This window comes from Streptomyces lushanensis, from assembly GCF_001700515.1.
Classification (GTDB): domain Bacteria; phylum Actinomycetota; class Actinomycetes; order Streptomycetales; family Streptomycetaceae; genus Streptomyces; species Streptomyces lushanensis.
Genome location: NZ_MAUD01000112.1, coordinates 1 through 55,285 on the forward strand (window position 1 = coordinate 1; position 55,285 = coordinate 55,285).

General features: G+C 70.0%; 38 protein-coding genes. 9 read left to right on the plus strand and 29 right to left on the minus strand.

The annotated features are described in order from the left end of the window. Positions 1–854 (minus strand): M16 family metallopeptidase (locus BFF77_RS10465; RefSeq protein ID WP_141698412.1); only part of this gene is annotated, 854 nt, incomplete at its 3' end. Between the two features lie 306 nt (positions 855–1,160). Between BFF77_RS10465 and BFF77_RS10470 the strand changes: the two genes are divergently transcribed. Continuing rightward, the gene (locus BFF77_RS10470) at positions 1,161–3,611 is read left to right on the plus strand and encodes a DNA gyrase/topoisomerase IV subunit A (RefSeq protein ID WP_066946800.1); all 2,451 of its coding nucleotides are present in this window, start codon (positions 1,161–1,163) and stop codon (positions 3,609–3,611) included. 23 nt (positions 3,612–3,634) lie between these two features. Here the strand turns inward: BFF77_RS10470 and BFF77_RS10475 are convergent, their stop codons facing one another. The 7 genes from BFF77_RS10475 to BFF77_RS10505 form a co-directional block, all read right to left on the minus strand. Beyond that, positions 3,635–4,768 (minus strand): CobW family GTP-binding protein, encoded by a 1,134-nt coding sequence (locus tag BFF77_RS10475; RefSeq protein ID WP_066946802.1) that lies wholly within the window; start codon positions 4,766–4,768, stop codon positions 3,635–3,637. Between the two features lie 418 nt (positions 4,769–5,186). Beyond that, positions 5,187–6,803 carry a glycoside hydrolase family 13 protein gene (locus BFF77_RS10480; RefSeq protein WP_066946805.1) on the minus strand — a complete coding sequence of 539 codons (1,617 nt, stop codon included), beginning with the start codon at positions 6,801–6,803 and terminating at the stop codon, positions 5,187–5,189. 52 nt (positions 6,804–6,855) lie between these two features. Further along, positions 6,856–7,806, minus strand: coding sequence for a carbohydrate ABC transporter permease (locus BFF77_RS10485; protein ID WP_079125004.1), 951 nt, complete (start codon positions 7,804–7,806; stop codon positions 6,856–6,858). A 15-nt stretch (positions 7,807–7,821) separates the two neighbouring features. Further along, positions 7,822–8,778, minus strand: coding sequence for a carbohydrate ABC transporter permease (locus BFF77_RS10490; RefSeq protein ID WP_066946807.1), 957 nt, complete (start codon positions 8,776–8,778; stop codon positions 7,822–7,824). A 13-nt stretch (positions 8,779–8,791) separates the two neighbouring features. Next, on the minus strand, positions 8,792–10,141 hold the full coding sequence (locus BFF77_RS10495; RefSeq protein ID WP_066946810.1) for an ABC transporter substrate-binding protein: 1,350 nt from the start codon (positions 10,139–10,141) through the stop codon (positions 8,792–8,794). 331 nt (positions 10,142–10,472) lie between these two features. Continuing rightward, positions 10,473–11,507, minus strand: coding sequence for a LacI family DNA-binding transcriptional regulator (locus BFF77_RS10500; RefSeq protein WP_066946812.1), 1,035 nt, complete (start codon positions 11,505–11,507; stop codon positions 10,473–10,475). Positions 11,508–11,640: 133 nt separating this feature from the next. Beyond that, positions 11,641–15,924: a galactose-binding domain-containing protein gene (locus tag BFF77_RS10505; RefSeq protein WP_066946815.1), complete on the minus strand. Its 4,284-nt coding sequence runs from the start codon at positions 15,922–15,924 to the stop codon at positions 11,641–11,643. A 321-nt stretch (positions 15,925–16,245) separates the two neighbouring features. Between BFF77_RS10505 and BFF77_RS10510 the strand changes: the two genes are divergently transcribed. Both BFF77_RS10510 and BFF77_RS10515 read left to right on the plus strand, forming a co-directional pair. After that, the gene (locus BFF77_RS10510) at positions 16,246–17,967 is read left to right on the plus strand and encodes a sensor histidine kinase (RefSeq protein WP_066946818.1); all 1,722 of its coding nucleotides are present in this window, start codon (positions 16,246–16,248) and stop codon (positions 17,965–17,967) included. Then, positions 17,964–18,641, plus strand: a complete 678-nt coding sequence (locus BFF77_RS10515; protein WP_066946883.1) for a response regulator — start codon at positions 17,964–17,966, stop codon at positions 18,639–18,641. The genes BFF77_RS10510 and BFF77_RS10515 overlap by 4 nt, the downstream gene beginning before the upstream one ends. 159 nt (positions 18,642–18,800) lie before the next feature. Here the strand turns inward: BFF77_RS10515 and BFF77_RS10520 are convergent, their stop codons facing one another. The 4 genes from BFF77_RS10520 to BFF77_RS10535 all read right to left on the minus strand — a co-directional run bounded on the left by BFF77_RS10520 (position 18,801) and on the right by BFF77_RS10535 (position 23,594). Then, complete coding sequence (locus tag BFF77_RS10520; protein ID WP_066946820.1) at positions 18,801–19,469, minus strand: response regulator transcription factor; 669 nt, start codon at positions 19,467–19,469, stop codon at positions 18,801–18,803. Beyond that, a complete protein-coding gene (locus BFF77_RS10525; RefSeq protein ID WP_066946822.1) occupies positions 19,466–20,764 on the minus strand; it encodes a sensor histidine kinase in 1,299 nt (432 codons plus the stop codon). Before BFF77_RS10525 ends, BFF77_RS10520 begins: the two co-directional genes overlap by 4 nt. Then, positions 20,761–21,270 carry a DUF1453 domain-containing protein gene (locus BFF77_RS10530; protein WP_066946825.1) on the minus strand — a complete coding sequence of 170 codons (510 nt, stop codon included), beginning with the start codon at positions 21,268–21,270 and terminating at the stop codon, positions 20,761–20,763. The genes BFF77_RS10525 and BFF77_RS10530 overlap by 4 nt, the downstream gene beginning before the upstream one ends. Before the next feature lie 197 nt (positions 21,271–21,467). Then, entirely contained in the window at positions 21,468–23,594 is a 2,127-nt protein-coding gene (locus BFF77_RS10535; protein WP_066946826.1) for a DNA gyrase/topoisomerase IV subunit B, read from the minus strand. A gap of 457 nt (positions 23,595–24,051) precedes the next feature. Between BFF77_RS10535 and BFF77_RS10540 the strand changes: the two genes are divergently transcribed. Beyond that, on the plus strand, positions 24,052–24,282 hold the full coding sequence (locus tag BFF77_RS10540) for a DUF7455 domain-containing protein (RefSeq protein WP_066946828.1): 231 nt from the start codon (positions 24,052–24,054) through the stop codon (positions 24,280–24,282). A gap of 88 nt (positions 24,283–24,370) precedes the next feature. Here the strand turns inward: BFF77_RS10540 and BFF77_RS10545 are convergent, their stop codons facing one another. The 7 genes from BFF77_RS10545 to BFF77_RS10575 all read right to left on the minus strand — a co-directional run bounded on the left by BFF77_RS10545 (position 24,371) and on the right by BFF77_RS10575 (position 34,869). Then, positions 24,371–25,219 (minus strand): S1 family peptidase, encoded by an 849-nt coding sequence (locus tag BFF77_RS10545; RefSeq protein ID WP_066946830.1) that lies wholly within the window; start codon positions 25,217–25,219, stop codon positions 24,371–24,373. Positions 25,220–25,409: 190 nt separating this feature from the next. Next, complete coding sequence (locus tag BFF77_RS10550) at positions 25,410–26,963, minus strand: RNA polymerase sigma factor (protein ID WP_066946886.1); 1,554 nt, start codon at positions 26,961–26,963, stop codon at positions 25,410–25,412. A 341-nt stretch (positions 26,964–27,304) separates the two neighbouring features. Then, entirely contained in the window at positions 27,305–28,192 is an 888-nt protein-coding gene (locus tag BFF77_RS10555) for a FadR/GntR family transcriptional regulator (RefSeq protein ID WP_169922647.1), read from the minus strand. Between the two features lie 160 nt (positions 28,193–28,352). Next, on the minus strand, positions 28,353–30,332 hold the full coding sequence (locus BFF77_RS10560) for an ATP-binding cassette domain-containing protein (protein ID WP_066946835.1): 1,980 nt from the start codon (positions 30,330–30,332) through the stop codon (positions 28,353–28,355). Positions 30,333–30,526: 194 nt separating this feature from the next. Next, a complete protein-coding gene (locus BFF77_RS10565) occupies positions 30,527–31,291 on the minus strand; it encodes an NUDIX hydrolase (RefSeq protein WP_066946838.1) in 765 nt (254 codons plus the stop codon). Positions 31,292–31,430: 139 nt separating this feature from the next. Further along, complete coding sequence (locus tag BFF77_RS10570; protein ID WP_079125006.1) at positions 31,431–33,467, minus strand: glycogen debranching N-terminal domain-containing protein; 2,037 nt, start codon at positions 33,465–33,467, stop codon at positions 31,431–31,433. Positions 33,468–33,582: 115 nt separating this feature from the next. Then, positions 33,583–34,869: a DUF4192 domain-containing protein gene (locus BFF77_RS10575; RefSeq protein ID WP_066946841.1), complete on the minus strand. Its 1,287-nt coding sequence runs from the start codon at positions 34,867–34,869 to the stop codon at positions 33,583–33,585. A 109-nt stretch (positions 34,870–34,978) separates the two neighbouring features. On the opposite strand from BFF77_RS10575, the gene BFF77_RS10580 reads away from it, so the two are divergent. Together BFF77_RS10580 and BFF77_RS10585 are read left to right on the plus strand one after the other, a co-directional pair. Further along, positions 34,979–37,150, plus strand: coding sequence for a RecQ family ATP-dependent DNA helicase (locus tag BFF77_RS10580; RefSeq protein WP_066946843.1), 2,172 nt, complete (start codon positions 34,979–34,981; stop codon positions 37,148–37,150). A 213-nt stretch (positions 37,151–37,363) separates the two neighbouring features. Further along, complete coding sequence (locus BFF77_RS10585) at positions 37,364–37,993, plus strand: hypothetical protein (RefSeq protein WP_066946846.1); 630 nt, start codon at positions 37,364–37,366, stop codon at positions 37,991–37,993. Between the two features lie 178 nt (positions 37,994–38,171). Here the strand turns inward: BFF77_RS10585 and BFF77_RS10590 are convergent, their stop codons facing one another. The 3 genes from BFF77_RS10590 to BFF77_RS10600 all read right to left on the minus strand — a co-directional run bounded on the left by BFF77_RS10590 (position 38,172) and on the right by BFF77_RS10600 (position 40,393). Then, complete coding sequence (locus BFF77_RS10590; protein ID WP_066946847.1) at positions 38,172–38,810, minus strand: hypothetical protein; 639 nt, start codon at positions 38,808–38,810, stop codon at positions 38,172–38,174. Positions 38,811–38,962: 152 nt separating this feature from the next. Further along, positions 38,963–39,673, minus strand: a complete 711-nt coding sequence (locus BFF77_RS10595) for a ribonuclease HII (protein ID WP_066946850.1) — start codon at positions 39,671–39,673, stop codon at positions 38,963–38,965. A 93-nt stretch (positions 39,674–39,766) separates the two neighbouring features. Continuing rightward, positions 39,767–40,393, minus strand: coding sequence for a TetR/AcrR family transcriptional regulator (locus BFF77_RS10600; protein ID WP_066946852.1), 627 nt, complete (start codon positions 40,391–40,393; stop codon positions 39,767–39,769). Positions 40,394–40,529: 136 nt separating this feature from the next. Between BFF77_RS10600 and BFF77_RS10605 the strand changes: the two genes are divergently transcribed. Then, positions 40,530–42,086 (plus strand): MFS transporter, encoded by a 1,557-nt coding sequence (locus BFF77_RS10605; protein ID WP_066946855.1) that lies wholly within the window; start codon positions 40,530–40,532, stop codon positions 42,084–42,086. Positions 42,087–42,291: 205 nt separating this feature from the next. Here the strand turns inward: BFF77_RS10605 and BFF77_RS10610 are convergent, their stop codons facing one another. From BFF77_RS10610 to BFF77_RS10620, 3 genes are all read right to left on the minus strand, one after another. Next, positions 42,292–44,049, minus strand: a complete 1,758-nt coding sequence (locus BFF77_RS10610) for a DUF4153 domain-containing protein (protein ID WP_066946859.1) — start codon at positions 44,047–44,049, stop codon at positions 42,292–42,294. Positions 44,050–44,261: 212 nt separating this feature from the next. Next, positions 44,262–44,921 (minus strand): histidine phosphatase family protein, encoded by a 660-nt coding sequence (locus BFF77_RS10615; protein ID WP_066946861.1) that lies wholly within the window; start codon positions 44,919–44,921, stop codon positions 44,262–44,264. Positions 44,922–45,039: 118 nt separating this feature from the next. Then, positions 45,040–45,645 (minus strand): YdbC family protein, encoded by a 606-nt coding sequence (locus BFF77_RS10620; protein ID WP_066946864.1) that lies wholly within the window; start codon positions 45,643–45,645, stop codon positions 45,040–45,042. A gap of 209 nt (positions 45,646–45,854) precedes the next feature. Between BFF77_RS10620 and BFF77_RS10625 the strand changes: the two genes are divergently transcribed. Then, positions 45,855–46,379 (plus strand): TerD family protein, encoded by a 525-nt coding sequence (locus BFF77_RS10625; RefSeq protein ID WP_066946866.1) that lies wholly within the window; start codon positions 45,855–45,857, stop codon positions 46,377–46,379. Positions 46,380–46,582: 203 nt separating this feature from the next. Here the strand turns inward: BFF77_RS10625 and BFF77_RS10630 are convergent, their stop codons facing one another. After that, a complete protein-coding gene (locus BFF77_RS10630) occupies positions 46,583–49,489 on the minus strand; it encodes a vitamin B12-dependent ribonucleotide reductase (RefSeq protein ID WP_066946892.1) in 2,907 nt (968 codons plus the stop codon). A 144-nt stretch (positions 49,490–49,633) separates the two neighbouring features. Next, on the minus strand, positions 49,634–50,143 hold the full coding sequence (gene nrdR / locus BFF77_RS10635; protein ID WP_066946869.1) for a transcriptional regulator NrdR: 510 nt from the start codon (positions 50,141–50,143) through the stop codon (positions 49,634–49,636). A 490-nt stretch (positions 50,144–50,633) separates the two neighbouring features. Between nrdR and lexA the strand changes: the two genes are divergently transcribed. After that, positions 50,634–51,419 carry a transcriptional repressor LexA gene (lexA, locus tag BFF77_RS10640; RefSeq protein ID WP_066946872.1) on the plus strand — a complete coding sequence of 262 codons (786 nt, stop codon included), beginning with the start codon at positions 50,634–50,636 and terminating at the stop codon, positions 51,417–51,419. 101 nt (positions 51,420–51,520) lie between these two features. Here the strand turns inward: lexA and BFF77_RS10645 are convergent, their stop codons facing one another. Further along, positions 51,521–53,491: an ATP-dependent DNA helicase gene (locus BFF77_RS10645; RefSeq protein ID WP_066946874.1), complete on the minus strand. Its 1,971-nt coding sequence runs from the start codon at positions 53,489–53,491 to the stop codon at positions 51,521–51,523. A gap of 38 nt (positions 53,492–53,529) precedes the next feature. After that, a partial coding sequence (locus BFF77_RS10650; protein ID WP_066946877.1) for an IucA/IucC family protein occupies positions 53,530–55,285 on the minus strand: 1,756 nt, incomplete at its 5' end.

Consider the following 55,285-nt stretch of genomic DNA (forward strand, 5'->3'; position numbering starts at 1 on the left):
GTGAGCGCCAGATCGGCGGCGTCGCACTCGCGCGTGCCGTCGTGCGGCAGCCGGTAGGCGGCCATCAGCGCGCGCGCCGGGACCTCCTCGTGGACCTCCTCGCGCAGCTCCTCGCCGATGATGTCGGGCAGGCCGCCGTCGCGCGGCGGCTGCTTGCCGTCGTGGGAGGGGATGGAGCCGAAGTACTTCTCGACCCAGGCGAGCGTCTGCTCCGGGTCGATGTCACCGACGACCGAGAGCACCGCGTTGTTCGGGGCGTAGTTCGTACGGAAGAACGCGCGAGCGTCCTCCAGCGTCGCCGCGTCCAGGTCGGCCATCGAGCCGATGGGCGTGTGGTGGTACGGATGGCCCTCGGGGTAGGCGAGCGCGGTCAGCCGCTCGAAGGCGGTCCCGTACGGCACATTGTCGTACCGCTGGCGGCGCTCGTTCTTGACGACGTCCCGCTGGTTCTCCATGGACTCCTCGTCGAGCGCGGCGAGCAGCGAGCCCATCCGGTCGGCTTCCAGCCAGAGCGCCAGCTCCAGCTGGTGGGTGGGCATGGTCTCGAAATAGTTCGTCCGCTCGAAGCTGGTGGTGCCGTTGAGCGAACCGCCGGCGCCCTGCACCAGCTCGAAGTGACCGTTCCCCGTCACCTGGGCCGACCCCTGGAACATCAGATGCTCGAAGAGGTGGGCGAGTCCCGTACGGCCCTTGACTTCATGGCGTGAGCCGACGTCGTACCAGAGACAGACCGCGGCGACCGGGGTCAGGTGGTCCTCGGAGAGCACCACGCGCAGGCCGTTGGCCAGGCGGTGCTCAGTCGCTGTCAGGCCGCCGGAACCGGCCTGCGCTGTGGCCGTGTGACCCATGGGCATGTACGTCCCTTCGATCGCGATATGGAGAAGTCCTGCCACTGTATGCAAGCGTGCCGACACCTGGCGAAGTTCCTGTGCGTAACCCCCTTGTCACCCGCTTCGGCGGACGGCTCGCCGGGCGCTTCACCGCACGTCGATCCAGGCTCTCCCCGAGGTCCCGGCGGGCCCGGTGAGGCCCTCCGCGCGGGCCGTCGCCCCGGTCCCAACGACGGGTCGAGGTCGGCGTTGTCGGCGGCTCGGTCCACAATGGTCGGCGTCAGCTAGAGAAGTTGCCCGTACAGGACCTGTGAAGGAGCCGCAGCAGCGATGGCCCGCCGCAGCACGAAGACCCCGCCGCCGGAGGACTTCGAGGAGAAGATCCTCGACATCGACGTGGTCGATGAAATGCAGGGCTCCTTCCTCGAGTACGCGTATTCGGTGATCTACTCCCGGGCCCTGCCGGACGCCCGGGACGGCCTGAAGCCGGTGCACCGCCGCATCGTCTACCAGATGAACGAGATGGGCCTGCGTCCCGACCGCGGGTATGTGAAGTGCGCGCGTGTCGTCGGCGAGGTGATGGGCAAGCTCCACCCGCACGGCGACGCGTCGATCTACGACGCCCTGGTCCGGATGGCTCAGCCGTTCTCGATGCGGCTGCCCCTGGTCGACGGCCACGGCAACTTCGGCTCGCTCGGCAATGACGACCCGCCGGCCGCGATGCGCTACACCGAGTGCCGGATGGCCGACGCCACGTCACTGATGACGGAGTCGATCGACGAGGACACCGTCGATTTCGAGCCGAATTACGACGGCCAGGAGCGAGAACCGGTCACACTTCCGGCCGCGTATCCCAACCTCCTCGTCAACGGCGCCTCGGGCATCGCGGTCGGTATGGCGACGAACATGCCGCCGCACAATCTGGGCGAGGTCGTGGCGGCGGCGCGCCATCTGATCAAGCACCCGGGCTCGGACCTGGAGACGCTGATGCGTTTCGTGCCGGGTCCCGATCTGCCGACCGGCGGCCGGATCGTCGGGCTGACGGGCATCAAGGACGCGTACGAGAGCGGGCGCGGCACCTTCAAGATCCGGGCCACCGCGACGGTGGAGGACGTCACCGCGCGCCGCAAGGGCCTGGTCATCACGGAACTGCCCTTCGCGGTCGGTCCCGAGAAGGTGATCGCGAAGATCAAGGACCTGGTCTCCGCCAAGAAGCTCCTGGGCATCGCGGATGTCAAGGACCTCACGGACCGCTCGCACGGACTGCGGCTGGTCATCGAGATCAAGAACGGCTTCGTGCCCGAGGCCGTGCTGGAGCAGCTCTACAAGCTGACGCCGATGGAGGAGTCCTTCGGCATCAACAATGTGGCACTGGTGGACGGCCAGCCGCTGACGCTGGGGCTGAAGGAACTGCTGGAGGTCTATCTGGACCACCGGTTCAACGTGGTGCGCCGCAGGAGCGAGTTCCGGCGGACCAAGCGGCGCGACCGGCTGCATCTGGTCGAGGGCCTGCTCGTCGCGCTCATCGACATCGACGAGGTCATCCGGCTGATCCGGTCCAGCGACAATTCGGCGCAGGCCAAGGAGCGGCTGATCGAGCACTTCTCGCTGAGCGACGTCCAGACGCAGTACATCCTGGACACGCCGCTGCGCCGGCTCACCCGCTTCGACCGGATCGAGCTGGAGAGCGAGCGGGACCGGCTCAACGGCGAGATCGACGAGCTGACCGGGATCCTGGATTCGGACACCGAGCTGCGCAAGCTGGTCTCGTCCGAACTGGCCGCGGTGGCGAAGAAGTTCGGCACTCCCCGGCGCACGGTGCTGCTGGAGTCGGCCGGTTCGTCGGTGGCCGCGGTGCCGCTGGAGGTGGCGGACGACCCGTGCCGGGTGCTCCTCTCCTCGACCGGTCTGCTGGCCCGTACGGCCAACGGCGAGCCGCTGGAGGGCGGCGACGGCAGGCGCGTCAAGCACGATGTGATCATCTCGGCCGTGCCCGCGACGGCGCGCGGCGACATCGGCGCGGTGACCTCGGCCGGACGGCTGCTGCGGATCGCGGTGATCGATCTGCCGCAGCTCCCGGACACCGCCTCGGCGCCGAATCTCTCGGGCGGGGCCCCGGTCTCGGAGTTCCTCGCGCTGGAGGGCGACGAGGAACTGGTCTGTCTGACCACGCTCGACGAGTCGTCACCGGGCCTCGCGCTGGGCACGCTCCAGGGCGTGGTCAAGCGGGTGGTCCCCGACTATCCCGCCAACAAGGACGAGTTGGAGGTCATCGGCCTCAAGGAGGGCGACCGTGTCGTCGGCGGCGCGGAGCTGCGCACGGGCGAGGAGGACCTGGTCTTCATCACCTCCGACGCCCAACTGCTGCGTTACCAGGCCTCGCAGGTCCGGCCGCAGGGGCGGCCCGCGGGCGGTATGGCCGGTGTCAAGCTGTCCGATGACGCCACGGTGATCTCGTTCACGGCGGTGGATCCGGCGGCGGACGCCGTGGTCTTCACGGTCACCGGCTCGCACGGCACGCTCGACGACTCGGTGCGTACGGCCAAGCTCACACCGTTCGACCAGTATCCGCGCAAGGGCAGGGCGACGGGCGGTGTGCGCTGCCACCGGTTCCTCAAGGGCGAGGACATGCTGGCGCTGGCCTGGGCGGGAGCGAGCCCGGCGCGCGCGGCGCAGAAGAACGGCGCGCCGGTGGAACTGCCGGATCCCGATCCGCGCCGGGACGGTTCGGGCACGCCGTTCGCCCTGGAGGTGGACGCGCTGGCCGGGCCCGCGCACTGACGGATACGGGCCCGGACACGCTCCTACGGCGTGTCCGCGGTGGTGGCCGGGCCCTCGGGCTCGGCCCCGGGCTCAACTCCGGGCCCGGACACGTCGGGTACGTAGCGCAGGACGCCCCACATCGCCCGGTCGTCGACGCGAGCGTCCTTCGGCCCGGTCTCCTCGCACACCGCCAGCTCCTTGAGCAGCGCGTCGCCGTCGATGCCGGAGCCGATCAGCACGAGCCGCGTACCACGCTCCTCGCCACGTGCCCAGGGCTCCGGACGGAAACGCAGGAACCGGCCGACCGCGTGCAGGGTGTAGCGATTGGCCGGATCGAACGGCCCGAAGTCCACAAAACCCTTGATCCGGTAGAGCCCTTCGGGCCGGGAGTCGAGGAACTCCATGAGCCGGCGCGGGTTCGTCGCAGCCCGCGCGGTGTACGAGACGCTCTCGTACCGCGCGTGCAGATGGCCGTCGTGCCCCTCGTGGCCGCCGTGCCCGTCGCCGTCTTCGTGGAGCTCGTGGGTGTACAGATCCTCGAAGGAGAGCTGCCGGACCTTCTCCTCCTCCGCCGGCACGACAGCCGGATCGAACAGCAGCTCGGGATCGATCCGTCCGTACGAGGCCGGGATCACCGGTGTCCCGGGCGCCGGCCCGCCGATGGCAGCGAGGACGCGCAGCCGCTCCTCCTCCCCCACCCGGTCGGTCTTGTTCAGGACCACGAGATCGGCGATCGCGAGATGCCGGTCGATCTCGGGGTGGCGTGCCCGCGTCGCGTCGAACTCGGCCGCGTCGACGACCTGGACCAGTCCTCCGTACACCGTGCCCGGATGGTCCCCGGCGAGGAGCGTCCGGACGAGTTCCTGCGGCTCGGCCAGTCCGCTCGCCTCGATGACGATGATGTCGATCCGGGCGGCGGGCCGGCTGAGCCGCTCCAGATAGCTGTCGAGTTCACTCGCGTCGACGGCGCAGCACAGGCAGCCGTTGCCGAGCGAGACCGTGGATCCGACCTGTCCGGCGACCGTCAGGGCGTCGATCTCGATGGCGCCGAAGTCATTGACGACCACGGCGATCCTGCGGCCCGCGCGACGGCGCAGAAGATGGTTGAGCAAGGTCGTCTTGCCGGATCCCAGAAAGCCGGTGAGAACGACCACCGGGATCTGCTGCCTGCTCACGAATGCGCCTCCGTGCCGCGTCGAGGTCGAGTCGAGCGGATGTCCTGGAGTCCTCCGCCCGCTCCAGGATATGGGCGCACCGGCCGGCCTCCCGGCCGCGGTGACGTCGGCGTGATCCGTACGACGGCCCCCGCCCGCCCGGGGACCTGTCCGGAGCGGGGAGGCTCTGAGCGGACGGGTCCCGGGCGGGCGGGAGACCGGGCGGGAAGGGCCGGCGGCCGGACGAGCGGTCCGCCGAACCCCATGGGGTACCGGTCGAAACGACCCCGGCCGGCCGGTACGGGCCCGGCCGGGGTCAGGCGGTACGACCCCGGCCGGCCGCAGGTCCCGACTGCGGCCGGCCGGGTGCGAGCCCCCGCCCGGCGCTCGCGCCGGGCGGGGCGGGCACGCGCGCGCGCCGGACGGGGCCGGCCGCCGGTCAGCCTTGCAGCCAGGCGGCCGTGTCCCGGGGCAGGCGGCCGTCGTCGGTCGACGGGCCGCTGAGCAGCAGGACGCCGGTGTGGGACGGGAGTTCGGCGGGCTCCTCGCCGAGGTTGACCACGCAGATCAGCCCGTCCGTACGGCTGAAGGCCAGCACCCCGGGGCCGGCCTCCAGCCAGCTCATGGGACCGTCCCCGAAGCCCGGTACGGTACGGCGCAGCCGCAGGGCCTCGCGGTACAGCGTGAGCATCGAGCCGGGATCGCCCGACTGGAGATCGGCCGCGTACGAGGCCCACGATTCCGGCTGCGGAAGCCACGGTTCCGCCTCCGAGCCGAAGCCCGCGTACGGCGCGTCGGCCGTCCACGGCAGCGGCACCCGGCAGCCGTCGCGGCCCGGATCCGTACCGCCGGAGCGGAAGTGCATCGGGTCCTGGATCCGGTCGAGCGGTATCTCCACCTCGGGCAGTCCCAGCTCCTCGCCCTGGTAGAGATAGACGGCGCCCGGCAGCGCCAGGGAGAGCAGCGCCGCGGCGCGGGCCCGCCGCGTGCCCAGCTCCGTGTCGGTCGGGGTCCCGAACGCCTTGGCCGCGAAGTCGAAGCCGCTGGCCTCGCGTCCGTACCGGGTGACGGTTCGGGTCACGTCGTGGTTGCAGAGCACCCAGGTGGCGGGAGCCCCGACCGGCGCGTGCTCGGCGACCGTCGTGTCGATCGCGGAGCGCAGCAGGTCCGGGTCCCAGGGGCAGGCCAGGAAGGTGAAGTTGAACGCGGTGTGCAGTTCGTCCGGGCGCAGGTACCGTACGAAGCGCTCGGTGTCGGGCAGCCACACCTCGCCGACGAAGATCGCGTCGTACTCGTCGGCGATGGCGCGCCAGGACCGGTAGATGTCGTGCAGCTCGTCCCGGTCGACGAAGGGGTGCGGATCACGGCCGACGGTGAAGTCCGGCAGGGCCGGGTCCTTGGCGAGCAGCGCCGCCGAGTCGATCCGTACGCCCGCGACCCCGCGTTCGAACCAGAAGCGCAGGACGTCCTCGTGCTCCTGACGTACCGCGGGATGGGCCCAGTTGAGGTCGGGCTGCTCGGTCGCGAAGAGATGCAGATACCACTCACCGTCGGCGAGCCGTGTCCAGGGCGTGCCGCCGAACTCGGAGATCCAGTCGTTGGGCGGGATCTCACCGTTCTCGCCGCGCCCTGTCCTGAAGTGGAACAGATCGCGCTCGGGGCTGCCGGGACCCGCCGCCACCGCCGCCTTGAACCAGGCGTGCTGGTCGGAGACATGATTGGGCACGACATCGATGATCGTACGGATACCGCGCTCACGCGCCTCGGCGATGAGCTTCTCGGCCTCCGCGAGGGTGCCGAACGCCGGGTCGATGGTGCGGTAGTCCGCGACGTCGTAGCCGCCGTCGGCGAGCGGGGAGAGATACCACGGTGTGAACCAGAGGGCGTCCACGCCCAGTTCCACGAGATACGGCAGCCTGGCCCGTACACCCGCGAGATCACCGGTGCCGTCACCGTCACCGTCGGCGAAGCTGCGTACGTAGACCTGGTAGATGGCGGCATCCCGCCACCAGTTCTTGTCGGCGGGCTCCAGAGGGGCAGGGGAGGGCTGTCTCACAGTGCGAAGCCTTCTGCGTTGAGGTGAGGGGGGTGGGCCGGCGCGGGGCTGGTCAGCCCTTGGTGCTGCCGGCGCTGATGCCGGCGATGATGTGCCGCTGGAACACCAGGAACATCAGGACCATCGGAATACTGGCGATCACCATGGCGGCGATCAGCACCGAGAGCGGGATGTTCTGGGAGAGCTGGACGAGCGCCACACTGATGGGCTGCTTGTCGGTGTCCGAGAAGACCATCAGCGGCCAGAGGAAGTCCTGCCAGACGGCCACCAGCGCGAAGATGGAGACCACGCCGAGCACCGGTCTGGACATGGGCAGCAGGATCGACCAGAGCGTACGGAGCTTTCCGGCGCCGTCGATCTCCGCGGCCTCCAGCACATCGCGCGGGATCTGGTCGAAGAACCGCTTGAGGAGGTAGAGGTTGAAGGCGTTGGCGACCGCCGGAAGCCAGATGCCGAGCGGATCGTTGAGCAGACTGACGTGGATCAGCGGCAGATCGGCGATGGTCAGGTACTTGGGCACGAGCAGTGCCTGGGCCGGGACCATCAGGGTGGCCAGGATGCCGCCCAGAATGATCTTGCCGAACGCCGGCCGCAGTTTGGACAGGGCGTAGGCCGCCGCCGTGCAGAAGACGAGCTGGAGGATCCAGGCACCGGCGGCCTGCACCACCGTGTTCCACAGATGCGTCGGGAGCTGCATCAGATCCCAGGCGTCGGTGTACGCGGTGAGGGAAAAGGACTTCGGCACCAGTGTCGGCGGTGTCTGGACCAGTTCGTCCGGGGACTTCATGGCGCCGGAGGCCATCCAGTACACGGGGAACAGGAAGGCCAGCACGAAGGCGAGGACGACCCCGCTGAAGACGATCCAGTACAGCGCCCTGCCGCGGGTGCTCGCGAGCGCGAGCGGCGAGACGAGGGTCCGTACGGACGAGCTGTCCGTCTTGCGCCGGGTGGCCCCTTCGGGCTCGGGGGGTGCCTGCCGGGGAGGCGGCGCGATCTGGGTCATGGCGCTGCGCTCCTCTCAGTCGTCGGTGCGGGTGAGCCGCAGATAGAGGGCGGAGAAGAGACTGAGCACGATGAGCAGCATCACGCTCAGGGCGCAGGCCCCGCCGAAGTCGTTGTAGAGGAACGCGTACTTGTAGATGAGATAGAGGACGGTGACGGTGGAGTTCTCGGGACCGCCACCGGTGATCACGAAGGGCTCGGTGAACACCTGCATCGTGGCGATGATCTGAAGAAGCATCAGCATCAGGATGATGAAGCGCGTCTGCGGGATGGTCACATGACGTACGCGCTGCCAGATGCCGGCGCCGTCCAGCTCCGCCGCCTCGTACAGCTCACCGGGGATCCCCTGGAGCGCGGCGAGATAGATGAGGACCGTGCCGCCCATGTTCGCCCAGGTGGCGACGATGACCAGGGACAGCAGCGCGGTGTCCGCGCCGTTGGTCCAGTTCGAGGTCGGCAGATGGAGGAAGCGCAGCCCCTCGTTGGCGAGGCCGGCGCCCGGATCGTAGAACCACTTCCACAGCAGGGCGCTGACCACGGGCGGGATCATCACCGGGAGATAGACGACCACGCGGAAGAAGGACTTCGCGTGGCGCAGCTCGTTGAGGACGAGCGCCATCACGAACGGCACCGCGAAACCGATGAGCAGGGCGATCAGGGTGAAGGTGAGGGTGTTGCGCCAGGCCGCCCCGAACTCCGGGTCCTGGAAGACCTGAGTGAAGTTGTCGGTCCCGACCCACTCGGGGGCGGATCCGGGGGTGTACTTCTGGAAGGCGATGATCACCGCGCGGATCGCCGGGTACCAGGAGAACAGCGCGAAGCAGAGCAGGCCGCCGATCAGGAAGCCGTAGGCGCGGACCTGGTGGGAGAGCCGGCGCGCGAGCGGGCTCGCGGACCGGCGGCCCGCCGGGCGCGGCCCCGGGGTGGCGGGCGGCGCGGCGGCGGACCGGTGGGGGGCCTGGACAGTCTTCATCGGTGCGTCAGCCTCAGCCTCGGGCCAGGATTCCGTCGATCTTGGACTGCGCGTCCTTCAGCAGTCCGTCGATGTCGGCGTCCTTCTTGGTGAGGACCGCGGAGACCGCTCCGTCGAGGACCGAGTAGATCTGCTGGGCCTTCGGCGGCTCCAGCTTCGCGGTGAGCTGCTGGCTGCCGTCGAGGAAGGACTGGTAGTTCTCCACCGGCACATTGGCGTACTGCTTCTTCAGCGCCTGGTCCTTGGCGTCGGTCTCACCGGTCCAGAGCCGGGGCTCGGGCAGGCCGACCGGGGCCTTCAGATCGGCGGCGCGCTTCCAGTTGTTGAGGCCGGTGCCGGGGCCGATGGTCTGGTACTCCAGCCACTTCAGGCCCGCCTTGATCTGCTCCGGGGAGGCCTTCTTGCTGAACATGTAGCCGTCGCCGCCGATGAGCGTGCCCTTGCCGCCGGGCATCGGGGCGAGCGCGAGGTCCTCGTACTTGCCGCCCTTCTCCTTGACCAGGATCGGGATGTTGTCCGGGGCGGAGATGTACATGCCGAGCTTGCCGGAGCCCATCATCTGCTGGACGTCGTTCAGGATCAGGAGCTGCTTGGTGCCCATGGAGTTGTCGGTCCAGCGCATGTCCTTCAGCGTCTGGAGCACGGCCTTGCCCTCCGGGCTGTCGACGGCCGCCGACTTGCCGTCCGGGCTGACGACGTCGCCGCCCTGCGAGTACATCTCCGCGGTGAAGTGCCAGCCGCCCTGGTTCTGCGCGCTGTAGTCGGCGTATCCCACGTAGCCCTTGCCCAGGCCCGCGATCTTCTTGGCGGCGGTCCGGACCTCTTCCCAGGTGGCCGGGGGCTTGGTGGGGTCCAGACCGGCCTGTTCGAAGAGCTTCTTGTTGTAGAGGAGGCCCATCGAGTAGTTGGTGCGCGGAACGCCGTAGACCTTGCCGTCGACGGTGTAGACGTCGCGCAGCGACTGCTGGATGTCGCTGTAGCCCTTCATGTCCTTCACATAGGACGTGATGTCCGCGGCCTGGTTGATGTCGACCACGTGCTTGGCGTCCGTGAAGTACGTGTAGAAGACGTCCTCCATCTGGCCGCCGGCGAGCTTGGCGTCGAAGGTCTTGGGGTCCTGGCACGGGAAGGCGTCATGGCCGACGACATCGATGGTCGGGTTCGCCTTCTCGAACGCCTTCATGTCGTCCTCGAAGCTCTGCCGGTCGATCTTGGCGCTCTTCGGAGGCATGCAGTTGACGGTGATACTCGTCTTGCCCCCCGCGGAGTCCTCGCTGTCCGAGCCGCACGCGGCCAGTCCAGTCAGGGCGAGCGCGGAGGCTATGGCTGCGGTACAGGTACGGCGGAACCCGGAGCTTCTCATCGGTGGGACCCCTCTTGCGGCAGGAGCGTGTCAAACCCACAGCTTCTCGCTGTGTGGCGGCGCTCACTCAACCACTAACTACGGATGTCCGCAATATGTCGCCCCGATTTCGCAAATACTTGACAGCGAGCTGCATGTGCCGGTTTCATCCCGCACAGGCCCTCTCACCGGTCGGGACGTGCGCGAACACCGAAGGTGACGTGCCCGGACGCCGGCGAGGAGCCGCGCGAAGGGCGGCCGGGGGCGCGCGCAAACGCCGACGGGGCCCGCCAAGGGGCCCCGTCGGGGTGGTCGTTCCGCCGGCCCGCGCGAGGGCGGTCCGGGTGGCCGCTCAGGCGTCGGCAGCCGCCTCCGCGGCCTGGCGCGGCGCCTGGGCCGTGGAGCCGCGTACCACCAGCTCCGGCTCGAACAGCAGCTCGCCGGGAGGCACGGCACCGCCCTGGATCTGGGCGTTCAGCATCTCCACGGCCGCCCGGCCCATGGCCTCGATGGGCTGGCGGACCGTGGTCAGCGGCGGCTCGGTGCAGTTCATGAAGGCGGAGTCGTCGAAGCCCACGACCGAGACCTCGCGCGGCACGTCGAGACCGCGCCGGCGTGCGGCCCGTACGGCCCCCAGGGCCAGCGGATCGCTGGCGCAGATGATTCCGGTGACCCCCCGGTCCAGCAGGCGCGAGGTCGCCGCCTGGCCGCCCTCCAGGGAGAACATGGTCCGTTCGATGTACGCGTCGGGAAGCTGTGTCCTCGCGGCCCGCGCCGCCGCGAGCGCGGCGGCGAGCTTGCGCCGGGACGGCACATGGTCGGAGGGGCCGAGCACCAGGCCGATGCGCTCGTGGCCGAGCGAGGCGAGATGGCGCCAGGCCTGTTCGACGGCGACGGCGTCGTCGCAGGAGATGCACGGGAAGTCGAGGTTCTCGATCGGCGCGTTGATCAGCACGACCGGGATCTTGCGCTCGGCGAGCTGGCGGTAGTGGTCGTGCGGCGCGTCCGCCTGCGCGAACAGTCCGCCCGCGAAGACCACCCCGGACACCTGCTGCTGGAGCAGCAGCTCCACGTAGTCCGCCTCGGAGACCCCGCCCTTGGTCTGGGTGCAGAGCACGGGCGTGAGGCCCTGCTGGGCCAGCGCTCCGCCGATCACCTCGGCGAACGCGGGGAAGATAGGATTCTGCAGTTCCGGCAGCACCAGGCCGACGAGCCGGGCGCGCTCTCCGCGAAGCTGCGTCGGCCGCTCGTAGCCGAGAACGTCCAGCGCGGTCAGCACCGACTGCCGCGTGGCCTGCGAAACTCCGGGCTTGCCGTTGAGCACCCGGCTGACCGTGGCCTCGCTGACCCCAACCTTCTTCGCCACCTGAGCAAGTCGTCGCGTCATACACGCAAGACTATCGCAAGGGATGCAAGCTACTTGCTCACGAGCGTAAAGAGGGTGGCAGGGGCGGTGCCGACCGGACGGATCCGGCCGACACCGCTCTGCTCACCGGAGGCCCCTGCGGGCCGCCGGTCCACTACGGATTGATGATGATCCTGAAGCCGGGCGTCGTGTTTCTGATGTCCACGGCGTTGTTGTTGAGCCTCAGACGGTTGAAGGTGACCTCACCGACGGCAGGCCCCTGACCCGCCTCCGGCATCTCGTTCGCCCAGAGTCCGAAGCCGGACTTGGCGTCGAAGGCGTCACCGCTCTTGAGGGCGCCCGTGATCGAGATGTCGTTGAGAATGGTGTCCTTGATCGGGAACTGCGGCTGACCGCCCACATAGTTGGTCTGGAACATGATGCCGCTGTAGGTCGGATCGACGATGTCGACATTGTTGATCCGGATCCCCTGGAACACCTTGGAGGCCGAGAACAGCCAGATTCCGGGGAAGGTCTGGCTGCCCCAGAAGTGACCGCCGGACCGGACGATCGACACGTTCTCGATCGTCGTGGGTTCGGTCCCGAAGCCGTTCATCGCGTAGCCGAAGTCCAGCGAGCTGACCGTGATGCCCGAGTAGACCAGGGTGTCCGCGATGTGGATGTTGCGGAAGGTGTTGCGGTAGCCGCCGTAGACGGCCAGGCCCGCGGCCCGCCACACCAGCGTCGCCGAGAGGTTCTCGTAGACGTTGTTGTACATGTCCGCGCCGCCCGCGTCGATCGCCGAGAAGAGCGCGAAGGCGTCGTCACCGGTGGCCCGCGCGTCATTGTTGATGACGTGGTTGTCCGTGGAGCCGTTGGTCATGTTGACGCCGTCGGCGAAGGTGTTGCGGATACGGGAGTTGCTGATGGTGATCCGGTCCGCGTTGGCACCCCAGTAGAGGCAGACGGTGTGCTCGTTCCAGATGTTGTCGATCGTGATGTCCGACACGTTGGACAGGTCGAAGACCTTGCCGGGCCCGTCGATACGCGAGGTGTAGTTGCCGAAGAAGGCGAAGTTCGCGAAGGACGAGCCCTTCGCCGCCGCCTCGACCCGGAAGCCCGCGTCCGTGTTGTCCTGGGTCGACGGGGCGAAGAACCTGGTGAACCAGGGACCCGCGCCGAGCACCTTGACCGGCTTGCCGTAGACCTGGAACTTGCTCGACGTCTGGTAGTCACCGGCCGGCAGGTAGACACCGACGAGCTTGCCGGTGGTGTCCATCCGCACCCGGTCCAGCGCGTTCTGCACGTCCTGGTGGGTGAATCCGGCCGGCACCGTGTAGGTGGCCGGGTCCGGGTTCGCGACCGCGGTGGCCTGCTCCAGGTTGACGAAGTCGATCGCGTAGGTGTGCGCGTTGCCCGCGTCCTTCTGGAGACGGATCTTGCTGCCCGCGGGAACGGTCCTGCCCAGCAGGACATTGGCCTCGTCATAGATGTGGCGGGGCCCGCCGGCGCCCGGGGAGTTGCCCGGACCGGTCTCGTTGCCGTACAGCCAGGCGTACTTCGAGGTGAGGTCGATGGCCTTGAGGAAGGTGCCGTCGACATAGATGTTCAGGTTGGAGTTGATCCCGCCACCGCCGGGCGCGTCCGGGATGGAGAACCGGGTGACCAGCGTGTTCGTGCTGGCCCTGGTGGTGAACTCGACGTAGTTGCCGGTGTTGTTGAGCGTGACGGCCTTACGGCCGGACGCCTCGCCCGCGACATCGCCGACGGTCCGGTTGGGACCGACGACCTGCGCGCCGCCACCCGCGACACCGTCCTCCGCCTCGTACATGTCGTACGGCATGTTGGCGCCGCGGCCGACGAAGAGAGGCTGCGAGCTGGTGTTGTTCGCGCGCTTGACCGGCAGTTCGTTGGCGTCGTCGGCGAGGACCACCCTCACCGTGTACGAGCCGTTGGCGGCCGCCCAGGTGCCGAGGCCCACCGGCGCCGAGGTCGCGCCCGCCGCGATGGTGCCGTTGTAGGTGCCGGTCAGGGTCTTGACCGTGGCACCCGTCGAGTTCAGCAGAGACAGCGTGATGCCGTGGGCGCCGGCCGCCGAGGCCACCGTGCCCTGGTTCTTGATCGCCACCGAGAAGGAGACGGTGTCACCGGCCGCGGGGCTGGACGGCGACGTGGAGACGGCGGCGGCGATCAGGTCCGAGCTGGCGACCGGACGCACCACCAGCGGGCTCGCGCCCGTGAAGGTGTTGTTGGTCTCGTTCTGCTCGATGATCTGGTTGGCCGGGTCCGCGACAGCGCTGAGCTGGTACGAACCGGCGTCACGTGCACCGATGTCCGCGGTGACCGTGGCCGAGGCTCCGGCCGCGAGCGCGCCCACGGAACCGGTGCCGACCTTGGTGCCGCCGAGGCGGAACTCGACCGAACCGGCCGGGGAGGCGATCGCACCGGCGTTGCGCACGGTCGCCGACAGGGTGATCGGGTCGGACTCGACCGGCGAGGCCGGGGACGCGCTCAGCCCGGTGACCGTGAGGTCCGGGTTGGGCGCCGCGTTGCCGATCACCTGGAACTCCGCCACCTGGCCCGCGCCGGAACCGGTGTTGGAGGTGAACCGGAGCTGGACATCGGCGACCCGCGCGCTGACCGGGATGGTCACGAGGTTGCCGCTCGCCGGGGAGAAGGCGTAGTCCCTGGCGGCCACCAGGCTGGTGAAGCCGGTGGCGTTCTGCTCACGGCCCAGCACCTGGATGTTCTGGGTCCGCGGACCCCAGCTGCTGTCCGGGTTGAGCTTGACCACGACGTTCTCGGTGTCGGCGTTGGCGCCGAGCTTCACGGTGAGGGTGTTGGGGTAGCTGCCGCCCGCGCCCTCCCAGTAGGTGGTGACGCTGTTGTCGTTGGCGTTCTCCGCGACGAACGTGAAGACCGTGGAGGACGCGGTGATCGGCTTGCCGACGGCGAGGTTCGAGCCCGTGCCGGAGCTGCCGTTCCTGGTCACCGTGTTGCTGTTGCCCGAGACATTGCCCGCCGCGTCCTTGGCCCGTACGTAGTACGAGACCGTGGTGCCCGCGGGCTGGGTGTCCGTGTACGTGGTGACATTGCCCGCGACGGTGGTCCGCAGGACGTTGTTGGCGTAGACGTCGTAGCCCGTGACGCCCTGGTTGTCCGTCGACGCGCTCCAGGTCAGCCTGATCTGGCCGGAGGCCGGCTCGGTGAAGGCGAGGTTGGCCGGGACGGTCGGCGCCTGCGTGTCACCGGTGCTTCCCTGACGGGTGACCGTGTTGCTGTTGGCCGAGACGTTTCCGGCCGCGTCCTTGGCCCGTACGTAGTACGAGACGGTCGACCCGGCCGGCTGGGTGTCCGTGAAGGTCGTGACCGTGCCCGCGACGCTGGTCCGCAGCTGGTTGTTGGCGTAGATGTCGTAACCGGTGACGCCCGTGTCATCGGTCGACGGCCGCCAGGCCAGCCGGATCTGGCCGGAGGCCGGCTCGGTGTAGGTCAGCTCGGTGGGGGTGGTCGGCGCCTGGGTGTCACCGGTCTCGGGGCCGTAGATCTCCAGCTCGGAGAGCTGGCCGCCGGGCTGCCCGGTGTTCGCCGTGATCAGCACCCGGACATAGCGCGTGCTGGTGGTGTCGAAGGAGATCGTCACCGTCTGCGCGCCCGCCGGGCTGAAGGTGTACGCCTTCGAGGCCGTCAGGTCCGAGAAGGTGGAGTTGTTGGCGCTGCCCTGGATCTTCAGGGTCTGGTCCCTCGCGCCCCAGCCGTCCGGCAGCCGCAGCACCACCTGGTTGACGCCGACGGAGGAGCCGAGGTCGGCCTGGATCCACTGCGGGAAGGCGTTGTTCCTGCTCTCCCAGTAGGTGGCCTTGTTGCCGTCGTTGGCGTTGCCGGGCCCGTAGACCTCGGTGAAGCTGCTGGCGGTCAGCGTCTTGCCCGCGGCCAGGTTCACCGAGGCGGCCGCCGCGGCGTGCACCTCCAGCTCGGCGAGCTGGGCCTTCTTCCCCGCCGTGTTGCCGGTGAAGTCCGCCCGCACGAACCGCGCCTTGGTGGCCGGGAAGGCGACGGTCACCTTGTTGCCCTGGCCCTTGCTGAAGCTGTAGGTGGCCGAGCTCTTCAGCGTGGCGAAGCTGGTCCCGTCGGCGCTTCCCTGGAGGGACAGGGTCTGCTTACGGCTCTCCCACCCTGCGGGGAGCTTCAGCACCACCTGGTCGACGCGCTTGCTGGCACCCAGGTCCGACTGCACCCACTGGGGGCCCTTGCCGTTGCCCTCCCAGTACGTCGACTGGTTCCCGTCCGTCACATTGCGGGCCTTGGTGTCGCCCGTACTGGCACTCGTCGCCGCGGTCCGCCCCGCGGCGATGTTGGGACCGTCGGCCGCAGCGGCGAACGACGGCCAGCCCATCATCAAAAGACTGGTGGCTATGGCGGTGGAGAGAACCCGCCATCTCCGGTGTAGCGATCTCATGGATCCCCGATCTTCGGCCTCGGCGCGGGGGCGGCGAGGGCGCGGCTCTGACTGCCTGCCGGTATGGCAAGCATTTCTGCACTGATGAACAGGGTCTTTTGCGTTTTGCGGTCAGAGAGTTGCAGAGAACTGCCAGTCCGTCCACCACTGAGACAGAACCAAATCCCGTGCTCCGCCTCCCGAGTTGACACCTGCCGTGCTGCGCCGGCCTGTTTTTGGCCGCTCATCAGGGAAACGTAAGTGATCTGCAAACCTTGCGACGGTTTTGCGTAACTGTGGAAATTTCGGAAAGGCCCTCCCCGCCCTCTACCGTTCCTCGACATGAGCGCCGGACCGGGCACCACGGAGAGACGACGGCGATTCGGCTGGCCCCGCCGGGTCTTCTCACAGGTGCTGCTGATGCAGCTCGCCATCGCCGCGGGCGTCACCGTGCTGGCCACGGGGCTGTTTCTGGCGCCCTTCAGCAAGGAGTTGGACGACCAGGCCATGAGCCGGGCGCTGGCGATAGCCGAGACCACCGCCTCCACGGAGGTCTCCGACGATCTGCTGGCCACACCGCCGACGCCCGGCGGTCCCGTCCAGGCCGAGGCCGAACGCATCAGACGCGCCACCGGCGCCGAGTATGTGGTGATCATGGACAGACGCGGGATCCGCTGGTCGCACACCGATACCGGCCAGATCGGCAAGGTCGTCTCCACCGATCCCAGCGAGGCGCTCGCGGGCGCGCACGTACGGGAGATCGACAGCGGCACACTCGGCCGCTCCGCCCGGGGCAAGGTCCCGTTGCGCGACCGTACGGGGACCATCGTCGGAGCCGTCTCGGTCGGTATCGCGTACGACAGCGTCCGCGACCGGCTGCTCGCCGCGATCCCCGGGCTGCTCGCCTACGCGGGCGGAGCGCTGGCGGCGGGGGCGCTCGCCGCCTTTCTGATCTCCCGGCGGCTCCAGCGGCAGACCCATGATCTGGCCTTCTCCGACATCTCGGCGCTGCTCACCGAGCGGGAGGCCATGCTGCACAGCCTGCGGGAGGGCGTGGTGGCACTGAACGGGAGCGGCCGGATCCGGCTGATCAACGACGAGGCGCAGCGGCTGCTGGGACTCGGGCCCGATGCCATCGGACAGCCGCTGGACGAGGCCCTCGGGGCCGGCCGCACCACCGAGGTGCTGACCGGACGTGTGCTGGGCGAGGATCTGCTCGCCGTACGGGGCAGCCGCGTCCTGGTCGCCAACCGGATGCCGACCGACGACGGCGGCGCCGTCATCACCCTCCGCGACCGCACCGAGCTGGAGCGGCTGGGCCGTGAGCTGGACGCGACGCGTGGACTGATCGACGCTCTGCGGGCCCAGGACCACGAGCACGCGAACCGGATGCACACGCTGCTCGGACTGCTGGAACTGGAGATGCACGAGGAGGCGGTGGAGTTCGTCAACGAGGTCGTCGGCGTGCACCGGGCCACCGCCGAGCAGATCACCGAGCGCGTCCACGATCCGCTGCCCGCCGCGCTGCTGGTCGGCAAGGCCACGGTCGCCGCCGAGCGCGGCGTCTCGCTGCGCGTCTCGTCCCGCACGCTGCTGCCCGACCGGCTGGTGGATCCGCAGGGCCTGGTGACGGTGCTCGGCAATCTGGTGGACAACGCGCTGGACGCGGCGGCCGGCTCCGAGGACCCGCGCATCGAGGTGGAACTGCGCGCCGAAGGCCGTACGGTCGTCCTTGTGATCTCCGACAGCGGTCCCGGTGTGCCCGTTGCCCACCGTGAACTCGTCTTCTCCGAGGGCTGGTCGACCAAGGAACCGCCGACCCACGGCAAGCGCGGTCTCGGCCTCGCCCTGGTACGCAGACTCGCCGAGCGGCAGGGCGGCGGCGCGCGGGCCGGCGGGTCCGCGCTCGGCGGCGCCGAGTTCACCGTCGTACTGCCGGAGGCCCTGACGGAACCGGACGAGGACGGCGAGCCGGCCGCGCCCGGCGGAAAAGCCGGGCACCGGGCGGCCGGAAGCGCGCAGGAGACCGTGTGGGAGCGGGCCGCGGCCGGGGAGACACGATGATCGACGTACTGGTCGTGGACGACGACATCCGGGTGGTGGAGATCAATACGGCCTATGTGGCCAAGGTGGCGGGCTTCCGGGTGGTGGCACAGGCCCACTCGGCCGCCGAGGCGCTCGGCCTGATCTCCGAGCGCACCGTCGACCTGATCCTGCTCGACCACTGTCTGCCGGACGAGAACGGACTGGCGGTGGTACGGGAGTTGCGGCGGCTCGGCCATCGGACCGATGTGATCATGGTGACGGCGGCGCGCGATGTCGCGACCGTGCAGGCCGCGATGCGTCTCGGCGCTCTCCAATATCTGATCAAACCGTTCAATTTCGCCGGTCTACGGGCCAAGCTGGAGGCGTACGCGGCACTGCGCCGGACCCTGGACTGCGGCGGCGAGGCCGAACAGTCCGAGGTGGACCGGATGTTCGGGGCGCTCTCCGCCGCGAGTGCCCCGGTCCTGCCCAAGGGCCACTCCCCCACCACCGCCGCGCTGGTGCGCCGGACGCTGATGAGCGCCGACGGCCCGCTGTCGGCCCAGGAGATCGCGGAGAACGCGGGGATGAGCCGGCAGACCGCGCAGCGCTATCTCAAGCTGCTGGAGCGGTCCGGGCGGGTACGGCTCACGCTCCGCTACGGGGAGACGGGCCGCCCCGAACACCGCTACACCTGGGCGGCCGGCGCCTGACGGACACCCGGACACCGAGATCGGACCCCCGCAGGCGGGATGCCCGCGAGCCGGTGGGCCGCACGTCAACCGTCCGCCGGCCCCTCAGACCGCTCCCGCGCCGCAAGGATGGTCAAAGGCGTGGGGGCCCGGACTCGTCTCCGCCCGGGCTTCACCCCATCAGGTGATGGTTGTCCCGGGTGGCGGGATGAGTCCCCGTTGGTAGGCGTACCGCACGGCCTGCGCGCGGTCACGCACACCTGTCTTGGCGAAGAGATTGTTGATGTGGGTCTTCACCGTGGCCGCCCCGATGTGCAGCCGCTGCGCGATCTCCTTGTTGGAGAGCCCTTCGGCGACCAGGGAGAGCACCTCCGCCTCCCGCGACGTCAGCCCGTCGGGCAGTTCCACGGGAGCGGGCGCGGCGAGCGGCGCGGTGACCTGTTCCAGCAGTCTGCGCTGCACGGCGGGCGCCAGTCCCGCCTGCCCCGCCAGTACGTCCTCCACGGCCCGGACGATCTCCTCGCCCCGCGCGTCCTTGGTGAGATAGCCGCGGGCGCCCGCCCGGAGCGCGGCGAAGAGCGAGTCGTCGTCGGCGTAGGTCGTGAGCACCACGACCTGGGTCCCCGGGTGCTCCGCGCGGATACGGCGGGTGGCCTCCACTCCGTCGCAGCGCGGCATCCGCAGATCCATCAGGACGACATCGGGACGGAGCTCGGCGACCAGGGCCACCGCCTCCTCGCCGTCCTTCGCCGCGCCGACGACCTCTATGCCCGGCAGCAGCCCGAGCAGCATCACGATGCCCTCACGCACCACGGCCTGGTCGTCGGCCACGATCACGCGGGCCGTCACGCGGGAACTCGCAGACGCACAGTGAAACCCTTCCCTTCGCGGTCTTCGGACCTCGCGGAGCCCCCAGAGTCCGCGGAGCCCGCCCCGGAGCCGTCCGAGCCTGCCCCGGAGCCCCGCTCACAGCGGCCCTCGGCGCCGACAGGAGCGCCGGGGCCGGCCTCCAGAGTGCCGCCGAGCAGTTCGGCACGCTCTCTCATCCCCAGCAGACCGTACCCGGAGCCCGAGCCGGAAACCGCCGGGCCGGCCGGGCCCGCCCCGCTCCCGCCGGAGCCCTTCGCACCGGAGTCCCGTATGTCCAGCGTCACCTCGTCCGTGCCGTACGTGAGTACGATCCGTACGCTCGCGCCCGGCGCGTGCTTGCGGACATTGGTGAGCGCCTCCTGCGCCACCCTGCGCACGGTCTGCGAGGCCTCCGCGGGCAGTGGCCTCGGCGCTCCCTCGACCGCGACCTCGGCGCCTTCCATGGCGGCCAGCTCACGGAGATGGTCACCGAGCGGGGCCATCTCGCCGCGCAGGGCGGAGAGTGCCTGCCGGGTCTCGGAGAGCCCTTCCCGCGCCATGGAACGCGCGGCGACGACACGCTCCAGGATCTGGTCACGGAAGGGTCCCGACGGTTCCCGCTCTATCCGCAGCCGGGCCGCCTCCAGATGCACGAGCTGCGCGGAGAGGCTGTGCGCCAGGACGTCATGGATGTCCCGGGCGATCCTGGCCCGCTCGGCCAGGGCCGCCGACTCGGCCTCGGCGGTACGGGCGACGCGCTCCTGGGCCAGCAGCCGCTGGGCGCTGCCGCGCGCCTCCGCGTCGAGCCGCAGCACATAGCCGCCGAGGAGCAGTCCCGCCGTACTGAGCAAGGTGGTCAGCCAGGCGTCCCGGTCGAACACCGCGAATCCGCCGAGGGCGAGACAGGTGGCCGGCAGGGCGGCGGCGAGCGGCAGCCGCTCCATGGAGGTGATGGCGCAGCCGCACCACAGCACGACCGCGGCTATCTCGAACCCGCTCTGGCGCGCGGCGAGGGCTCCGCCCATCAGTGCCAGCAGCAGCACGACCGACGGCCAGAGCCGATGGCGCAGAGTGGTGCGGTAGAAGCCCCACGCGCAGAGGACGAGGACGAACGTGACGGCCACGGCCACGGCCGCCGCCCAGCCCTCCACATGGCGCTGGCTGAATGTCGACCAGAGCAGTGCCGCCAGACCGAGCGTCCGGATGGACCGGGCCAGCCATTGCCGTGCCTCGGTACGGCCCTGCCGGGTGAGGGCCTCCCAGGAGGGCCAGTTCGTCCAGGCGTCGGCTGTCACACACGGTCCTTCCACGGCGCGGCGGCTGTCGCGTGACCGTACGACGGGAGTACGGCACGGGCCCGCCACACCAGCATGCCTCTGCGGACCAGCACGGAGACGGCGAGTGCCAGCAGCAGCGCTCCGGAGCCCTGGTGGACACCTGCCAGCGCGCCAATGCCCATCAGTGCGGCCCGCAGGGCGATACCACCTGTCCAGACCGCGACGGTGGCCCCGGTGCCCCTCGTCCACACGGTGCCGTCCTCGGCGGTCCAGAGCCGGCCGGTCCAGGCCCAGCCGGCGCCCACCACCACTCCCACCACCAGCTCCGCTCCGAGCAGCAGCACCGACAGGAAGTGGTCGTGCGCGTCCGTCAGGCCCGGCCGGCTCAGGGCCACGACCGTCAGGACGACGGGCAGGACCAGCCAGCCACGCCCGCCGCTGACGATCCGCTGTGGCTTGAACTGGCGTACGGCGACCAGCGCGACAGCGGCGACGATCACGACAATGCCGACGAGCGAGGACATGCGGTGCCTCCGGTGACGAAGAAGTTCAGCGACTTCGACGTTACGGAGAAGTCCCAGGTCAGCGCATCGACGCAGGGGTTGATCAAAGGTGGAAGCGCGGTCTCCACCCGTGGGTGGAGACCGCGCTCGGCAACACATGCTCGGCAGCCCACGCGCGACAGGACGCGCCACGAGGACGCGCCCAAAAAAATAGCGGCTCAGGCGTCGATGCGGGAGCGGTCCAGCGTCGCCGCGGAGCTGGTGATGAACTCCTTGCGGGGTGCCACCTCGTTGCCCATCAGCAGGTCGAAGATCTGCTCGGACGACTCCAGGTCCCCGATGTTGATCCGCCGCAGGGTGCGGTGGCGCGGATCCATCGTGGTCTCCGCGAGCTGGTCGGCGTCCATCTCGCCCAGGCCCTTGTAGCGCTGGATGGAGTCCTTGAACCGGATGTTCTTGCGCTGATACTCCAGCAGCGTCTGGCGCAGTTCGTTGTCCGAGTACGTGTACACGTACTTGTCCTGGCCCCGCTTGGGCTGCACCAGCTCGATCCGGTGCAGCGGCGGTACGGCGGCGAAGACCCGGCCCGCCTCCACCATCGGCCGCATGTAGCGCTGGAAGAGCGTGAGCAGCAGACAGCGGATATGGGCGCCGTCCACATCGGCGTCGACCAGGAGCACGATCTTGCCGTAGCGGGCCGCGTCGATGTCGAACGTACGGCCCGAGCCCGCTCCTATGACCTGGATGATCGCCCCGCACTCGGCGTTCTTGAGCATGTCCGAGACGGACGACTTCTGGACATTGAGGATCTTGCCCCGGATCGGCAGCAGCGCCTGGAACTCGCTGTTCCTGGCGAGCTTGGCCGTACCGAGCGCGGAGTCCCCCTCCACGATGAACAGCTCGCTGCGGTCCACGTCGTCGCTGCGGCAGTCGGCGAGCTTGGCCGGCAGCGAGGAGGACTCCAGCGCCGTCTTCCTGCGCTGCGCCTCCTTGTGCTGGCGGGCCGCGATCCGCGTACGGGCGGCGGCGACGGCCTTCTCCAGCACGGCCCGTGCCTGCGCCTTGGCGTCGCGCTTGGTCGACGTCAGGAATTCCTTGAGTTCCTTGGCCACGACATTGGAGACGATCCGGTTGGCCGCCGACGTGCCCAGGACCTCCTTGGTCTGGCCCTCGAACTGCGGCTCCGCGAGCCGCACCGTGACCACGGCGGTCAGGCCCTCCAGGGCATCGTCCTTGACGATGTCGTCCTCGGCGACCCGCAGCATCTTGGCCGAGCGCAGCACCTCGTTGACCGTCCTGGTCAGCGAGCGCTCGAAACCGCTCACATGCGTACCGCCCTTGGGCGTCGCGATGATGTTCACGAACGACTTGACGGCGGTCTCGTACCCGGTGCCCCAGCGCAGCGCGATGTCGACGCCCAGCTCCCGGGTCACCTCGGTGGGCGTCATGTGCCCGCGGTCGTCCAGGACCGGCACGGTCTCCTTGAAGGTGCCCTGGCCGGTCAGCCGGAGGACGTCACAGACGGCCTTGTCCTGCGCCAGATATTCACAGAACTCGCTGATGCCCCCGTCGAAACGGAAGGTCTCCTCGACCGTGCCGTTGCCCTCGCTCTCGCCGGCCGCGCGCTCGTCCCTGACGACGATGGTCAGTCCGGGGACCAGAAAGGCGGTCTGGCGGGCGCGCTGGTGCAGCGTCTCCAGGGAGAGCTTGGCGTCCTTGAGGAAGATCTGCCGGTCGGCCCAGTAGCGCACGCGCGTACCGGTCCGGGTCTTGGGCACCCGCTTGCCCTTGATCAGCCCGTTCGCCGGGTCGAACGGGCTGTCGGGTCCCGGCTCGGTGAAGATGCCGGGGACTCCGCGCCGGAAGCTGATCGAGTGGGTGGCGCTGTTGCGGTCCACCTCGACATCGAGCCGGGCGGAGAGCGCGTTCACCACGGAGGCGCCCACGCCGTGCAGACCGCCGGAGGCTGCGTACGAGCCACCGCCGAACTTTCCGCCGGCGTGCAGCTTGGTCATGACGACCTCGATGCCGGACAGGCCGGTCTTGGGCTCGACGTCGACCGGAATGCCCCGGCCGTTGTCCTTGACCTCGACCGAGCCGTCCTCGTGGAGGATCACGTCGATGTGGTCGCAGTACCCGCCCAGGGCCTCGTCCACGGAGTTGTCGATGATCTCCCAGAGGCAGTGCATCAGACCGCGGCTGTCGGTCGAGCCGATATACATTCCGGGTCGCTTGCGGACCGCTTCGAGCCCCTCAAGGACGAGCAGGTGCCGCGCGGTGTAGTTGGAGCCGTCACGGTCTGCGGTCAGCAGCGCAGTGGACGGCACGGACGTCTCGGCGGTCACGCGGTTCGCTCCTCGCTGAATTTGAGATGTGGCCCCGTGGGGTAAAGGCCCGGCGTCTGTCACCGGTCAGAGGGTACAGAGCCCTGGTAGAGCCGTTGTCACGCCACCCTCGCGATTTCTTATGCTAGTCCACGGTCGCATAGGTGTTCGATCCCTCGACGGGGTGAAGCACACATCACGTTCCCTTCCAGGCATGAACCATTTAGGCTCCGGGCACGTCCTCATCAACAACCGGCAAGCCAGCCGGCGAGGGCGCTCCCCACTGACAAGCACTGTCAAGCAACGCGAAACCCGTAGAGCGAAGCCCAGCGAAGCGATACGGCCCATTCGCCGCCAACCGCCAGCAGCCAGCCACCCGGAAAGAAGTTTTCAAGGAAAAGCCGAGAGCGGGAACGTTTTCGGCCTGGTTGGATGTTGACCCTGGTACGACAGCTCGTCGAGCTAGAGAAGAGGCGACGTGACTACTGTTCTGACCCCCGCGAGCCCGCTGACCGCGGCTGACCGCTGCGACCGCTGCGGCGCGCAGGCCTATCTGCGCGTCGTCCTGATCAGCGGTGGTGAACTGCTCTTCTGCGCCCACCACGGACGTAAGTTCGAGCCGGAACTCAAGAAGATCGCCGCGGAAATACAGGATGAGACCGACCGACTGACGGCCGTGCCGGTCGGCGGCGGTGAAGAGGAGCGCTGACACCTCGCATCCACGACGAGCCAGGGGCCGGGCCTTCCGGCCGACGGGCGGCCACTCCCGCTGAGTGCGGGGTGGCCGCCTGTTCTCGTCAGCGCGGGACCTGTGCCCCCACGGCGGCGGCGACCGCCCCGACCCCGGTGGTGATCCGGGTGTAGACCCCGGGACTGTCCGAGCGCCCGCAGCCGCTGCCCCAGGAGACCAGCCCGATGAGGCGTCCCTGGGCCACCAGCGGCCCTCCGCTGTCGCCCTGGCAGGCGTCGTGCCCGCCCGCGGGATCGCCCGCACAGAGCATCGTGGAGGGCTCGTAGCGGCCACCTGAGCCGCCCGGGTACGCCCGCGAGCAGTTCGCGTCCGGCAGGACCGTCACCGGCGCGGAACGCAGGGAGCTCGCGTAGTCGCCGTCACCGGAGGTGTCGCCCCAGCCGTAGACGGCGGCGGCGGTCCCCGGCTCCGCGGCGGAGTCCCCCGGCTCGGCCGGCCGGATCGCGTACCTCCTGGGCAGTGCGCGCTCCAGCGTCAGCACGGCCAGATCGGCCGCGTTGGTGCCCGGGTCGTACGCCGGATCGACCTGCACGGACCGTACGGAAACGACATGCCCGCCCTTGGCGCGCAGCCGGTCCCGCCCCGCGATGATCCTCAGATCGCGCACCTGTCCCGGAGGCCCTCCGAGCACATCCGGGCTCATACAGTGGGCGGCCGTCAGCACTTTCGTCGGAGCCACCACCACACCCCCGCAGAACTGGCCCGCGCGCGTACCGCCGAAGCGGTCATGGCTGGACACGGCCACGACCCAGGGGCTGTCGGCGGCCCGGACCGGCTGGCCACCGATGACCACACTCTCGGCGACGGCGGGCGACGGCGACAGAAGCGGCGGCAGGACCCCCGCCGCGATCGCGGCCACTCCTCCCGTCAGCACTCGGGCAAGCGAATGACGCATACGGGCTCCTGACTCTCCGGTGAAGACGTATCTACCCAGAGTCATCCTCCCGTGCCCGTCCCGCACCCCGCGCACGAGGCGAAGGCCCGGATCCGCAGTGGCATCCGGGCCTTCGAACGTGCTTCGGTGCGCCCCGGAAAGAAACCTGATCGAGACGGTCCCGGCCGGGGCGGCCGTGGTCGAGGCGGTTCTAGTCGAGATAGTCGCGCAGGACCTGCGAACGCGACGGGTGGCGCAGCTTCGACATGGTCTTGGACTCGATCTGACGGATACGCTCCCGCGTGACGCCGTAGACCTTGCCGATCTCGTCCAGCGTCTTGGGCTGGCCGTCCGTGAGGCCGAAGCGCATGGAGACCACGCCCGCCTCACGCTCGGAGAGGGTGTCGAGCACCGAGTGGAGCTGCTCCTGAAGCAGGGTGAAGCTGACCGCGTCGGCCGGGACGACCGCCTCGGAATCCTCGATGAGGTCTCCGAACTCGCTGTCGCCGTCCTCGCCCAGCGGGGTGTGCAGCGAGATCGGCTCACGGCCGTACTTCTGGACCTCGATGACCTTCTCGGGGGTCATGTCGAGTTCCTTGGCCAGCTCCTCCGGGGTGGGCTCACGGCCCAGGTCCTGGAGCATCTGGCGCTGGACGCGCGCGAGCTTGTTGATGACCTCGACCATGTGCACCGGGATACGGATGGTGCGGGCCTGGTCGGCCATGGCACGGGTGATCGCCTGACGGATCCACCAGGTGGCGTACGTGGAGAACTTGTAGCCCTTGGTGTAGTCGAACTTCTCGACCGCGCGGATCAGACCGAGGTTCCCCTCCTGGATCAGGTCCAGGAAGAGCATGCCGCGGCCGGTGTAGCGCTTGGCCAGCGAGACCACGAGCCGGAGGTTGGCCTCCAGCAGATGGTTTTTGGCGCGTCGGCCGTCCTCCGCGATGATCTCCAGCTCACGCTTGAGCTTGGGCGCGAGCTTGTCGGAGTTGGCCAGCTTGTCCTCGGCGAAGAGTCCGGCCTCGATGCGCTTGGCGAGTTCGACCTCCTGCTCGGCGTTGAGGAGCGGGACCTTGCCGATCTGCTTCAGATAGTCCTTGACCGGGTCGGCGGTGGCACCGGCGACGGCGACCTGCTGGGCCGGCGCGTCGTCCTCGTCGTCGTCGGAGAGTACGAAGCCCTTGTTCTCGCCCTCGGTCTCCTCCTCCTCGACCTTGCCGCCCTGGATCTCGTCGGTCGGCTCCTCGCCGTCCGCGACCTCGTCGGCGTCCTTCTTGCCCGCCACGGTCTTCTTGGCGGTCGTCTTCTTGGCGGCGGTCTTCTTGACCGCCGTCTTCTTGGCCACGGTCTTCTTCGCGGCGGTCTTCTTCGCGGGTACGACGGCCTCGTCGGCCGCCGTGTCCACGCTCTCCACCGCGTGAGCCGCGGTGGCAGCCGCGACGGTCTTCGCCGTGGCCGTCTTGGTCGCGACAGTCTTGGTGGCGGTGCGCTTGACCGGGCTCTTCGCTGCGACGCTCTTGCGGGTGCGCTTCGGCGACTCCGCGGCACTGACCATCAGCGTCACACCCTCTTCCTCGAGGATCTGGTTGAGGCTGCGCAGAACATTCTTCCACTGGGTTGGCGGAATCTGGTCGGCCTCGAAGGCCCGACGCACGTCATCGCCGGCGATCTGCCCATCAGCCTTTCCCCGCTCGATGAGCGCCATCACAGACTCGGACTCGGCGATCTCCGGCGGGAGCGTACGGGATGTGCTGGCCGACACGAACAACCTCTCGGAACGATGGAAACGGCTTCCGGCCCCGCCCAGGATCGGGCCGGAGCCGACGACCGTCGGCTGGGGATGTGCCGACGGCGCGGGTCAGGACCTCAGAGGGTGAATACAGCGCCACGTACGGCGGCCGTATTCCCTCCTCGGCTGTCACCTCTTAGGTCATCGCCCTGCCTCGAGGAGTGTTACGCCCAATCCACGTGGCCCGAGTCACACCTCATTTGCGACAAAGCGAGCAGAAGCGGGATCTAAGGCCCCACAATCGCATCGCCGGACCCTCCGGGTCCGGCGACACACGATGCGTACATCCCCGTACGTCCTGGCTGCGGCGGCGCTCAGTGCTCGCGCGGCGCGGGGACGACGCGCTCCACCTCGGGCTGCACGGTGAGCAGTTGACGCATGGCCGACTCCGCGGCGTGCGCGTCACCGGAGGCGAGGGCGTCGGCGATCCGCGTGTGGTGGGCGAGCGATGCCTCGGTGGGGCGGTCGCAACCGGTGATCGGTCCGCCGGAGACCTGGAGGGCGGCGGAAACGATGCCGGAGAGGTGCTCCAGCATGCGATTGCCGGCGAGCTGGATCAGCAGGGAGTGATATTCGGCGTCCGCACGCGCGAAGGTGATCGAGTCACCCTGGGCGAGGGCATGGCCCATGATCTCCACCATGTCGGTGAGCCGCTGCTGCACCTCCGCCCGGCCGTGGCCGGCCGCGAGACGTGCCGCGAGGGGCTCGATCGTCCAGCGCAGCTCGGTCAGCTCACGACGCTGGTCGTCCCGCTGCGGTCCGAAAGCCCGCCATTCGATGATGTCGGGGTCGAGCAGATTCCAGTCGCTCACCGGCCGGACACGGGTACCCACATTGGGCCGGGCACTCACGAGGCCCTTGGCCTCCAGCACGCGCAGCGACTCCCGCACCACGGTGCGGGAGACCTCGAAGCGCTGGCCGATCTCCTCGGGTACGAGCGGCCGGTCGGCGCCCAGATCCCCGGAGACGATCATCTGGCCGAGCTGCTGGACGAGTTGGCCGTGCAGTCCGCGGCCACGGCTGCTCGTCGTACGCCGTCCCACCCGGCCCAAATCGGTGTCGGCGCCCTCCCAGACGGGGGCTGCCGCGCGGTCGGCGCCGGGCGCCTCCGCGAAGGGGTAGCGGTCGAGTTCACCCGGGTCGGCGAGGCCGGAGTCGACGGAACGGGCGGCGGTCATCATGGTGTGCGCAAGGGTACTCACGCATCCTTTGTCGGCGTTGCTTCCATGAGCCTTGAGGTCTTTGGTGAAAAGCACACGAAAGGGTGATCGGCGCTCGCCCTTCGATTGACGCCTTATCGGAAAGAAGCTGGCTTTCTCAGGGGACTTGTGGACAGGAGGGCGGACTCCGGTCCTTCCTCGGTCACCAACGGGCTCTGCGGCGAAGGCCCATGAGCAGATATGCACAGAGAAGGACTGAAAGTGACAACGTCAGCGCCGCCGCGACCGGTTGAGCCATGAGTCTGACCGCGACCATCAGCCAGCGGTCGACCTGGCCGGGCCACTGGAGCCACGCCAGTTCACGGAGTCTGCCCGGGAGTCCGACCGTCGAACGCGCGGACGGACCGGAGAACGCCACCTGAAGCAGCGGGACGACCAGGGTCGGTACGGCGATGACGGCGGCCACTCCGGCGACCGCGGCCCGGAAGACCCCGGCGGCAAGCAGCCCCGCCCAGGCGGAGCCGATGGCGAGACCGGCCCAGCCGATGCCGAGCACCAACCAGTTGTCCGGTACCGGCACGGCGCCGGCGCCGTACACGAGACGCAGCACCCCGAAGTCGGCGACCACCGCGAGCAGGGTGAGCAGCAGGGCCGCCGCCGCCGTCACCACGGACTTGCCGAGCAGCAGCCCGACCCGGCGGGGAACGGTGCCGCGCGCACCGGCGAGCGCGGGGTAGCGGTACTCGTGGGCGAACGAGAGGGCGCCGAGCAGTCCGGCACCGAGCGCGGCGGGCGGCAGCGGCAGAAGGCCCGGCCACGCCGAGAGCAGACCGGGCAGCGGGGTCCCGCCGCTGCGGGCGAGGGTCACGGCGAGAACCATGGACGCGACAAGGACGGCTGCCGCGGTCAGATGGGTGCTGGGAACACCGAGCAGCCGGCGGAGTTCGTACCGCACCGGTCTGAGCGGGCTGCGGACCGGACGCGCCGACAGCGGGGGCGGCAGCGGACCGAGACCGTCGGGCGCCGCCTCGGCCCCGGATTCGGTGCGCGGACCGGAGCGTGTCCCGGCATGGGGTGCGATGTGCGGGGCGGGTCGCGGCGAGGCATGCGGCACCGTGTGCGGGGCGGCCACCGCTTCCGTCGGTGTCGTGTCCGCCTCGGCCCGCGCCTGCCGTGGCGTGAAGGCCCGAGCCGGGCCCGGTACGGAGACGGCGCGGAGGGAGGAGCCGGGACCACTGCCGGAGCCGGGACCGGGGACCGGGACGGAGACGGTGGCCGGGACCTGCGCGGGGCGGGGAACCGGGCCCGGGCCGGTGTCGCCGAACTCGTCGGCGAGCTGATGGACGAGGATGCCGTGCCGGAAGGCCGCCTCACCGATCTCGGGGCAGGTGCTGCCGAAGACGGTGAGCCGACTGCCCGCCTCGGCAACCACTTCGACGGAGCGTCTGCTCACGCGGGCCTCACGGCTCAGCACATCGGCGAGACGCGCGGCATGCGGTGTCCTGACCGCGACACGCGGACGCAGCCTGGTTCGGGCGAAGGCGGCCCCGTCCTGGTCGGCGACCAGGCGGCCGTCGTCGATGGTGACGACATGATCGGCGGTGCGGGCGGCCTCCTTGGGGTCGTCGGTGGTGTACAGGACGGTGCCGCCCTGGGCCGCGTGCGCGCTGAACAGCCCGAACAGCCAACTGGTCTCGCGCGGCGAGAGTCCTGCGGACGGCGCGTCGAGCAGCAGGGTGTGCGGATCGCCCAACAGCGCGGTGGCGAGGCCGAGTCTGCGTTCCATACCGAGCGAGAGCGTGCCGAGACGTTCGTCGCGCAGCCCCTGGAGACCCACGACGCCGAGGAGTTCGTCGGCGCGCGAGGCGGGGACGCCCGCGGCGGCGCCGAGCATCCTGAGCTGGCCCCTGACCGTGCGTCCGGGATGGCCCGGCACATCGCCGAGGAGCACGCCGATCTCGCGTGCCGGATGGGCGACGCGATGGAGCGGACGGCCGCGGAAGTAGGTGATCCCCCGGCCGGGTTGGAGTTCGAGCATCAGTCTGAGGGCGGTCGTCTTGCCCGCGCCGGAGGCACCGAGCAGCGCGGTGACGGTGCCGGGGCGGGCCTCGAAGGTCAGATCGTCCACGGCGGAGGTGCGGTCTCGACGGGGGGTGCTGGTCAGTCCGACGGCCTGGAGCATCGCTTCTCCCGCGGGGTGAGACCGCTCGGCGGCAGGGTGGGTACCGCAGCAAGATAACGCGACATGTCCGACTTGTAGCGCAGGACTGTCCCGCCCGGGTGTCTGGATGTCCGCGCGGAAGCCCCCGGCGGCGGCGCGGCCTGACGGCCCGTCAGGCCGAAGCCGTCCCGTCTGCGCGGCCGTCGCCGTCCCGCTCAGATCTCGGGGCGCAGCATCGGCGGGTTGAGTACGGTCGCTCCGCCGGCCCGGAAGAGCTGGGCGGGCCGGCCGCCCTGCCGGGTGGTGGTGCCTCCGGACGGGACCAGGAATCCTGGTGTCCCCGTCACCTTGCGGTGGAAGTTGCGCGGGTCGAGCGCCACGCCCCACACCGCCTCGTACACCCGGCGCAGCTCGCCGACGGTGAACTCGGACGGGCAGAACGCGGTGGCGAGCGAGGAGTACTCGATCTTGGAACGGGCCCGCTCCACACCGTCCGCGAGAATCTGCCCATGGTCGAAGGCGAGCTGCGCGGGCTGTTCGTCCTCGCGGACGAACCCACCGTCCTGGTTGAGCAGGGCCTCGACGGGGGCCCAGCGCGCGCTGTTGGCGTCACCGCCCGCCCGTGGGGCCGGAAGGTCGGGCGAGAGCGCCAGATGGGCGACGCTGACCACCCGCATCCGGGGGTCCCGTCCGGGGGCCCCGTAGGTCGCGAGTTGCTCCAGATGGGCCCCGTTCCCGGGCGCCGGTGCCTTGGGGTCGTCCGCGCAGAGCCCGGTCTCCTCGGACAGTTCCCGTGCCGCCGCGTCGGCGAGATCCTCGTCGGCCCTGACAAAGCCGCCGGGCAGCGCCCATCGGCCCTGGAACGGCGGCTCTCCACGCCGTACGACCAGCGCGCAGAGCGCGTGGCGCCGCACGGTGAGCACGACCAGGTCGACGGTGACGGCGAAAGCGGGGAAGGTCGACGGGTCGTAGGGCGACATGCCGTGATCATAGTCGTCTGCCTGACGATAAACACTCCTCCGGTCATGACCACCGACTACTTCTTTCGCTCACCCGGCCGTCATGTGCCGACGGCATGTCCGGGCCGAACGGGGCACGCTCATCCGGCTCCGCCGAGGCTCATCCGTCGCCGCCGCCGAGTTGGAGACCGCTCGCCGCTTCCTCCACCATTCCGAGTCCGAGCCGGCTGACCCGTACGGAGAAGGGCTCCCCCGCGACCCGCAGCCCGCTGAGCCGGACAGCCCCGAGCGGGGCCGAGCGGACCGGGTGGAGCGCAACGGTGCCGCCGGAAGCGTCGGGGCGGACCCCGACGAGCGCGGTGAGCATATGAATGCCCGCGGCGGCGGCCACGGCGGCCGGACGGCATGCCGTGGGGTGCGGCACGGGCGCGCCTGCGGCGATGCGCTGCTCCCCCGCGTACATCTCCGGCAGCCGGTGGCCGAAAGCCTCCGCCGCGTCGAGCACTCCGCGCAGCAGGGACGCGGCTTCCTTCTCATGGCCGGCCGCCGCCAGACCGGCGACCGCGACGGCCGTCTCGTGGACCCGGACGGCACCCGCGCGATGACCGAACGGATTGTGTCCCGGCTCTCCGGCGCCGAGACCGCGCAGCCCCCAGCCGGAGTCCAGTGCTGGACTGCCGAGCACACGGGCCAACTGCTCGGTCCGCGCCCGGTCCAGCAGTCCCGGGGCCGCTCCGCCCCCGCCGAGCAGACCGGTGTCCAGGAGATGGGCGAGGCTGCCGCTCGGAAACGGAAGCAGCCGGCCGTCGCGGAGACGCGCGGCGGCCGGACGACCGCCCGCGCGGTCCTCGATCCAGAACGTCTCCGCGAACCGCAGCCGCAGCGCGTCCGCCCATTCGCGCCACCCGTCGGCCCCCGGCCGTCCGCATGCCTCCAGCAGATCGGCTCCGAGCAGGGCCGCGCGGTGTGCGTGGGCCTGGGTCTCCACACGCTGCGGCCCGGCGGGGCCCGGCTCCCCGAGCAGCGCGCCTCCGTCCACGGCTGCGCGCAGCCAGTGCAGGCAGCGCTCAGCGGCCGGCAGCAGCTCGGCCAGCTCGCTCTCGGGAAGTCCCCAGCGGCGTGCCTCGGCGAGGACCACAGGGAAGGCGAGCGTCGCCTCCACTCCGGTGCAGCTCGGCGGCAGATGAGGACCCGCGTCCCGCAGCGGCCCGGGAAGCCGCCCGAAGTCCTGTCCGTTGCCGGTGAACTGGCCCCGGGCGACCGCGCGCAGCGTGCCCGCTGCCAGCCGGGTGCCGAGCGGAAGCGCCATCCGTACGGCCCAGAGGGCCTCGGCGGCGGGCGGTCCGAAGCGCCAGGGCACACCGGCGGCGGGATGAAGATCGGCGGGACCGCCCGGCCCTCGTACCAGCAGCCCCCGGAGATCACCGAGGCTCGCGGCGAACAGCGCCTCCACCCGGGGATCGTCCCCCTCGGCCGTCGCCTCCGGCAGTGGATTGCTCCCTGTCCGGCCCGTCGGCCGTACGGGCCGGCCGGAGCGGATCCGCAGCTCGATCGTGCGGGCGGCCCCGGGCCCCAGCTCCACTTCCCAGCGCAGCAGTCCCGCCGAGGCCAGCGCGTCCTGGGGCGCCGGGGACGCGGTGACGACGGCGGATCCGCCATCGGGCGCGGACCAGCGCAGCCCCGCGGTGTGGACGGCCGCGGGCAGTTCGGGCCCGGCCCGGCCGGCTCCGATCGCGGCCAGTTCCGCCAGGTCGCTGCCGAAGGAGATCTCCACCGGGAATCTGCGGATCCGGCGGGCCGAGCTGTGCAGGGTGATCCACTCCGTGCCGTCGGCGTCCCGTACCCGCTCGACAGTGATCTCCGGGTCGGGCCCTGCGTCATCGGGTGTGCGGACCACCGCCAGGAACCGCGCCCGGTCGGCGGCGACCAGCCTGCCCTGGACCGGAAGAGGCTCCCGTCCGGCAATCCGCAGCCGGCAGCGGGAGAGCAGACGCCTGCCGGACTGGTAGAAGCCCTCGATCCCCTCGCCGGTGAGCTGTCCGTGCTCGGCCGAGACCGCGAGACACGGCAGCGCGACACAGAGCAGGACATGGTGCGCGGCGGGCGGCCCGGCACACGGGACGGCCTTTCTCCGCCCGGCCCCGGAGGAGACGGCTCGCGGCGGCTCGCTGTTCGGAGGAGGGACAGTGAGGGCCATGGGTGATCTGCTCTGCCTTCTGTGCGCACCGGAGGGCCGCCGTCCGTGCGGCGGCGCGGCTCGTAGGACTCCGCCACAGAGGTGAACGCCCGGTCGCCCGACCTGGTCACGGCCGTCATCGCCCGCTCCTGCTGCCACGCCTGCCAGGGCGCCGGGGCGCACGGCCCCGCGCCGTCCCGCCGGGACGCGCCGCGGGCGGCAGTGCCGTGCGTGGCACGGGCGGACGCGCCGCGCGCGACGCGGTCCGCCCTTCCTTGCCGCGCGCACCCGGCAGAGCGCGGGCGGCACGCTCCTGACGGAGGCAGCGGCGCAGCGTCTCGGGATCGAGCCCTTCGTTGCACGCCTGGTGGAGTAGTTGCGCGAAGACATACCGCGGGTCGAGACGCAGGGCGAGTCCGAGGGCGACCCGGGCGGCCGGTTCGTCACCGGTGGACCACGCGACCCAGCCGGCCAGGGTGAGCGGGGCGGTCGCGTGTTCCGCGTAGGGGCCGACGCAGCGACGGGAGAGCGCGCGCCAGAGCCGCAGAGCCGACTCGGCCCGCGGCCCCTCCATCCACTCCGCGGCCCGGTCCCGTGTCTCGCGGTCCTGGAGCCCGAGGATGACGGCCGCCGCCTCGTCATGGCTGATGAGCCGGTCGTCCTCCACATCCATGTCGGCTTCTCCCCCGCGCGGCGCCTCCCCGAGCCGCTTCATCAGCGTGCGCGCCGTCCGCAGTGTCTCCGCACCGACCTGTTCCCGGCTGCCTCCGATCAGGATCTTCGGCACCAGGGCCGCGCCCGCCTCGTCCAGCGCCCGCTCCTGGTCAACGGCGGCGGGCGTCCGCCAGGGCGACAGGCGCGCCTCCATCTCGCGCAGCGAGCCGCGCACCTGGACCCCGGCATAGGTGGCCGCCGCGGCCATCACGGACGTACCGGGCAGGGCCAGGCCGGTTCCCTCCGGCGGACAGCAGCGGACATCGGGGCAGCAGTAGGACCAGAAACGGCCGTCGGAGATGCAGAGCACCTCGTACACGGGGACATCGAGGCCCCCGCACGCGGTACGCAGCCCCTGCGCCAGCGGGCGGAGCCGCTCCATCACCTGCCGGCCCGTCCCGCCCTCCGCCGGATCCTGGCAGAGGAAGACGACAATGCCGTCCGGGCGGGAGCCGCGCCGCGCGCTTCCTTCGATGAGGGACTCCGCGAGCTGCTCGGCCACCGGCGGCCATTCCTGCGGCGAGCGCGGGATGCCGAGCCTGAGGCGCCCGCCGAAGCGTCCGTGGTCGCCGTGCAGCGCGACCATGACGACGGAGTCGGTGGGATGGAAACCGAGCAAGTACGGGAGGGCGTCGGCGAGTTCCGCGGGACTGCGCAGGGTGATCTGCGGGCGGTCGGCGGATCCGGTCGGTTCGTGGTGCTTGTTCATGGCTCGACCGTCCCGCAGCGGGCGAAATCCCGCGACCCCTGTGGATAACGTTATCCACAGGCTGGTGGCCGCATTCGCGCTTGTCCGGGCCATCGGGTTGCATGGGGGCATGACCAACGCAGACCGCGCGGCTCTCCGGGCCTCGGCCGATTCCGTACTCGCCCGCCTCGTCGGCGACGCCACCGGCGCCGCCCGGCTGCGCGAGGACCAGTGGCGGGCCATCGAGGCGCTCGTCGCCGACAGGCGCAGAGCGCTGGTGGTCCAGCGGACGGGATGGGGCAAGTCCGCGGTGTATTTCGTGGCGACCTCCCTGCTGCGGGAGCGCGGCGCGGGCCCGACGGTGATCGTCTCGCCGCTGCTCGCGCTGATGCGCAATCAGGTGGAGGCCGCCGCCCGAGCCGGGATCCGGGCCCGGACGATCAACTCGTCGAACGCGGAGGAGTGGGACACGATCCAGGACGAGGTGGCCGCGGGAGAGGTCGATGTCCTGCTGGTCAGCCCGGAGCGGCTGAACAATCCGGACTTTCGCGATCAGGTCCTGCCCCGGCTCGCCGCTGCGACGGGACTGCTGGTGGTGGACGAGGCGCACTGCATCTCGGACTGGGGCCATGACTTCCGTCCGGACTACCGGCGGCTGCGCACGATGCTCGCGGAGCTGCCGTCCGGTGTGCCGGTCCTCGCCACCACGGCCACGGCGAACTCCCGGGTGACCGCCGATGTCGCCGAGCAGTTGGGCACGGGGGCGGGGACGGACGCGCTCGTGCTGCGCGGACCGCTGGACCGGGAGAGCCTCAGTCTCCATGTGCTCCGGCTGCCGGACGCGGCGCACCGGCTGGCGTGGCTGGCCGATCATCTCGGCGAGCTGCCCGGCTCCGGGATCATCTATACGCTGACGGTCGCGGCGGCCGAAGAGGTCACGGCGTATCTGCGGCAGTGCGGGCACACCGTCGCCTCGTACACCGGGCGCACGGAGAACGCCGACCGTCAGCAGGCCGAGGACGATCTGCTGGCGAACCGGGTGAAGGCGCTGGTCGCCACCTCCGCCCTGGGCATGGGGTTCGACAAGCCCGACCTTGGATTCGTGGTGCATCTCGGCTCGCCCTCCTCCCCCATCGCCTACTACCAGCAGGTGGGCCGTGCGGGCCGTGGGGTGAAGCACGCCGAGGTGCTGCTGCTGCCCGGCAGGGAGGACGAGGCGATCTGGCAGTACTTCGCGTCGGTCGCCTTCCCGCCCGAGGAGATGGTCCGCCGCACGCTCGATGTCCTGGGCCGGGCCGAGCGGCCGTTGTCGCTGCCCGCGCTGGAACCTCTGGTCGAGCTGCGGCGTACGCGTCTGGAGACGATGCTCAAGGTGCTCGACGTGGACGGGGCGGTGCACCGGGTGAAGGGCGGCTGGACCGCCACGGGCCGGCCCTGGGCGTACGACACCGAGCGCTATGCCTGGGTGTCGCGTCAGCGCGAGACCGAACAGCAGGCGATGCGGGACTACGCGTCGACGGACGGCTGCCGGATGGAGTTCCTGCGGCGGCAGTTGGACGACGAGGAGGCTGTCCCGTGCGGCCGCTGCGACAACTGCGCGGGGACACGCTTCGAGGAGAAGGTGACCGCCGCCGCTCTCGACGCCGCGCGTGGTGAGCTGGGCAGGCCCGGTGTGGAGGTGGAGCCGCGCAAGATGTGGCCGACCGGGCTCTCGGCGGTCGGTGTCGACCTCAAGGGACGTATCCCGCCGGGCGAACAGTCCTTCTCCGGGCGGGCGTTGGGACGGCTGTCCGACATCGGCTGGGGCAACAGGCTGCGGCCGATGCTGGCGGCGCACGCCCCGGACGGCCCGGTGCCCGACGATGTGGTGAACGCGGTGGTGAGTGTGCTCGCCGACTGGGCCAAGGGACCGGGTGGCTGGGCCTCCGGCGCGGCCGGCGCGCCGCCCCGGCCCGTCGGGGTCGTCACCGTGGCCTCACGGAGCCGGCCCCGGCTCGTCGGCTCGCTCGGCGACCAGATCTCGCGGATCGGCAGGATGCCGCTGCTCGGGACGGTCGGGTACGGGCCAGGGGCGGCCGACGCCCATGTCTCCCGCACCAACAGCGCGCAGCGGGTGCGCGCGCTGCACGAAGCACTGACCGTACCCGCCGAGCTGGCCGGCGCGCTCGTCTCGGCGGGCGGTCCCGTCCTGCTCGTCGACGATCTCTCGGACAGCGGCTGGACTCTCGCGGTGGCCGCCCGGCTGCTGCGCAAGGCCGGGGCGGAGGGGGTGTTTCCGCTGGTCCTCGCCGTTCAGGCATGACATGAAGCACCAGTCGTACGACTGCGACCAAGGATATGACCGCCATAACCACCCATTCCAGTCAACGGCGCCAATTGCTCGTTGCCGCACGCCCCCGCGCCAAGGAGAATTGACACCACCCCGCACGATCGCTCGCGGTCCGCAAGGGCTGTGCCGAGGTGCGCCCCCGTCCGACTCCGCCCGCACTGTGGGCGCGTATGCGAAGGGAGCATCGTGACCTTCGGATTCGCTCCGTCCGCAGCCACTTCGATCAACGGGCCGGCGGGTTCCGCCAACCGCCTTGCCAGGATGCTCGACCTCGACGAATGGGCGGCGGCGGGAATTCCGCTGCTGCGCAATCCGCGCGAGGTGGTCAGCGGTCTGCACAGCAGACACCGGCCGACTCCTGCGACCGCGGTCGTGGCCGTCCTCGATCATGAGGAACGGCTCGCCGCCAGCGCCTCGTTCGTCCCGCGGGCCGCGCCGGTGGACGGCTGGGAGTTCCGCAACGCGCTGCTGGCACATCTGCGCCGTGTCATCCCGCACGATCTGCGCCGTCGCACGCCCATACGTACCGCCGTACTGCTCTACTGCCGTGAGGGCGACGAACGGTGGACGGAGGAGGACGGCGCCTGGATGTGGGGGCTGCGGGACGCCTGCACTCTGCACGGGCTGCGGTGCGGCGCGTACATCACGCTGACGCGCGGCGGCTGGCAGGTGCTGGGTGAGGAACGTGGAGGCCGTCGGCCCAACTCCATGTCCCCGCCGACCGATCTGGCGGAGACGGTGCTCGAAGCCGCTTCCTCTCCGGTGCGCGGAGGCGGCGTCGCCGTCGAGGCGCTGCGGCGCACGGCCGCCCGCTGACGGGAGCGGACGCACGGCCGCACATCGCACCGGGTGGCCGGAGGGTTTCCGCACGCGGGCGCACCACAGCGGCCCGGCCACCCCCTGAACGGGCAGCCGGGTCACGACCGGGACGTACGGACGCACGGACGCGGGCGTCAACACCCGCGCACCACACGCCGCACGGCTGTCGTACGGCTCAGACCCCCGCGCCGAGCACGGCGTTGATCCGCTCGGAGTCACCGCACACGACCAGCAGCGCGGTGGCCCGCTCCCGGGCCAGCGGCAGCACCCGGGCGGCGACGGCGTCACCGCCGCCGTTGACGGCGACGACCACGACGGGCCGCGACTGCGCACGGGCGACAGCGGCGGCGTCGGCGAAGAACACGTCTTCGCGGGCGTCGTGCTGGGCCCAGTAGGAGGTCTCGCCGAAGGACAGCTCATGGGTGGCCCATGGGTGCTGTTCCCCGGTGGTGAGGACCAGGATGTCGCCCGGCGCCCGGCCCGCTTCGAGCAGCAGGTCGACCGCCTCTTCCGCGGCGTCGAGCGCCCCGCCCGCCGGAGCCGGGATCAGCTGGATCTGAGGAGCGGAAGGAGTGGTGGGCCCGGACGCCTTGGGCTGCCCGGCGGAGCTCTGCGAGCGCTGCGCCGGCGGCGCGGGCCTCGCGGGACCGGGCCCCGGGCGACCGGGACGCGGTGTGGCCGCGGAGCGCGGCCCGGGTACGGGACGCGGACCGGGTACAGGACGAGGGGTCGGCGCGGTGCGGCCGGTGGCCGGGGTGGCGCTGGGACCCTGGGCTCTCTCGTGAATCTGAGGCTCCTGGGGGATGAGAGGCATGGCTGGATGTCTATCAAACGCCGACGCCGGAGGCATCGGCGGGTGGGCGCGTTCTCGGCCCGGCCCGCGGCCAGGGGCACGCGGGCGAAGAGGTCACCGGTTGTTCCAGAAGTCGGACGGATCGGAAGTCGGAGGTACCGGAGTCGGACGTGTCAGAAGTCGAAGCCGAGTTGGCCCCCGCTTTCCATGGCCGCGGCCCCCACGGGGATCCGGATCTTCTTGAGGTGCCGCCACCTGGGCAGCGAGTCGAGATAGGCCCACGAGAGCCGGTGGTGCGGTGTCGGCCCCCGCTCCTCCAGCGCCGCCTTGTGCACCGGTGAGGGATACCCGGCGTTGGCACCGAAAGCGAAAGGAACGTACTCCTCGGACGCCATGCCCAGTTCGGCCATCAGCGCGTCCCTGCGCACCTTGGCGATGACCGAGGCCGCCGCCACGGAGACACAGGACTGGTCGCCCTTGATGACCGTACGCACCTGCCAAGACCCTCCGAGATAGTCGTGCTTGCCGTCGAGGATCACCGCGTCGGGCCGTACCGGCAGCGCCTCAAGGGCGCGTACGGCGGCGAGCCTGAGCGCCGCGGTCATCCCCAGGGCGTCGATCTCCTCCGAAGAGGCATGCCCGAGTGCGTGCGAGGTGACCCACTTCTCCAGCTCACCTGCCAGCTCCGTACGGCGCTTGGGGCTGATCAGTTTGGAGTCGGTGAGACCGGCCGGCGGTCTGCGCAGTCCGGTGATGGCGGCGCACACCGTGACCGGCCCGGCCCACGCTCCGCGTCCGACTTCGTCGACGCCGGCGATGATTCTGGCGTCGGTGGTGGCGCGCAGCGAGCGCTCAACGGTGTGCGTGGGTGGTTCGTACGGCATGGCACCTGCAAGGTTACGCCGCCGGAACGCCGTGCGACAGACCGGGTACCGGCCGTCCTCAACAGCCTTGTCCGGCACGCCGCGCGGGATGCCTCAGCCGGTGCCCGACCGGAGCAGGGGCACCATCACCTGATCGATCATCCCGGCGATCTCACCATCGGCCCATTCACTTCCGCACACCTTGGAACGGAACATCATCAGAGCCGGAATCACATCGCGGATCAGTTCACCGGTGGCGTCCGGGCGTACATCGCCGCGCTGGATCCCGCGCTTCAACACCTCCGAGAAGAGCCGGTAGGACGGCTCGATGACACCCTCGACGATCAGACCGTGGAACCGTTCGGCGCTCGCCGCGTCGCATTCGTGAAGGACCGAACGCAGCGCGAATCCGGGCCGTGAGTACATCGCGTCCCGCACCAGGCGGCAGAGCTCGTACAGATCCTCGCGCACGCCCCCCCGATCGGGCGCCTCGTCGAGCGTGGGCAGCCCCGCCCGGAGCGCGTCGGCGACCAGATCCTCCTTGGAGGGCCACCGGCGGTACACCGCGGCCTTGCCGGTCCGGGCCCCGGCGGCGACGCCTTCCATGGTCAGCCCGTTCCAGCCGACCGTACTCAACTGCTCCAGCGCGGCTTCGAGGATCGCCCGCTCCAGCACGGGCCCGCGGCGCCGCAACGCCGCCGACTGCGACCGAGCGGTGGCCGCGGAGCGCGAAGAAACCATCAGTAACTCTCCATAGGGGACTGACACTCCGGAACGGCAGCTTCAGTGAACGCTTGCGTTCACTGAAGGGGACTCACTACCGTGAACTCAACAGTGAACGGATGCGTTCACTAATTCACCTGTGGGGGATCCAGCAGTGACAACCTCTCAACTCGAAAAACGGAACGAACCACCGGGCGCGGCCCGTCGGAGCGGGCGCCCGGGGATCGCCCTCACCGTCATCGCGGCCTGTCAGCTCATGGTCGTACTCGACGCGACCATTGTGAATATCGCGCTTCCGCATATCCAGGACGCTCTCAGCTTCTCGACCACGGATCTCTCCTGGGTCCTGAGCGCCTACACCCTGACCTTCGGCGGTCTGCTGCTGCTCGGCGGCCGGGCCGGCGACATCCTGGGCCGCCGCCGGGTCTTCATGACCGGCATCCTGCTCTTCACCCTGGCGTCCCTTCTGGGCGGTTTCGCCCAGGAACCCTGGCAGTTGCTCGCCGCCCGTGCGCTCCAGGGGGTGGGCGGTGCGATCGCCTCACCCACCTCGCTGGCCCTGATCACCACCACCTTCGCCGAGGGACCCGAGCGGAACAGGGCGTTCGGCGTCTTCGCCGCCGTCTCCGCCGGCGGTGGCGCGATAGGGCTGCTGGCGGGCGGCATGCTCACCGAATGGCTCGACTGGCGCTGGGTCCTCTTCGTCAATGTACCCATCGGTGTGCTGATCGCGGTCCTCGCGCCGATGTACATCAATGAGTCCGAGCGCCATCCGGGACGCTTCGACATCGCGGGCGCCGCGACGTCCACGCTGGGCATGGCGTCGCTGGTGTACGGATTCATCCGCGCCTCCGAGGAAGGCTGGCGCGACTCGCTGACGCTCGGCGCGTTCGCGGCCTCGGTGGTACTGCTCACCATGTTCGCGGTGATCGAGTCGCGGGCGAAGGAGCCCATCACACCGCTGCGGATGTTCGCCGACCGGAACCGGTCGGGTACGTACGTCATCATGCTGAGCCTGGCCGCCGCGATGTTCGGCATGTTCTTCTTCATCGTCCTTTTCGTACAGAACGTGCTCGGATACAGCCCGATCCAGTCCGGTCTGGCCTTCCTTCCCGTAACGGTCGCGATCATCATCGGCGCCGGACTGTCGCAGCGCTTCCTTCCGGTGCTCGGCCCCAAGCCGTTCATGGTGACCGGTTCGGCCATCACCGGTCTCGGTCTCTTCTGGCAGACGCTGATCACCCCGGACAGCTCCTATCCGGGCGGCGTGCTCGGGCCGCTGCTGCTCTTCGGCTTCGGCATGGGGCTGAACTTCGTCACGCTCACCCTGACCGCCGTCTCGGGTGTCGCGCAGCACGAGGCGGGTGCGGCCTCCGGGCTGCTCAACGCGAGCCAGCAGGTGGGAGGCTCTCTGGGGCTCTCGATCCTGGTCACCGTCTTCGGTACGGCCAGCCGCAACGAGGCGGAGAGGCAACTGCCGTCGTTCATGGCGGAGGCGAGCCCGGCGCAGAAGGCGGAGCTGGCGAAGACCCATGAGCTGCCGGGGCGCTGGGGACACGAGGTGCTGACACAGGGCATCTCGACGGCCTTCATCGCGGCGGTGGCCATGGTGGCGGTCGCGCTGCTGACGGCGGCGCTGGTGATCCGGGTACGCAAGAGCGATCTGGAAGCACTCAGCGGCAAGGCGGAGGCGGCGGGTCCGGTGGCCTAGCCTCCGCGCCAGGGTCCGGCCCGGGGCGCGGGCCACGAACCCGGGCACGAACCCGGACACGGACCCGATCCCTGGCGCGGACCTGTGCGCGGGCACGGACCCGGGCGCGGGTCCGGCAGGGTTACGAGTGCGGGCACGCGTACGGCACGCGTGTACGGGACGTCCCATGACCGGGCGTCCCGTACGCGCGTGCCGTACGCAACCGTCACAGTCCGTCGACGTCGATCCCGCCGGGGTACTCGATCCAGTCACCCCTCCCCCGGCACTCGGGTGGGTCGGTGACCTCCCGCTTCGCGAGGATGTCGCGCGCCCTGCGCTCGCTCCGGTTCGTCGCGTACCAGGGCCCGGCGTCCGAGCGGGACAGATTCTCCGCGATCCCGGCGAGCGCGCAGGAGCGCAGCGGCTCGGGCAGCCGGTCCAGTGCCGGTACGGCATCGGTGGACAGCTCCTGGAAGTACCCGGCGTCGAGCTTGTGCAGGCGCTCGTACCGGTCCACGTTGCTCTCCGCGACGAGCGCGTCCGGCGAGAGCAGCCCGAGAACGAGCACGGCCGCCCCGGCACTGGCGGCGACGGCGCGCGGCAGCCACCGTCCGCCCACGGCGCCCGCCACCAGGATCAGGACGAGCACCAGAGCGAGCCACAGCTCCATCGCCGCCACCGAGACACGCAGCCGCGTCAGTCCGTACTCCTCGACGTAGAGGTCCATCCGGCGCAGCGCGGAGGCGGTCACGACGAGTGTGAGAACGCAGAGAACACCGAGCACGGCCCGGACCAGCACGCCGTCACGGGCACCGTCGCGCGGGGCCCATCGGCGGGCCAGCCCGATGACGAGAAGGACGAGGAGCGTGACCCAGAGCAGTTGCCAGAAGCCCTGGCGGGCATATTCGGAACGAGTCAGTCCGGTCTTCTCGAAGACCTTGTGGTAGCCGCCGAACAGCACGGCGAGCTGGACGGCGATGAAGGCCGCGAAGAGCAGATCGAGAACGATCAGCGGAAGCGCCCACTCCATCCTGCCGCGGGCCCGGCCGGGACGTACGGTGATCCGGTCCCAGCGCAGGGGCGCCGCCGCGGTGTGCGCGGCGGCGAGAGCGCCGAGGAGTCCGACGACGAACAGCAGGAAGCGCCATGGTCCGTCGGCGGCCGACATCTCGGGAGTCAGACCGCCGATCAGATCGGCGAAGGCCGCGTCGGCGCCCGCGAAGAGCGCTCCGAACACGACCAGCAGCACCACGGCGACGACGACTCCGCGGATCAGCGGCATCAGCTGTTTCCGCGATCCTCCGGTGCGCTCGCGCAGACCGCGCAGGCCCCACGCCATGCCGCTGCCGATCGAACCGAGCAGACCGAACGGGCCGAACACCACACCCGGCCAGGTGCGGGAGCCGTGCAGCGCCAGCGAACCGAGCGCCGGAGCGGAGACGATGGCCAGGAAGGCCGGCAGACCGGCGTCGTTGAGTGCGGGAACGGCGAGCAGTGCGGCGCCGCCGAGGGCCCAGAGCAGCGTCCAGGGGTGCGGCCGGCGTCCGGCCTCCCGGGCGGCGAAGTAGGCGGCGAGGGCCGCGGGGACCGCCACGATCATCAGATTCAGGCCGACTCCTTCGCCCAGCATCAGGGCGCTGAGCAGGGCGGTCGCCAGGACCGACACGAGTGTGGCGGCGCTGACCGGGGCCGGGGTGACGGGACTGATCTCGGTGATCCACAGGGGCGGCTCGGGCCGCTGGGGCTGCCACTGCTGCCAGTCGGGCGGTGTCGCGCCCCGCGGCTGCTGTCCGGCGCCGGTTCTCCGTTCGCCCGGCCCGGCTTCCCGTTCACGGTCGGCTTTCGCCTCACCGCCGGCTTTCGCCTCACCGCCGGCTTTGCCCTCGCTCTGCCCGGCGTTCTGTTCGCCGCTCGTCCTCGGCTCGTGGCCCGGTCCCGGTTCCGGCTCCTCGGCCGGCGCGGGTATGGACGGTGCATCTGTCACAGGACCCCCTCCCGACCGGGTCCCGCGCGGCGGAGTGGCGCGTACGACCCGGTGTCTCGTCGGCACGCCCGTCGAAGATCATCGGACGGCGTGGCGGAAAGAGTAACCACGTGGACAAGGCCGTCCCGGAGTCCTCGGATGCCCCTGTGTCAGGACCGTGACAAACACATGCCGGCAGTGATCAGCCGGCTACGGCGTCCTGCTGTCCGGTGCTATCCGGTGCGGCCGTACGGCTCCGGGATGCGCCAGTGTTCGAACGGCCTGTCCAGGGTGTACCGGCCGTCCGCGCCGAGCAGCAGCGTCCGTGTCTCCGCGTTGCCCGGGTTCGACAGCGACTCGAACTCCGCGACCGACCAGTGGAACCACCGCATGCAGAACAGCCGCATGGTCAGCCCATGGGTCACCAGCAGTACGTTCTCCGGCGAGTCGGGCGCCTCGAAGCTCCGGTACAGGGACTCCAGGAAGGCGCCGACCCGGTCGTACACATCGGCGCCCGACTCGCCCTGCGCGAACCGGTAGAAGAAGTGCCCGTACGTATCGCGGTAGCTCTTCTGGAGGCGTACGTCCTCCCGGTCCTGCCAGTTCCCCCAGTCCTGCTCACGCAGCCGCGGCTCCTCCCTTATCCGCACCTGCTCCGGATCGAGACCGAAGAACTGGAACGTCTGATGCGTGCGTCGATAAGGCGAGACATAGACGCTGACCTGTTCCCGGCCGAACATCTCGCGCAGCCGGGCACCGGTCTCCTCGGCCTGGCGCCGGCCCTTCTCGGTGAGTCTCAGGGCATGGTCGGGCACGCGTTCGTACACCGTGTCATCCGCGTTGCCCTCCGACTCTCCGTGCCGGACAAGGACGATGCGCCTCGGTCGTGCCATGACCCGACCCTAGAGCGGTGCCGGGAAGCGGCGCCGACCGGGGCGTGCCGACGGGATGGACGACCGCCCGCGCACGCCTACCGGCGCACGCCTGCCGGTGCCGGGCGCGCGGGGTGCGTCACACCGTCCAGGTCGATTCGAGATCGACGACGTCCCCGGCCAGCGCCGCCACGTCCGCCGCCGTCTGCGCACGCAGCGTCAGCCGCTCCACCCGTTCGACCCGGTACTTCCCGTGCTCCGCCGCGGACTGCCACATCGAGAGCACGATGAACTCATGGCCCGGCGCCTCCCCGAACAGTCCGCGCACCATTCCGGGCGATCCCGCCATCGCGGGATTCCAGACCTTCTCCTGCATCAGCGCGAAGTGCTCGACGCGGTCCTCGTGGACCTTGCAGTGCGCGACGCGGACCACGTCCGCGTCGGTGAAGCGTGGCTCGAACCCGGTCTTCACATCGAAGCGATAATCAAACAGTTTGGTCTGGACGTCTCGGTATGTCCCCGATTGCGCCGTGGCCAGCCGGTCATGGGAGCGCGCCATGAAGGAGTCGTAGAACGCACGGCTCTCCCAGAACGCGAAGACATGGGCCACACCCGGCTTCGTCCGGCTCCAGCCCCCGCTCTGCCCCCGGAATCCCGGCTCGCCGAGCAACCCCGCCCATTTCCGCTGTCCGCGTTCAAAACCTCGTCGGTCGACCACGGTGCAGCGCGTCCACTTGACCAGCACCGCGCCATCGTACGGGGGCGGAGCGTGGCGCGGGTCACGCTCCGGCGGAGTGCACCGTAACCGGTTCGGCGGTACGAAGACGGTGCTCGGCGAGTATCGGCCAACGTGGCGTCAACTGGACAGATCGCGCCGCCTGTTGTCGGTGCCCCGGTCTAGCCTTGCGTGCGAGGCCCGGAGATCCGGCCCGGTCGCGAAGAGGGGGAAGACTGGTGAGCAGTCTCAACAGAGGAGTGACTAAGATCGAGGTCACGCTCAAATGGGACCCCAGTCCCCTGGGCGCGCCTCCGCACGATCTCGATCTCGTCGCGGCGACCTACACCTCGAAGGACCCGAGCGACAAGCCGGCCTATCTGGTGCACTTCGGAAGCCGCTCACCGGACGGCACGATCACTCTGGACCGGGAGAGCCAGACCGGCCAGGGCTTCGGCGCCGACGAGGAGATGACTCTGGAGCTGGACCGGCTGGCGGTCGCGTATCACCGCGTGGTGGTGGGCGTGGTCATTCAACAGCGCCATGGACGCAGGACGTTCGCCGACATAGTCGGCCCCGAGCTCCGTGTTCTCGAGGGATACACCGAGCTGGCGAAGCACGACTTCACGGGTGTCCCCGACGCCACCGGGGCGACTGTCGCGCAGTTCACCCGGGACGCCTCGGGAGCGTGGCAGTTCCGCACGGCGGTCCGCGGCTTCGACACCGACCCGCAGTCCTTCGGTGCCCTGATGGGCACCGCCTGACAGGACCGGCCCGGACCGGTGCCGTGCCGACGGCACGGCACCGACGGCACGGCAAAAGGGGATCGGTCCTTGGCCGATCCCCTTCACCCATCATCGCCGGGACTACGCCGACGGCCGGCGCGCCCGGTCCGAGGGCCGGGCGCCCGGGTGTGACGTCCGCGGTCGGACGTCACACCCGGCACCCCCGCCCGGTGCCACCGGTGTCAGCTGCAGCCGCTCGTGGAGCCGCAGCCCTCGCAGATGTAGCAGGAGCCCGCCCGCTGCATCTTCGTGCCGCAGGAGAAGCAGAGCGGTGCGTCGGCGCTGATGCCGAGTTGCATCTCGACCAGTTCGGCCGAGGTGTGCGCCTCCTTGGGGGCCGGGACCGCGGCCGGGCCGGCGACCTCGGCCGCGGAGACCGCCTTCAGTGGCTCCGGCGTGCGCGGGGCGGACTGGACGAGGCTTTCCGCGTCCAGCGTCTCGTCGTCAAGGGACGGCTCGTACGAACCGGTGTCGAGATGGCGCTGGCGCTCCTCGGCCGAGTGGATCCCTAGGGCCGAGCGGGTCTCGAAGGGCAGGAAGTCCAGCGCGAGCCGGCGGAAGATGTAGTCGACGATCGACTGCGCCATCCGTACGTCCGGGTCGTCCGTCATACCGGCCGGCTCGAACCGCATATTGGTGAACTTGGAGACATAGGTCTCCAGCGGCACACCGTACTGAAGACCGACGGAGACGGCGATCGAGAAGGCGTCCATCATGCCCGCGAGGGTGGAGCCCTGCTTGGACATCTTGAGGAAGACCTCGCCGAGACCGTCGTCCGGGTAGGAGTTGGCGGTCATGTAGCCCTCGGCGCCGCCCACCGTGAAGGAGGTGGTGAGACCGGGACGGCCCTTGGGGAGACGCTTACGGACCGGGCGGTACTCGATGACCTTCTCCACCGCCTGGCGGATGGTGTCCTCGGCCTTCGCCGCGACCTTCCCCTCCACCTCCTTCTCCTTCTTCTTCGCGGAGAGCGGCTGCCCGACCTTGCAGTTGTCGCGGTAGATCGCGAGCGCCTTGACGCCCATCTTCCACGCCTCGAAGTAGACCTCTTCGACGTCCTCGACGGTGGCGCTCTCCGGGAGGTTCACCGTCTTGGACAGCGCGCCGCTGATCCACGGCTGGATGGCCGCCATCATGCGGACATGGCCCATCGCGGAGATGGAGCGCTCGCCCATCGCGCAGTCGAACACCTCGTAGTGCTCGGTCTTCAGACCGGGCGCGTCGATCACATTGCCGTGCTCGGCGATATGGGCGACGACCGCCTCGATCTGCTCCGGCTGATAGCCGAGGCGGCGCAGCGCCTGCGGCACCGTGCCGTTGACGATCTGCATCGAGCCGCCGCCGACCAGCTTCTTGAACTTGACCAGGGCGAGGTCGGGCTCCAGCCCGGTGGTGTCGCAGGACATCGCGAGACCGATGGTGCCGGTGGGCGCGATGACCGAGGCCTGGGCGTTGCGGAAGCCGTTCCTCTCGCCGAGACGGAGGACGTCCTGCCAGGCCTCCGTGGCGGCGGCCCAGATCGGGGTGTCCAGATCGTCGATACGGACGGCCGTGGCGTTGGCGTCGGAGTGCTGCCGCATGACGCGCTTGTGCGGCTCGGCGTTACGGGCGTAGCCGTCGTACGGACCGACGACCGCGGCCAGCTCGGCGGAGCGCCGGTAGGAGGTGCCCGTCATCAGCGAGGTGATGGCGCCGGCCAGGGACCGGCCGCCGTCGGAGTCGTACGCGTGGCCCGTGGCCATCAGCAGGGCGCCGAGGTTGGCGTAGCCGATGCCGAGCTGGCGGAAGGCCCGGGTGTTCTCACCGATCTTCTGCGTGGGGAAGTCCGCGAAGCAGATGGAGATGTCCATCGCGGTGATGACCAGCTCGACGACCTTGGCGAAGCGCTCGGACTCGAAGGACTGGCTGCCCTTGCCGTCGTCCTTGAGGAACTTCATCAGGTTCAGGGACGCGAGATTGCACGAGGTGTTGTCCAGGTGCATGTACTCGCTGCACGGGTTCGAGCCGTTGATCCGGCCGGACTCGGGGCAGGTGTGCCAGCGGTTGATCGTGTCGTCGTACTGGATGCCCGGGTCGGCGCAGGCCCATGCCGCCTCCGCCATCTTGCGGAAGAGCTCCTTGGCCTCGACCTCTTCGATGACATCACCGGTCATCCGGGCGCGCAGCCCGAACTTCTCGCCGTTCTCGACGGCCTTCATGAACTCGTCGTTCACACGGACCGAGTTGTTGGCGTTCTGGTACTGGACGGACGTGATGTCGTCGCCGCCCAGGTCCATGTCGAAGCCCGCGTCCCGCAGGGCACGGATCTTCTCCTCCTCCTTGACCTTGGTCTGGATGAAGTCCTCGATGTCGGGGTGGTCGACATCGAGGATGACCATCTTGGCCGCGCGGCGCGTGGCACCACCGGACTTGATCGTTCCCGCGGACGCGTCGGCGCCGCGCATGAAGGAGACCGGGCCCGAGGCGTTGCCGCCGGAGGAGAGCAGTTCCTTGGAGGAACGGATCCTGGAGAGGTTCAGACCGGCGCCCGAGCCTCCCTTGAAGATCATCCCCTCTTCCTTGTACCAGTCCAGGATCGAGTCCATGGAGTCGTCGACGGAGAGGATGAAGCAGGCCGAGACCTGCTGCGGCTGCGGGGTGCCGACGTTGAACCACACCGGCGAGTTGAAGCTGAAGACCTGGTGCAGGAGGGCGTACGCCAGCTCGTGCTCGAAGATCTCGGCGTCGGCGGGCGAGGCGAAGTACTGGTGGTCCTCGCCGGCCTTGCGGTACGTCTTCACGATCCGGTCGACGAGCTGCCTCAGACCGGTCTCGCGCTGCGGGGTGCCGACGGCCCCGCGGAAGTACTTGCTGGTGACGATGTTGACCGCGTTCAGCGACCAGAAGTCGGGGAACTCGACGCCACGCTGCTCGAAATTGACCGAGCCGTCGCGCCAATTGGTCATGACGACATCACGGCGCTCCCAGACCACCTCGTCGTACGGATGCACGCCGGGTGTCGTGTGGATCCGCTCGATACGCAGCCCCTTGCCGGCCTTGGTCCCCTTGGTTCGGGAACCTCGTGCCGGGCCGCTCGTCGTCTCTGTCATGCCGCCTCCCATATACGTACAAAAACGCCCTGAAGTGCCATGCTCTTCCCGTGGCACGGGGTCTGTGTCCACATGCCTCGGGCGCGCGCGGGGCGCCCGTGACAGGTCCTGGTTGCCGCGGAGCGGCCGGACGGAGCCGGCCGGTCAGTCCGCGGCGGTGGCGGGCACGAGGACCTCGTGGGTCCCGTCGGCGCCGCACTTGTCTGCGGGAGGCCGCTCGCGCAGTTCCGCGATGGCGGCCTCGAAGTCCTCGAGCGAGTCGAACGCCCGGTACACGGATGCGAAGCGCAGGTACGCGACGAGGTCGAGCTCCTGCAGTGGGCCGAGTATGGCCAGCCCCACGTCGTGGGTGGTCAGCTCGGCGCTTCCGGTGGCACGCACCGCTTCCTCGACCCGCTGGCCGAGCTGGGCGAGGGCGTCCTCGGTGACCGGCCGCCCCTGGCACGCCTTGCGCACGCCGGAGATGACCTTGGTACGGCTGAAGGGCTCGGTCACACCGCTGCGCTTGATCACCATCAGTGAGGCGGTCTCCACCGTGGTGAAACGGCGGGAGCAGTCGGGGCACTGCCGACGGCGCCGGATCGACGTCCCGTCGTCGGTGGTGCGACTGTCGACGACACGGCTGTCGGGGTGCCTGCAGAAGGGACAGTGCATGGCTCCCAACCCTCCTTCACGGCGTGACTGAACAGCCCCGTCAGGGCCCGGAAACAACCCCTCGAAGCAACCCCCAGCATAGGCGATGGCCTCGGCCGACCGAGACTGGGGACCACAACTTCTGGGTGGCCGCGACAATCCAACCACTAGATCTGGGGTTTGACCGCATCCTAGGCCCTGGCGCGTGTCGTATCCGGGGGCGGCTCCCGGGGAGCCCCGCGGACCGGCCACGAGGGTACGGGAAGGGCGCGGCGGCCCCGGTTCCGGCCCGCCCGGTGGAAGACTGGAACCGCGCCCCGGGCCACTGCGGCACGGCCGCGAACGGTACCGTGACGACAGGCCGCATACAGCCACAGACGTGGCCCATACACCCAGCCCAAGACTTACGACAGGCACTCTGCGATTTTTCACTCGAACGTGTGTTTGGCGCAACCTTTCGAAAGCTACTACCGTTGTCCAGCTAGGGAGAACATTTCGAGAGGGGCCCGACGTGACCACCACCGCAGACAGTGCCACCATCACTGCCCAGGACCGCTCCCAGAGCCGACTCGAGCCGGTGCATGCCATGAATGACGCGATCATGAATCCGGAGGGGCCCAAGCCCACCCGGTCACTGCCCGGCCGGCCTCCAGGAATCAGGGCGGACAGCTCCGGTCTCACGGACCGGCAGCGGAGGGTCATCGAGGTCATCCGCGACTCCGTCCAGCGGCGTGGCTATCCGCCCTCGATGCGCGAGATCGGCCAGGCCGTCGGCCTCTCCAGCACCTCGTCGGTCGCCCATCAGCTCATGGCTCTGGAGCGCAAGGGCTTTCTGCGCCGCGACCCGCACCGGCCCAGGGCGTACGAGGTGCGCGGATCGGACCAGCCGAGCACCCAGCAGACGGACACGACCGGCAAGCCCGCCGCGTCCTACGTCCCGCTGGTCGGCCGGATCGCCGCGGGCGGACCGATCCTCGCCGAGGAGTCGGTCGAGGACGTCTTCCCGCTCCCCCGCCAACTGGTCGGGGACGGGGAGCTGTTCGTCCTCAAGGTCGTCGGCGACTCGATGATCGAGGCGGCGATCTGTGACGGCGACTGGGTGACGGTCCGCCGCCAGCCGGTCGCGGAGAACGGTGACATCGTCGCCGCGATGCTGGACGGCGAGGCCACGGTCAAGCGCTTCCGCCGCGAGGACGGCCATGTCTGGCTGCTCCCGCACAACGCGGCGTACCAGCCGATCCCCGGTGACGAGGCGACGATCCTCGGCAAGGTGGTCGCGGTCCTGCGCCGGGTGTGACGACTCCACCGGCTCCGACCGGGCCCCGGGACCCCCTGCGCCGGTCCTGGGGCCTGCTTCACACGCGCAACGAGCGGGCAGGCCCCGGTGCCGTACGGGGGCTACTTTCCGGCGGCCTGGGCCACGGCATCGATCGCCGCGAGAGATCGCCGTACCTGCTGACCGTCCGTGGTGTACCAGAAATCGGGCAGTGAGGCGCGCAGAAAACTGCCGTACCGGGCGTTGGCCAGCCTCGGATCGAGCACGGCCACTACACCGCGGTCCCCGGTCGCCCGTACAAGCCGTCCGGCACCCTGGGCCATGAGCAGGGCGGCATGCGTCGCGGCCACCGCCATGAACCCATTGCCGCCGGCTTCCTCCACCGCCTTCTGGCGCGCGCTCATCAGCGGATCGTCGGGGCGCGGGAAGGGAATGCGGTCCATCACCACGAGCTGAGAGCTGGGCCCCGGCACATCGACGCCCTGCCACAGCGAGAGGGTGCCGAAGAGACAGGTACGGGGATCGGCGGCGAACGCCTTGATCAGCTCTCCGAGCGTCTCCTCGCCCTGGAGCAGAATCGGCACATCCATCCTGCCGCGCAGCTCCTCCGCCGCGGCCTGGGCGGCCCGCATCGAGGAGAAGAGCCCGAGCGTACGGCCGCCCGCCGCCTCCACCAGCTCCGCCAGCTCATCCATCATGTCGCCGCGCGAGCCCTCCCGTCCCGGGGTGGCGAGATGGCGCGCGACATAGAGGATGCCCTGCTTGCGGTAGTCGAACGGCGAGCCGACATCGATGCCCTTCCACTGCGCGATGTCGTCCCCCTCCGTACCTTCCGGCGCGAGGCCGAGCGAGGCGCCCACCCCGTTGAAGTCACCGCCGAGCTTGAGAGTGGCGGAGGTCAGGACGACGGAGCGGTCGGCGAAGAGCTTCTCCCGCAGCAGTCCCGACACAGAGAGCGGCGCGACCCGGAGGGAGGCACCGAACCGGTCGTGCCGCTCGTACCAGACGACGTCGTACTCGGAGCCGTTGGCGATCCGCTCCGCCACCGCGTGCACGGACTCGACGGACGCCAGCGCCTGCTTCCGTACGACGTCCTCGTCCTGCAAGGACTTGTCGCGCGTCGAGCCCAGCGCCGAGATGACCGTACGGGCGGCGTCGCGCAGGGCCATCAGGGCATAGCCGAGATCCTCCGGGATCTCTTCGAGCCGCCCGGGGAGGGCCAGCTCCATCAGCCGCTCGAAGGTCTCGGCCGCCGTCTGGAGGGCGTCCGCCACCTTCTCGTTCACCAGCTTCGCCGAGCGGCGCACCGCGCGATGCACCTGCCCCGGGGTCAGCTCGCCCGTGGCGACTCCGGTGACCCGGGAGACCAGCTCATGGGCCTCGTCGACGATCAGCACCTCGTGCTCGGGCAGCACCGGCGCGCCCTCGATGGCGTCGATCGCGAGGAGCGCGTGGTTGGTGACGACGACCTCGGCGAGCTTGGCGCGCTCACGCGCCTGCTCGGCGAAGCACTCCATGCCGTAGGCACATTTCGTGGCGCCCAGGCACTCCCTGGACGAGACGGAGACCTGGGACCAGGCACGGTCCGAGACACCGGGCGTCAGATCGTCGCGGTCGCCCGTCTCGGTCTCGTCCGCCCAGTCCCGCATCCGCAGCAGGTCCTGGCCCAGCTTGCTGCTGGGCGCCGCCGCCTCGAACTGATCGAAGAGGCCGTCCTCCTCGTCCTGCGGCACCCCTTCGTGCAGCCGGTGCAGACAGAGATAGTTGGAACGGCCCTTGAGCATGGCGAACTCCGGACGTCTGCGCAGCAGCGGATGCAGCGCGTCGACCGTACGCGGAAGGTCGCGCTCCACCAGCTGGCGCTGCAACGCCAGGGTGGCCGTGGCCACCACCACCCGCTCGCCGTGTGCCAGCGCGGGCACGAGATAGCCCAGCGACTTGCCGGTGCCGGTGCCGGCCTGGATGAGCAGATGGGACGGGGCGTCGATGGCTTCGGCGACGGCCTCGGCCATGGTGACCTGGCCAGGCCTTTCCACGCCGCCGACGGAGCTGACGGCGGCGTGGAGGAGCTCGGGGAGTGATGGCTTCGTCATAGCCCGACCACCCTACGGGGCGCCACTGACAACAGCGATCACTCGTCCTGTCTCCGGGCCGCCAGCGGATTGGGAACCGTGCCGTGCACCGCGGCGTGCGGTCGCTGGGCACGGTCACGGTAACCGTCGAGATGGAGCCGGTTCCGGTTCAGGCAGAGACGCTCGATACGGGGTGTGAGCAGGTCGAATGTCTCGAAGCGCCGGCGCAGTTCCGGGAAGCGGGCCTGGTGGCGCAGGATCTCCGCCCGTACGAGGGACCAGAACTCCTCCTCCGGCAGCCCGAGTTGGTCCTCGCACAGCGGTGCGAGATAGCGGAAGACACCGACGAAGAGCCCTGAATGGATGAACTGGATGAGGAAGGACGGCTCCTCGGTGAGGAGGACGTCCCTCACCTCCGCCGGCATCGCGTCGTGCTCGGGCAGCGGCTGGGCGCTGATGTTCACGTCGTCGACGAAGTCCTTGATCGCCAGCCGTACCGGGACGTCCTGGTCGTCGAAGACGACGATGGCGTTCTCCCCGTGCGGCGAGAAGACCGTCCCGTAGCGGTAGAGGAAGTGCAGCAGCGGCGGCAGCAGCGCCGCGAAGAGCCGCTGGAGCCAGCGGGCGGGCGGCAGACCGGAACGGGCGACGAGTTCGGCGGTGAACGCTCTGCCCTGGGGATCCGTATGGATGAGGGAGGCGAGCGTACGGGCGCGTTCACCGGGGGCGAGCCGGGTCTGGAGGGACTCGCGCCAGATCGCGCCGAGCAGTTCCTTGTACTGGTACGGAACCTCGGGGAGGTGGTCGTAGAGCGGGTGTTCGACCGCCACGGAGGCGACTTCGCCGAGCAGGATGACACCGCATTCGTCGCGCAGGAAGGCGTCGGCGTCCCGTATGCCGTGGACCCAGGCGGTGACGGCGGGGGCCGCGAGCGTGCGCTCGGTGGGCAGTCCGCGCCAGACGAGGGTGTTGAGGATGGACAGAGGCAGCTTGACCGTGTGCCGGTCGGGACGTGCGATGTTCAGGAAGGTACGGATGGACTGCTGCGGGAGCCGCAGATCACCGTCGGTGGGAAGCGGGACGATCGCTCCCCCGGCTATGGCGGGCGCGTAGAGAGGGAGCAGGACCTCCTCCCACTGCCAGGGGTGCACGGGGAGATACAGATAGGTGGCGGGATCGAGGCCGCGGTCCCGGAGGACGGAGTCGAAGCGCTCCCGGACGGCGGTGTCGAGTTCGCGGCCGTAGAGCAGGTCGGGCGAGCGCAGCGTGGAGACGCCCCGGTAGGTGGCGAGGCTGGTGCTGACCGCGATCCACGGGAGCCGGGCCGGGGTACGGGCCTCGGGTGCCCAGCGCGCGGTGTCGGTGGCGGAGAAGCCGACGCGGCCCTTGTTGAGGACGATCCAGGGGTGCCCGGTCTGGTGCCCTTCGAGGTCGGCGTAGTCGAGGTCGGCGAGGCGCGCGGCGGTGAGGGCCGTGTGGTCGAGTCTGGCGTCGGCGGCGAGCGTCGTGGTGAGTTCGCGGACGAGATGGCCGAGGGTCTCGCCGTCGAGTCCGAGCAGCCCTCTGGCGAGCGGCAGGAAGCAGAGCGGGTCGGTGAAGGGCTGGTCGCGGTACTCGACGGAGTTCGCCTCGACGCGCCAGTCGCCGTAGGCACCGCGGGTGGCGCGGAAGGTGAACGTTTCGCCATTGTCGAGCGTGAGGGCGTACCGGCCGTCGGCGGCGCCGGGGACGGGCAGCGGCTCGATGATCTGTTCGTACGCGAATTCCCCGAGGAGTTTGGCGAGGAGGCGCCCGGCCGCCCGGTTCCAGGCCCGG

Excerpts from the sequence above, each read along its gene's own strand:
- BFF77_RS10575 (WP_066946841.1), bottom strand. The coding sequence starts at position 34,869 with ATGAACAAGCACCACGAACCGACCGGATCCGCCGACCGCCCGCAGATC.
- BFF77_RS10590 (WP_066946847.1), bottom strand. The coding sequence starts at position 38,810 with ATGCCTCTCATCCCCCAGGAGCCTCAGATTCACGAGAGAGCCCAGGGT.
- BFF77_RS10515 (WP_066946883.1), top strand. The coding sequence starts at position 17,964 with ATGATCGACGTACTGGTCGTGGACGACGACATCCGGGTGGTGGAGATC.
- BFF77_RS10600 (WP_066946852.1), bottom strand. The coding sequence starts at position 40,393 with ATGGTTTCTTCGCGCTCCGCGGCCACCGCTCGGTCGCAGTCGGCGGCG.
- BFF77_RS10495 (WP_066946810.1), bottom strand. The coding sequence starts at position 10,141 with ATGAGAAGCTCCGGGTTCCGCCGTACCTGTACCGCAGCCATAGCCTCC.
- BFF77_RS10565 (WP_066946838.1), bottom strand. The coding sequence starts at position 31,291 with ATGTCGCCCTACGACCCGTCGACCTTCCCCGCTTTCGCCGTCACCGTC.
- BFF77_RS10580 (WP_066946843.1), top strand. The coding sequence starts at position 34,979 with ATGACCAACGCAGACCGCGCGGCTCTCCGGGCCTCGGCCGATTCCGTA.
- BFF77_RS10570 (WP_079125006.1), bottom strand. The coding sequence starts at position 33,467 with ATGGCCCTCACTGTCCCTCCTCCGAACAGCGAGCCGCCGCGAGCCGTC.
- BFF77_RS10560 (WP_066946835.1), bottom strand. The coding sequence starts at position 30,332 with ATGCTCCAGGCCGTCGGACTGACCAGCACCCCCCGTCGAGACCGCACC.
- BFF77_RS10595 (WP_066946850.1), bottom strand. The coding sequence starts at position 39,673 with ATGCCGTACGAACCACCCACGCACACCGTTGAGCGCTCGCTGCGCGCC.
- BFF77_RS10645 (WP_066946874.1), bottom strand. The coding sequence starts at position 53,491 with ATGACGAAGCCATCACTCCCCGAGCTCCTCCACGCCGCCGTCAGCTCC.
- BFF77_RS10500 (WP_066946812.1), bottom strand. The coding sequence starts at position 11,507 with ATGACGCGACGACTTGCTCAGGTGGCGAAGAAGGTTGGGGTCAGCGAG.
- BFF77_RS10470 (WP_066946800.1), top strand. The coding sequence starts at position 1,161 with ATGGCCCGCCGCAGCACGAAGACCCCGCCGCCGGAGGACTTCGAGGAG.
- BFF77_RS10510 (WP_066946818.1), top strand. The coding sequence starts at position 16,246 with ATGAGCGCCGGACCGGGCACCACGGAGAGACGACGGCGATTCGGCTGG.
- BFF77_RS10545 (WP_066946830.1), bottom strand. The coding sequence starts at position 25,219 with ATGCGTCATTCGCTTGCCCGAGTGCTGACGGGAGGAGTGGCCGCGATC.
- BFF77_RS10490 (WP_066946807.1), bottom strand. The coding sequence starts at position 8,778 with ATGAAGACTGTCCAGGCCCCCCACCGGTCCGCCGCCGCGCCGCCCGCC.
- BFF77_RS10505 (WP_066946815.1), bottom strand. The coding sequence starts at position 15,924 with ATGAGATCGCTACACCGGAGATGGCGGGTTCTCTCCACCGCCATAGCC.
- nrdR (WP_066946869.1), bottom strand. The coding sequence starts at position 50,143 with ATGCACTGTCCCTTCTGCAGGCACCCCGACAGCCGTGTCGTCGACAGT.
- BFF77_RS10630 (WP_066946892.1), bottom strand. The coding sequence starts at position 49,489 with ATGACAGAGACGACGAGCGGCCCGGCACGAGGTTCCCGAACCAAGGGG.
- BFF77_RS10485 (WP_079125004.1), bottom strand. The coding sequence starts at position 7,806 with ATGACCCAGATCGCGCCGCCTCCCCGGCAGGCACCCCCCGAGCCCGAA.
- BFF77_RS10615 (WP_066946861.1), bottom strand. The coding sequence starts at position 44,921 with ATGGCACGACCGAGGCGCATCGTCCTTGTCCGGCACGGAGAGTCGGAG.
- BFF77_RS10530 (WP_066946825.1), bottom strand. The coding sequence starts at position 21,270 with ATGTCCTCGCTCGTCGGCATTGTCGTGATCGTCGCCGCTGTCGCGCTG.